Genomic DNA, 56,569 nt, shown 5'->3' on the forward strand with positions numbered 1-56,569 from the left:
AGCAGCGCGAGATCGCCCGCCACCTGCCCCGGCCCGGTCAGGTGCGGGTGATCGGCTCCCCGCACGGCCACGACGGGTTCCTCGTCGAGACCGGACAGGTCGCCGCTCTGGTCAGGGAACTGCTCGCCGACGCCGAATGAGCGCGGGACTGCCTCCCTCCCGCTCTCCCCGCTCCGGACGGGGTCAGGCTGACGCCGCGTCCAGGAGAGCGGTCTCCTCGGCGGTCAGGCGCAGGTCCGCCATGGCCAGCAGCGACTCCAGCTGGCGGGGCTCACGGGCGCTGGAGAGCACCGAGATCACCCCGGGGCGCGCGACCAGCCAGGCCAGGGCGACCGTGGACGGCTCCGCCGACCGCTCGGCCGCGACCGTGTCCAGCGCCGCCAGGACCCGCTCGCCACGCGGGTGCTCCAGGTAGGCGCGGGCACTGGCGGCCCGGGGACTGCCGTCGTCCGTGGCGCCCGGCCGGTACTTGCCGGTGAGGAAGCCCCGGGCCAGGCCGAAGTAGGGCAGCAGCGCCAACCCCTCGGCGCGGGCCAGCGGCACCAGGTCCCGCTCGATCCCGCGTTCGACCAGGTTGTACTGCGGCTGCACGCACACCGGTCGGTGCCACCCGTTCCGGTCACAGGCGTCCAGCCACTCCCTGATGCGGTTCGGTGCGTGGTTGGACAGGCCCACGTACCTGACCCGTCCCTCCTCGACCAGCGATGAGAAGGCCTCGGCGCTCTCGGCCACGGGCGTCTCGGGGTCGTCGAAGTGCGCGTAGTAGAGGTCGATCGTGTCCACGCCGAGGCGCCCCAGGGAGGCCTCGGCGGCGGCCCGGACGTTACCGGCGGACAGTCCCAGGAACTCCGGGTGCTGGCTCACTTTGGTGGCGACCAGGGTGCGGTCGCGACCCCGGCTGGCCAGCCACCGGCCGATGACCTCCTCGGACTCGCCGCCGGTGTGCCCCTCGGCCCAGACCGAGTACGAGTCGGCGGTGTCGACGAAGTTGCCGCCCGCCGCGTGGTAGGCGTCCAGGACCGCGAACGAGGTGGCCTCGTCCGCGGTCCACCCGAAGACGTTGCCGCCCAGGGTCAGGGGGCTGACGTACAGGTCGGAGGCGCCGAGCTGGCGCAGAGGGGTGGAGTTCATGCTCACCGTTCCGTGTCTTCCCGCCGGGGTCGTGGGGTGTCCGACCCACGCTAGGGCAGTTGGACCCGGGGGTCACGGACGCGCCACGCGGGGATGACGCGTGATGGAAACGAGGTCCTGATCCCGCCCGCGAGCACGTCTAGCCCCCGTGGCCGGAGGCGGCCACCCGCGAGGCCCTTCACCCCCGTCGGCCCTGGTCTGGATAGGCTGCGGGTGCCCCCAGCAGTGACGCACCGATGAGGTGGACCCGTTGAGTGAAGTGTCGCCCAGGAACAGCACGACCAACTCGGTCCGCGACGTGAGCGGCACCGCCATCATGGGTGACCACCTCACGATCAACCTCGTCGACAGCGCCTGCGGCGAGTCCGCCGAACACGCCTTCGGTCTCCTGGCGCCGCCGCGCTTCGTGGACCGGAACGACCCCCTGACGAAGGCACACCGGGCCCTGGACGAGCGCCGGGGCACCTCGACCGTGCTCACGGTGTACGCCCCCGGGCAGGGCGGCGGGACCACCGCCTTCGGCCTCAAGCTCCTCTACGACAGCTTCGAGCGGGACCGCCGACGCTTCCCCGGCGGCTACTTCTTTGTGGACCTGTCCCGCGAGGACCCGGGCGTGGTCGTCGCGCAGTTCCTCCGCCTCATGGGGGTCCAGGAGGCGGACGTCCCGGCCACTCCGGAACGGCGGTGGGAGATGCTGCACCGGAGCGCGCGTTGGCGGAGCGGGGTCGCGGTGATGGTGGACGCGCCCCGCAGCATCACGGAGGCCCTTCCCTTCTTCGCGACCTCCCCGGGCAGCCTCACCGTGGTCACCGGCTCCCACCGGTTCGATCTGAGGACCCTGGGCCGCGGGGACCTGCGCCGGATCAGACACCTCGACTGGGAGGACGTCACACTGGAGGGACTGTCGGACGCGGACGCCACCACGATGTTCCTCCAGCAGGCCAAGGTCGCCGTGGAGGGTGAACGGGACCGGGCGATGGTCTCCGACTTCGTGTCCGCCGCCCGGGGCAATCCCGGGCTGGTCGCCGACTACGCCTTCGCCGTCGTCACCGAACGCCTGTTCAGGTCCGAGGACGGGGACCCGCTGGCCGCCGCGCACCGGCGCACCTTCGGGGCGGCGGCCGTCCTCGGCCACCAGCCGCGTGACCGCGGGGACTTCGCCGGGCTGACCGGGGACCAGCGCGCACTGGCGGTCCTGCTAGCGCAGCATCCCGACAGCGACACCTGGCCGTGTCGCTCCTCCACCCCGAGACGGATCCGGTCGAGGCCCGCGCGCGACTGGACGTGTTGGTCGAACGGAGGGTCCTGCACCGGACGACGGGGGAGGGTTCGCTCCGGTACCGGTTCACGACACGGAGCATGAGGACGACCTTCCCTCCCGACCCGGAGCAGGCCCTGGACACACCCGAACGCGTCCTCGCCCACTACTACGCGATGGCGTACGCCGCGCACCGGCGCCTGATGCCCGGCCGTTGGCTCCAGCGGGACCTCGACGGCCGGTCCGCCTTCCCGGAGGGCGCCCGTTCGGCCCGCTCCTTCGCGACGGTCGGGGAGGCCCGGCGGGCGTTGTACGTCGAACGCCGCACGCTGGTCAGGGTGGTTCTCGACGCCGTGCACGCGGGGCACCACGCGATGGCGGCCGAACTGTGCGAGGTGCTGTGGCCCTTCTGGTTCCTCTCCGGCTACTTCACCGACGTGGTCGACGCGCAGAGCCCTCTGCTCAGGGCCACCGAGGGGACCCACCGCCTCGAACCGGCCCGTCTCTCCCGGCTGCGCGTGCAGACCGCCATCGCCTACCGCCGGGACCGGAACTGGGCGGAGGCACGCCGTGAGGCCGAACTCGCCCTGGAACTCGCGGAGGGCACGCACCCGCTGGTGCGACTCACCGCGCTCGACGCCCTCGCGGACATCGAGGCGGACGAGGGCCGGTACGACGCCGCGAGCGGGCACTTCGCCGCCGCGACCCGGATCGCCGAGGGAATGGACCCGGTGGATCCGAGGGCACTGCACATCATGGTGCGCAAGGAGGGCGTGGCCCACCTGGGGGCCGGTCGGCTGCCGCAGGCCGAGCGGCGCATCCTCCGGGCCCGGGGCCTGCTCTCCGAGGACGACCACCAGAACCGGGCCCGCACCCACAAGGCCCTGGCTGACCTGCGGGTGCGCCAGGGGCGAGTCGACGAGGCGCTGGAGGAGTACGACGGGGCGGTCGCGTCGCACCGCCTCCTCGGAGACCAGCGCCGGGTCGGAGACGTGTACGTGGCGCGCGCCGACGCCCTCGCGGAGCGGGACCCGGTCGCCGCCCGCGCGGAACTGGGCCGAGCGCTGGACGCGTACGAGGCCGCCGAGGCCGTGCGGGAGGCCGCCGAGGTCCGGGAACGGATCGGCGGCTGACCCCGCCCCGGGTCACTCGCCTCGCAGGCGGTGGACGGTGAAGGCGAGCCGGTGCTCGCCGAGGAGCACCGGAAGGTCCCGCTCGGGTGCCCGTCCCTCGACCCACAGGTGCCAGTAGGCGGAGGCGGCGGCGGTGGGGTCGACCCCGTGGTGGGGGGAGTCCGCCACGAGGCGCACCCGCGCGCCGTCGCGGTCGACGACCAGGCAGTCGGGTCCGTCCGCCGCCACCGCCAGGTGGGCGCGGGGGTGGTCGGCCAGCCGTGCCCGCAGGCGCTCCCAGGAGACGGCCTCCCGGGGACCCTCCGAACCGGGGCCGCAGAGGAGGAGGCAGGCCGCATCGAACCAACGGGCCTGGGTCTCGTCCGCGTGGGCGGCCAGGTGGGGCCGGTCCAACGGCATCCGTGCGGCGTCGACGGCCTCTGCGGGGAATCGGCGGACCCGGAGCCCGTCCTTCTCCTCCAGGACCGTGCACCACAGCGGTGTGGTGTCCGCGGCGTCGGGCCATCCGCGTCGGTGGGGGACCGGCGGGTCCGGGGGCAGCACGCGCAGGGCCTGTTCGGGCTCGGACAGGTTCAGGAGCCGGTAGAAGGTCGCGCGCAGGATCTGCCCGGACCGGCCGGGTACGGAGTTGAGCAGGTCGGTGTGGGCGGAGAACCGGTCGGGCTTGTGCTCGGCGGCGTCGGCCAGCACCTGGGGCAGCAGGGGCCGGTCCGCGCGCAGCCGGGTGGCGGCCCGGCCGAACGCGGCGATGGGGGAGTCGTCGGCCATCTCGTGGTGGGGGAAGGTCGCCAGCATGGTGTGCGTGCCCTGGGCGGCGCCGTAGAAGGTGACAGAACCGTGGTCACCGATCACGTGGTCGGCGGCGACCAGCACCGCCTGCCAGCCCTGCCGGGGCGGCAGCACGCGGAGCCCGGAGCGTTCGGCCGTGGCCAGCCAGGACCGCACCTGCCAGGTGCCGTGGCCGTGCCAGACGTTGGGGTGCAGGGCGAGGGCCACGCGGTACTCGTCCACGGGAAGTTCGGTGAGGAGGGTGTTGAGGAAGCCGGGCCAGGCGCCCAGGAGGGAGGTGGGCCCCCAGGTGGAACTGACCAGGACCAGCCTGCGCGCGCCCGTCTCCAGGTGGTCGCGGTAGCGCTCGCGCCAGGGGAGTCCGGCCAGGATGCGGTCGTGGGTGGGGTCTCCGGCGACGACCGCGGAGTCGACCGCCTCGGGGCAGGCGGCGCGGAGCCGGTCGAGCTGTTCGGTGTGGGAGAGCACGAGGGCCGCGGGGATCAGCTCCCCGTCCCGCAGCAGGGTGGGGGCGGCCAGGCCGAACACGGCGTCGGTTTCCGGGGAGTCCGTCACGTCACGGTTTCCGGTTTCCGGTTTCCGGTTTCCGGTTTCCGGTTTCCGGTTTCCGGTTTCCGGTTTCCGGTTTCCGGTTTCCGGTTTCCGGTTTCCGGTTTCCGGTTTCCGGTTTCCGGTTTCCGGTTTCCGGTTTCCGGTTTCCGGTTTCCGGTTTCCGGTTTCCGGTTTCCGGTTTCCGGTTTCCGGTTTCCGGTTTCCGGTTTCCGGTTTCCGGTTTCCGGTTTCCGGTTTCCGGTTTCCGGTTTCCGGTTTCCGGTTTCCGGTTTCCGGTTTCCGGTTTCCGGTTTCCGGTTTCCGGTTTCCGGTTTCCGGTTTCCGGTTTCCGGTTTCCGGTTTCCGGTTTCCGGTTTCCGGTTTCCGGTTTCCGGTTTCCGGTTTCCGGTTTCCGGTTTCCGGTTTCCGGTTTCCGGTTTCCGGTTTCCGGTTTCCGGTTTCCGGTTTCCGGTTTCCGGTTTCCGGTTTCCGGTTTCCGGTTTCCGGTTTCCGGTTTCCGGTTTCCGGTTTCCGGTTTCCGGTTTCCGGTTTCCGGTTTCATGAGTTTATTGTACCCGGCACCATGGGAGAAGACGACCAAGGGGGCCTTGATCAGGTGCAGGTCATCGCCGTAACTCGCGGCGATGGCCAGGTCGAATTCCTCCTCCATCGCCTGTTCCCATGGTGCGACGACGGCGCCGATGTCACCGAGGAATTCGGTGACGCCCTCGCGGAAATTGGACGTGCGTGCGCGGGTGAAGACGATCTGGATTCGGGGATCGGATTCGAGCAGCGGAAGAATGTCGAGCAGCCGCGTGAGGGTGGTGACGGTGTGCGCCACGACCAGCACGCGGCGGCAGTCGGGCGCCGTCGACCAGCCGGGGGCCGATCCGATGGGTACCCTCAGCCGCTCCTCGACCGACATGCGCTCTCCCGCCACTCGTGTCCGTTCTGCCCGGCCCGCGACGGAACAGAGTACCGAATCCCCGTCTCCGCGTCGGCGGCCGGTCAGACGCCGTGGGCGGCCCGGCGGTGCTCGGCGTAGCGTTCGCGGACCCGCAGACCCACCTCGGGTGCCTGGCTGGACTCCTCCTCCGGGGCTCCCAGGGGCCACACGGGAGGCTCGGCGGTACCGGCGAGCGTCCAGGCGGCCTGGCGGGCCGCGCCGATGGCCACGTACTCGGCGGCGGGCGGCACCACGGTGGGAGCGCCCAACACGAGCGGCGCCACCGCGCGCACGGCGGCCGAGCGGGCGCCGCCTCCCACGAGCAGGACGCGCTCGACCGGGACACCGCTCTCGGTCATGGCGGCCAGCCCGTCGGCCAGCCCGCACAGCATGCCCTCCACGGCGGCGCGCGCGATGTTCTCCGGGCGCATGTTGTCCCGGCGCAGGCCGTGCAGCGATCCCGTCGCGTGCGGCAGCTCCGGGGTGCGCTCCCCGTCCAGGTAGGGCAGCAGGACCACCCCGTCCGCGCCCGGTTCGGCGCTCAGGGCGAGGGCGTCCAGCCCGGCCAGGCCGGTGCCGAGCATCGCGGCGGTGGCGCTGAGCACCCGTGCGGCGTTCAGGGTGCACGCGAGGGGCAGGAACCGGCCGGTGGCGTCGGCGAACCCGCAGACCGTGCCGGTGGGGTCGTGCGCGGGACGGTCGTGCGCAGCGAACACGGTGCCGCTGGTGCCCAGGGAGACCACGGCGTCGCCCGGGCGCAGGCCCAGACCCAACGCCGTGCCCATGTTGTCGCCGGTGCCGGGGGCGATGACGACGCCCTCCGGGGTGTGGCCCACGGCCTCGGAAGGGGAGGCCACACGGGGCAGGTCGAGTTCCCGGCCGAAGGCGCGCACCAGCAGGTCGGTGCGGTACGCGCCGTCGGAGGGCGACCAGTACCCGGTGCCGGAGGCGTCGCCCCGGTCGGTCGTCGGCGCGGTGCGGGACCCGCCCAGCCGCCAGGTCAGCCAGTCATGGGGGAGCATCACACCGCGCGCCCGCGCGGCCAGGTCGGGTTCGTGTTCGGCGAACCAGCGGAGCTTGCTGACGGTCAGGCTGGCCACGGGCACGTTGCTCACCGCGTCCGCCCAGGCCCTCGGCCCGCCGAGTTCCTCGACCAGGTCGTGGGCGGCCCCGGCGGAGCGGGCGTCGTTCCACAACAGCGCCGGCCGGACGACCTCGCCGTCGTCGTCGACCACCACCATGCCGTGCTGCTGACCGGCCACGGACACGGCCGAGACGTCGTCGAGCAGTCCCGAGGAGGCCGTGGTCAGCGCCGTCCACCAGTGCGCGGGATCGGTCTCGGTTCCGTCGGGGTGGGGTGCGCGGCCTTCCCGCACCACCTTTCCGGTCGTGGCGTCACACACCACGATCTTGCAGGACTGAGTCGAGCTGTCGATTCCGGCGACGAGTGTCATGTCTGCTCCGTGAGGGTGAGGGGGGTCGAAGCCGTCGTGGAGGTCAGGGCCTCGCTGACTCGACGAGGATGCGTGCCGTCGTGGTGTCGGTGACCAGTGAGGAGATCACCCCGGTCTTGAGGATGGAGTGGATGGCCTGGGTCTTGCCGGTGCCACCGGCCACGGCGATGACCTCGGGGACCGCGCGGAGCTGCTCCAGGGTGATGGCGATGATGCGGGAGGTCAGCTCCGGGGCGATGGGGGCGCCGTGCACGTCCACGGTGCGGGCGCACACCTCCGCCTGGACCCCCTCGCGTTCGAGGGCGGCCCCCTCCGACGCGGGCAGGGCGTCGCGGACCAGGGAGAGGGTGGGCGACCACGAACCGATGGCCACCACGGCCTTGTCGAGTTCTCCGTAGCGCTGCATGGCGTCGGCCACCTGGGGCTGGCTCCGCAGTGCCTCCGCCGTGGCGGGGTCGGACACCACCAGCGGCGCGTAGATGGGGAAGGCCGGGCCGCGCGCGAGGCTGGCCACGCGCCGCACGAGCTCGACCGAGTTCTCCTCGACCCCGCCGGGCAGCACGCCGGTGAGCTGCACGACCGTGCACCGGGGCAGGTCGCCCAGGGCGAGCGTCATCGCGTTGAGGGTGCGGGAACAGGCCAGTCCGAGGGTGTCGCCCTCGTCGAGGATCTCGGTCAGGTACTCGGCGGCGATGCGCCCCAAGCTGCGGTGGAGGGCCTCGCCCTCCCCTGCGTGGGCGACCACCACCGCCTGCTTGAGGCCGTAGGCCGTGCTCAGGCGCTGGGAGAGAGCGGTGTCGACCTCGGTCGGTTCGGCGATCTCGATGCGGACGATCCCGACGTCGCGGGCCTCCTCGAGGATGCGCGCCACCTTGAACCGGCTGATGCCGAAGTCCTCGGCGATCCGGATCTTGGAGTCACCCGCGAGGTAGTACCTGCGGGCGACCGCGGTGGCGCGGATCAGTTCCGCGGGTCGGAACGCGTGCTTCATCTACGCCCTCCAGTGGTGTCGCTCAAACGAGCGGAGTATTGCCCATTATTGCATCACGGGTTGACCGGTGACACCCGTCACAACTTAAATAAGGCCCGGGCCGCTCATGTGAAGTTCAGTTCGCTCATATGAGCGGCCGGTGTCCGTGGAAGACCGCACGGCCCCCTGCCTCACGCGGTTCCACGGTCCCCGCCTGCCCAACCCCCCAGGAGGAAGTCATGACCACGAAAGCACCGGGAGGCGTGCCGCTCGCCGCGGCGGCCACCGGACTGGCCCTGATCGCCACCGGCTGCTCGGGGGCCGGGGGCGCCGGGGCGGACGGCGACCGGGTCGTCACCGTCGCCACGGTCTCCAACCCGCAGATGGAGGACATCGAGGCGCTCGCGTCGGAGTTCAACGACGCGCACCCCGACATCACGGTCGAGTTCGTGGTCCTGCCCGAGAACCAGCTCCGCGACCGCGTGACCCAGGACATCGCCACCCAGGGCGGCCAGTACGACGTCGTCACCATCGGCACCTACGAGGTGCCGATCTGGGCCGAGAACGAGTGGATCCTCAGCCTCGACGAGTACGCCGCCGACCCGGCCTACGAGATCGACGACATCATCCCCACGGTGCGCTCCGCCCTGTCCCACGAGGACCAGATGTACGGGGCGCCCTTCTACGGTGAGTCCTCGTTCCTCATGTACCGCGAGGACCTCCTCGAGGAGGCCGGCCTGGACATGCCGGAGCGGCCCACCTGGGAGGAGGTCGCCGAGTTCGCGGCCGAACTGGACGACCCCGACTCCGGCACCGCCGGGATCTGCCTGCGCGGGGTCCCGGGCTGGGGCGAGCTCCTGGCCCCGCTCAACTCCGTGATCCTCACCTACGGCGGCCAGTGGTACGACGAGGACTGGAACGCCCACCTGGACTCGCCCGAGGTGGAGGAGGCCGTGCAGACGTACGTGGACCTCGTCCGCGACCACGGACAGTCGGGCGCCCCCAACGCGGGCTTCACCGAGTGCCTCACCACCATGGCCCAGGGCGACGCCGCCATGTTCTACGACTCCACCGTCGCGGCGGGCAACCTCGAGGACCCGGACTCCAGCAGCGTCGTCGGCGACATCGGCTACGTCGCCGCGCCGACCATGGAGACCGAGCACGCGGGCTGGCTGTGGGCCTGGGCCCTGTCGATCCCCTCCACCTCCACCGACCCCGAGGCCGCGTGGGAGTTCGTCTCCTGGGCCACGTCCAAGGAGTACCACCAGCTCGTCGGTGAGGAACTGGGCTGGGAGCGCGTCCCGCCCGGTTCGCGCGTCTCGACCTACGACATCCCCGAGTACCGGGAGGCCGCCGAGGCCTTCGCCGAGCCCACCTACGACGCCATCGACAACGTCGACGTGGAGCAGCCCGGAGTGCACCCGCAGCCCTGGACCGGGGTCCAGTACGTGTCCATTCCCGAGTTCCAGGACCTCGGCACCCTGGTCTCCCAGGAGATCTCCGCGGCCATCGCGGGGCAGCAGACGGTGGAGGAGGCCCTCGCCAAGTCGCAGGAGTACGCGGACCAGACCGCCGAGTCCGGCGGCTACCGCGACTGAGAACCGCCGGTCCCGGGCACCGCGGCCGGGACCGGTACCGGTGCCCACCCCACCCAGACTCCTCCGAGGAGGGCCATGACCGTCCAGACCACGCCGGACACGGCGCGGCGCGGGCCCCGAACCCGGGAACTGACCCGGGCGGAGCGATGGCTCAGGCGCGGCCCGCTGCTGCCAGGGCTGCTGTTCGTCATCGCGATGACCCAGATCCCGTTCCTGTTCACCGTCTACTACAGCTTCCAGAGCAGCAACCTGTTGCGCCCCGAGTCGGACTCCTTCGCGGGGTTCGCCAACTACGGCAGCGTCCTCGGGAACCCGCTCTTCCACAACGCCGTCGCCAACACCGTCCTGCTGACCGTCGGCGCCGTCCTGGCCTCGCTGGTCCTCGGACTGGGGCTGGCGCTCCTGCTCGACCGCGCCTTCCTCGGCAGGGGGATCGTCCGCACCCTGATGATCACGCCGTTCCTGGTCATGCCGGTCGCCGCCGCGCTCCTGTGGAAGACCTCGATGTACCACCCGGTGTACGGCCTGCTCAACTGGGTGCTCTCGCCGTTCGGGGTCCAGGCGGACTGGGTCAACGACTTCCCCCTGCTGTCCATCATCATGGTGCTGACCTGGCAGTGGACCCCGTTCATGATGCTCATCATGCTCGCCGGTCTCCAGAGCCAGTCGCCCGAGGTGCTGGAGGCGGCGAAGGTCGACGGCGCCGGAGCCTTCGCGGTCTTCCGCCGGATCACCTTCCCGCACCTGCGCCGATTCGTGGAGCTCGCGATCCTGCTCGGCACGATCTACATCGTCCAGACCTTCGACGCGATCTACATGATCACCCAGGGCGGTCCGGGACAGTCGACCACCAATCTGCCCTACTTCATCTACCTTCAGGCCTTCCGCAGCTTCGACGTCGGAGAGGCGGCCGCCGCGGGAGTGATCGTGGTCGTCGCGACCCTGATCGTGGCCATGTTCGCCCTGCGCGTGGTCTCCAGCCTGTTCGAGGAGGAGACGTGACACCCGTGACCGCACCCCCGGCGGCTCCGTCCCCGGCGACCGTGTCCCGGGTCGGCTCCGCGCGGCGCCCCCGCCGGCGCCGACCCGTACGCCCCCTGGCGGGCATCCTCGGTTGGGCGGCGGGACTGCTGTTCTTCTTCCCGGTGCTGTGGATGTTCCTCACCGGCTTCAAGCAGGAGTCCCAGGCCTCCACCAACCCGCCCACGTTCTTCTTCCAACCGACCCTGGACCAGTACTCGGCGGTGATCGGGCGCGACTTCGTCCCCTATCTGCTGAACTCCCTCCAGGCGTCCGTGCTGTCGACGCTCCTCGCCATCGTCCTGGGCCTGCCCGCCGCCTACGCGCTCTCCCTGGTACGCGTCCCCAAGTGGCGTGACTCGCTGTTCTTCTTCCTGTCCACCAAGCTCCTGCCGCCGGTGGCCATGATCCTGCCGCTGTACGTCATCGCCAGGAACCTGGGCGCGCTGGACGACGCCCGCACGCTCACCCTGGTGTACACGGCGATGAACCTGCCGATCGCGATCTGGATGATCCGGTCGTTCCTGGTGGAGCTGCCCAAGGAGGTACTCGAGGCCGCCCGCATGGACGGCGCGCGCCGGTTCACGGAGATGCGGCGCGTCATCCTGCCGATGATCGCCCCCGGTCTGGCCGCCACCGCCCTGATCTGCTTCATCTTCGCCTGGAACGAGTTCTTCTTCGCGGTCAACCTGACCGCCACCCAGGCATCCACCGTCCCCGTCTTCCTCGTCGGCTTCATCAGCGGCGAGGGCCTGTACTGGGCCCGACTCTCGGCCGCCTCCACCATGGCGGCCCTGCCCGTGATCCTCGCCGGATGGGCCGCCCAACGCTGGCTGGTCCGCGGCCTGTCTCTAGGAGCCGTGAAGTAATGCGCGCACTCGTCGTCAGCGAACCCGGTCACTACTCCGTCCAGCAGGTGGACGACCCCAAGCCGGGCCCCGGGGACGTGGTCGTCGCCCCGGCCGCCGTGGGCATCTGCGGGACTGACCTGCACATCATCGACGGGGAGTTCGCCCCCACCCCCTACCCGATCGTCCCCGGACACGAGTTCGCCGGGACCGTGGTCGCGGTCGGCTCGGAGGTCACCGACGTGGCCGTCGACGACCGCGTCGCGGTGGACCCGTCCCTGTTCTGCGGAGAGTGCGCCAAGTGCCTGGTGGGGCGCGGCAACCTGTGCGCGCGGTGGAACGCGGTGGGCGTGACCCGGCCCGGTGCCAGCGCCGAGTTCGTCTCGGTGCCCGCGTCCTCCTGCTACCGCATCCCCGACTCCATGCCCTTCGAGCACGCCGCGCTCATCGAACCCCTCTCGTGCGCCGTGCACGGGTTCGACCTCCTGCCCGGTCGGGTGGGCGAGCACTACCTGGTCTACGGCGCGGGCACGATGGGCCTGCTCATGGCCCAGCTCGCCGCCTCCGCCGGGGCCGCCAGCGTGTCCGTGGTCGACCCCAACACCGAACGCCTCGCCGTGGCCGCCTCGCTGGCGGCCGACGCCGTGGCCGTCGGCGCCGACCAGCTCGACCGCCCCGACTGGGAGGTGGTCATCGACTGCACCGGGGTGGTCCCGGCCATCGAGGACGGCCTGACCCGCGTCGCCCGGGGCGGCACCTTCCAGGTGTTCGGCGTGGCCCCGGCCGAGGCGACCGCGACCTTCTCACCGTTCCGGATCTACAACGACGAGATCACCGTGGTGGGCTCCATGGCGGTGCTGCACAGCTACGGGCGGGCCGTGGACATCATGGCCAAGGGCGTCGTGGACGCCGACACCATGGTCACGGACTCCTTCGCCCTCGACGACTACGCCCTGGCCGTGGAGGCCTTCCGTGCCGGTCGGGGCCGCAAGCTCCAGGTCAACCCGCAGCTGTAGAGGAGAGATGTCACGTGGCATCGGTCAGTTTCGAGAAGGCCACCCACTTCTACCCGGGCTCGGACGCGCCCGCCGTGGACGAGCTGAGCCTGGAGATCGAGGACGGCGAGTTCCTCGTCCTGGTCGGGCCGTCCGGCTGTGGGAAGTCGACCTCGCTGCGCATGCTCGCCGGGCTGGAGGAGGTGGACTACGGGACCATCCGCATCGGGGACACCGACGTCACCGACCTCAGCCCCATGGACCGCGACATCGCGATGGTGTTCCAGTCCTACGCGCTCTACCCGCACATGACCGTCGGCCAGAACATGGGCTTCGCCCTGGAGATGGCCAGAATCGGTAAGGAGGAACGGGCGCGCCGGGTGGCCGAGGCCGCCGAGCTCCTGGACCTGACCCCGCTGCTCGACCGCAGGCCCAAGGCGCTCTCGGGAGGCCAGCGCCAGCGCGTGGCGATGGGGCGCGCGATCGTGCGGGAGCCCCGGGTCTTCCTGATGGACGAGCCCCTGTCCAACCTGGACGCCAAGCTCCGGGTGTCCACCCGCACCCAGATCGCCGAACTCCAGCGCAGGTTGGGGGTCACGACCGTCTACGTCACCCATGACCAGGTCGAGGCCATGACCATGGGTGACCGGGTCGCGGTGCTCAAGGACGGTCTGCTCCAGCAGTGCGACACGCCGATCGGGCTGTACGAGCGCCCGGCCAACGCGTTCGTCGCGGGGTTCATGGGGTCACCCGCGATGAACCTGCGCGAGTTCCCCCTCACGGGCGAGGCCGTGCGGGTGGGCGGCCACGACCTCCCGTTGGGCCCGGGGCAGCGGGCCCGCCTGGAACGGGACGGCGCGGACTCGGTCCTGCTGGGGTTCCGGCCCGAGGCGGTGGACCTGGTGGGCGACACCGACGGTTTCCCGATGGAGATCGGTCTGGTCGAGAACCTGGGCGCGGACTGCTACCTGTACGGCGGTATCCCCGGGCACCCGGCCGACAGCGACCTGGTGGTCCGGGTGGCGCCGGACCGCGCCCCGAGCAGCGGGCAGGTCGTCCACCTGCGGGTCAGGCCGGGGCAGGTGCACGTCTTCTCACCGAAGACGGGGGAGCGTCTGGACGAGTGATCCGCGCCATGGCCGTGTCGGACCCTTCTCCCTTGCCTTGGTAAAGTCGCGTCAATAAACTTGAGCGCAGAAAACTCAAGGACGAGGGGAAGTGGTCCGATGCGCGTCACGGATGTCTTCGCGGGTACCGACGAGCGGATCGACGAGCACCTGTGGTCCCAGTTCGAGGCCGAGCCCGTGGCCCGTGTGGACAGCGGACGTCGTGGCGGCGACCTCGTGGTCGAGGTGGAACTCGCCCCGGGCGTCGATCCCCGAAGGGTGCGGGTCCGCCACGAGGGCGACACCCTCGTCCTCGTGCGGAGCGCGGACCGCGCACCCCTGTACCGCGTGGTCCTGGACGCCCCGGTTGGCCGTGCCTCCCTGCGCCGAACCCCGCGCGGGCTCACCGTCACGGCGCCCCTCGCCGGGCCCGCGCCGACGGCCGTGCGCCCCGGGCTGAGCCCTCGACTGGCCCGGACCTCCCGTCTGCGTACCGCCCTGGCCGGGTTCGCGGCCCGACTCCGGGCCGCGTTCACCCGCTGACCCGGAGCCACGGTCCCGTCGGTCACCTCCTCCGTGACGAAGGGGCGCCCCCGAACGGTCGGCGGCGCCCCTGCTCCCGGTGAAGGGAGGTCCTCGCTCCGCCGCGCCTACTCCGACGGCGCCACCGTGGCGAAGCCGCCCCGGTGGTAGATCAGTGGCGGCCGGGGGTCCTCCAGGACCAGGGTGTGGGTCACCTCGCCGACGACCAGCCAGTGGTCGCCGATCAGCCGGGTGTCGAAACGCGTGCAGACCAGGTGCGCCACCGCCCCGTCCAGCAGTGGCACCCCGTCCGGGCCCGGACGCCAGACCGTGGGGTGGGCGAACCGGTCCACGCCCTTGCTCGCGAACCGCACGGCGACGTCCTCCTGCCCCTCGCCCAGGAGGTGCACCCCGAACTCACCCGCGCGGCGCAGGGTCGGCCAGGTGGTGGACGCGTCGGCGACGTAGAGGGAGATGAGCGGGGGATCCAGGCTGACGCTGGTGAAGGATGTGGCGGTGAGCCCCACGGGCCTTCCGCCGACGCTCGCGGTGACAACGACCACCCCGGCCGGGTGGTGGCGCATCGTCGCACGGAACCGGTCCGCCTCGGCCCGCGTGTGGGCCGGGGTGCGCGCGGTCTCGGTGACACTCAACGGACTCTCCCTACTGGGGCGGCGGTCAGACAGTGGTGGTCCTGTGTCGCAGGGCGGTGCGCAGGGCGGGGGTGGACCTGAGAGCCCACGGCTCCAGTACCGCGTCAAGCCGTGGGGCGGGATCCCCGTCGGTGGGAACGGTGTCCTGGAGCAGCGCCAGTCCCGAGGCGGGCACCGCGGCCCCGAGTTCCAGGAGCAGCGGGCGCAGGTGCACGTCCACGGCCAGGGTGTGCGCGGGGGAGGCCATCACCAGGACGGGGACGGCCGTGACCCCCTCCAGCCCGCCGGACGGAAGCAGATCCAGGAAGACCTTCAGCAGCCCGGTGTAGGTGGCCTTGTAGGTGGGGCTGGCCACGACCAGCAGGTCGGAACCGCTCACCCGTTCGAGGGCCGAACGCACGTCCAGGGTGGGGCCGGGGGTGAGCAGCAGCGGCGAGAGGTCCGCCAGCTCCAGGACCTCCGGTTCCGGAGGCAGTCCGGCGGCACGTGCGGCGTGGTGCGCCACGGCCCGGGCGGCGGTGGCGGTGCGGGAGCCCCGGCGCGGGTTCCCGACGAGGACGGTGGTGGTCATCACGGCTCCGGAACTGAGGAGGGGCGGGTTCAGGGCGCGGCGGGCTCGGCCACGGCGAAGGGGACGTGGGTGGGGGAGCCGGTGGCTTCCCGGCCGTCGGGGTGCCGCCACAGGCCGCGTTCGCGTAGGAGGGGGAGCACGCCCTCGCCGAACCAGTACGCCTCCTCGAGGTGCGGGTAGCCCGAGAGCACGAACTCCCCGATGCCCGCCCGGTGGTACTCCTCGATCAGGTTCGCGACCTGCTCGTGGCTGCCGACCATAGCCGTACCCGCTCCGCCGCGAGCCAGACCGACACCGGCCCAGAGATGGGGATGGATCTCCAGGTCGTCGGTCCGCCCGCCGTGCAGCTCCAACATCCGCCGCTGACCCTCGGACTCGCTTCGGCGCAGACTGCTCTGCACCTGTGCGACGGTCTCGGGGGAGAGCCCGTCGAGCAGGCGCCGGGCCTGCGCCCACGCCTCCTCCTCGGTGTCGCGGCTGATCACGTGCAGCCTGATCCCGTACTCCAGGGCGCGGCCGCGCTCGGCGGCCAGCGCGGAGACCCGGCCGATCTTCTCGGCGACGGCGGCCGGAGGCTCACCCCAGGTCAGGTAGGTGTCCACGTGGGACGCGGCCACCTCCAGGGCGGCGGGGGAGGAGCCGCCGAAGTAGACGGGCGGACGAGGGTCGGGCGTCCGCTGGAGCACGGCGCCCTCCACCGTGACGTGCTCTCCCCGGAGATCCACGGTCCGGCCGCGCCACAGCGCGTCCACCACGCGCAGGAACTCGCCGGTGCGCCGGTACCGGGCGTCCTTGTCGAGGAAGTCCCCGTGTTGGCGCTGTTCGGCGGACTCGCCGCCTGTCACCACGTTGAGCAGCAGGCGGCCTCCGCTGAGCCGCTGGTAGGTGCTGGCCATCTGCGCGGCCAGGGTGGGTGAGAGCAGCCCGGGGCGCAACGCCACCAGGAACTTGATCCGCCTCGTGTCCCGGACCAGCATCGCCGTGGTCAGCCAGGCGTCCTCGCACCACGAACCGGTGGGGGTGAGGACGCCCTCGAAGCCCAGACGTTCGGCGGCCTGGGCGATCTGGCCGAGGTACTCCAGGGAGGGTTCGCGCGTCCGCCAGGCTGGGGAGGACACGACGTCCGCGCCGTGACCTCCGCCGACGACGCCTCTGCTGTCTCCCTGCGAGGGCAGGAACCAGTGGAAGGTCAGGGGCATGAGGGTGTCAGTCCTTGCTCTCGTGGTGCTAGATCTGTCCGTGCCGGGGAGGACGGCGACGGTTGAGGGAGTACGCTCCGATGTGCTGGACCTTCCAGCGCACCGGGTCGTGGACGGTGTGGGTGCGGGCGTCCCGCCAGTGGCGGTGCAGGTTGGCGTCGTCCGCTGTGGCGCGGGTGCCCGCCGCCTCGAACAGAGCGGAGGAGACCTCCACGGCGGTCCGGCCGCCGACGACCTTGGCGGCGGCGACCGCTATCGAGGCCTCCGCGGTGGCGTCCTCCGTGTCGGGGGCGCCCTCGGACAGGAGCGCGTCGGCCGTCTCCACGCGTTCGGCCGCGGTGACGAGCAGGGCCTCGGCCGAGCGGACCTGGACCTCCAGTTCACCGAAGCGCTGTACGAGCAGGGGGTCCTCGGCGGCGGTGTCCACGCCGCTCTCGAACCAGGGCCGACTCTTGGTGCGCACGAACTCCGAGGTCTCCTCCAGCGCGCCGCGTGCCGCGCCGACGTCGATGGCGGCGTGCAGGAGTTGGGCGAGGGCTCCGTACGTGGTGGGCTCCTCGAAGGTCCGGTACTGCTCCAGGACCAGCTCGGGGGAGACCGTCACCCCGGCCAGGTGGACGGTGCCGCTGGCCGTGGTGCGCTGACCCATGCCCGCCCAGTCGTCCTCGATCCGGACACCGGGGTGGTCCGCGGGGACGAAGGCCAGGTGGGGGCGGGGGCCGGCAGGGGTGGAGGCGGGGGCGACCACGGCCAGCCAACCGGCGAACAGCGAACCGGTGGCGTAGTACTTGGTGCCGTCGATCCGGAAGTCCCGCCCGTCACGTTCGATCCGGGTGGTGTGGGTGTGCGCGTTCCTTCCGGAGCGCTCGGCCTGGGCGTTGCTGACCAGGGCGCCGGCGAGGACGTCGGAGTACACGCGGCGCCGGGCCTCGGGGCCGCCGCGCAGCCGCAGGGCGTTGAGGAACGCGAAGTGCGGCTGGAGGATCTGGGCCAGGCTCAGGTCGGCGGTGCCGAGCAGGCGCAGGACCTCGGCGACGGTGGCGGCGCCCGCGGCCGCGCCGCCGAGGTCGCGGGGGACAGTGACGCCCAGCAGGCCGGAGCGGGAGATCGCGCGGACCACGTCGTGGGGCAGACAGCGTTCCCTGTCGCGTGTGGAGGCCTCGCGCGCGACCAGGGGGACGAGGGTGCGGGCCACGCGGAGGGCCTCGGCGGCGGAGGTGAGGACGGGAACCGGCGCGGTGTCGGGGGCCGTGCCGGAGGTGGGGCCGGCGATGGTCTCGGACAAGGGGAACCTCCTGAGCTGGGGCGCGATCGACACGCCCGGTAATCCGAAATGCCTACTGGAATTACCTGGAATCAAAGCACGGGCGGGCCGGGTCGGTCGTGAGGCACCGATCGTCGGTGTGGCGCGGCGGTTCCGGTGGTGTCCCGGGCCGAGGGTCGGGCGGCTCCGCGCATGGCAGCCCCCTCGGCCCGGAACGTGGACCGGCCTCGCGCTCGTGTGTCCGTCCGGCGGGGTGGCCCGGACGGCGCGAGGGTTCGGCGGGTCCTCGCCGACCGGCTCCGCGATTCCGGTCGGCCTGGGTTCCACTGTGGTCGCCGTAACCCGATTTTGTCAACCAATAAAGTAGGGATTTCTGGAAAGCGGTGGTCAGAGTGGGTGGTGGTGGAGTTTCGCATGGTGCTGATGAAGCTGGTGGGGTGCGTGTCGACTCGCTACTACCGACTAAACCTGTAGGGAATATGGTTTACTGGCGAGCATGGCAGTCAGCGCATCACCACACCTTCGGCCCTGGTGGCGACCGCTCACCTTCGACGAACGCTGTCAGTGACCCCGTCCCAGCACGACCACTGACGCCGCCCGGAGAGAAGCAAGAAGCCCATGACCGTCGACGACACCGCAGTCCGCGCCGCCGCGCCCACCCCGCTCACCCTGGACCGCCTGTCCGAGCTGACCGCGAAGGTCGCCGAGGAGGTCCGCCAGGGAATCCACGAGATCCGTTTCGACGCCGAGGACCGCTGGTCCGTCCGGCTCCACGCCGACGACTACACGGACGTCTGGCTCATCTCCTGGACGCCCGACCAGTCCACCCGACTGCACGACCACGCGGGCTCCCTCGGCGCCCTGACCGTCGTCACCGGCGAACTGGTCGAGCGCTACTGGGACGGGGAGCTGCGCGAACGCACCCTCGCTGAGCGCGGCGGCGGCCGCTTCCCGCTCGGCCACGTGCACGACGTCATCAACACCTCGGACCGTCCGGCCGTGAGCGTGCACGCCTACTCACCGCCGCTGACGGCCATGCACTACTACGAGGTGACCGAGGAGGACTCGCTGCGCCGCACGGGGAGCATCCTCACCACCGACCCCGAGCCCGACGTCCCCACGCTGGAGTCGGTGCCCGCTGTCGAAGGGGCGGACCGATGAGCGTCATCGAACGCGTCCTGAACAGCAGGCGCGCGCACCTGGAGCGGCTCACTCCGGTCGAGGCGCTGCGCGCCCAGCGCGAAGGCGCTCTCCTGGTCGACACCCGGCCGGTCGTCAACCGCGCCGCCGAGGGGGAGATTCCCGGTGCCCTGGTGATCGACCGCAACGTCCTGGAGTGGCGGCTCGACCCCACCAGTCCGGACCGGGTGCCCGAGGCCGACTCGCCGGACCTGCACGTGGTGCTGTTCTGCAACGAGGGCTACGCCTCCAGTCTGGCCGCCGTTCAGCTCCAGGAGCTGGGGCTGGCCCGCGCCACCGACCTGGTCGGCGGCTTCCGCGCCTGGCGTGAGGCCGGTCTGCCCGTGACCGAACCCGCGCGAGAGCGGGCTCCCGTCTCCGCTTCCTGACCCCGCCCACCTGCTCGGGGCGGCCCTGACTCCGCCGCCTCGGAGGCTGGTGTCGTCGCATGTCCCTTATCTATACTAAATGAGTAGGTTTAATGAGGAATGGTCGGACCGCGACCATCCACCCGTCCCACCCTCCTTCCCCTTCCCCCGACCCAGGGCGCCGGGCGCGCCCGGAGGAGAAGCGTCATGAGTGAAACACCCTCCACACCACCACCCACCACTCCCGAACGGACCGGCTTCAGGATCAGCGAGGACTGGGCCGCCACCCTCACGGGTCTCGTGCTGCTCGGCCTGTGCCTGCTCGGCGTGATCCCCGAGGGGCTGATCCCGTGAGCACCGAGAACACCGACCCCCACCGCTCCGACGACACTCCCGAGAAGGGCGGACCCGCGGAGGCCGCGGCTCCCGCCGCCATCGGGGCCCCGGCCACCACCGCGGCCGAGGCCCCGGACACGGGTGGGGTGTCCGACGCCCCAGGGAACACCACGCCCCCAACCGCCTCCCGGGGCTGGACCACGCTCGGCCTGCTCGTCGTGCTGGCCCTGGCCGCCGCCACCCGGTTCCTGGAGTCCTGGGTCCCCGAAGCCGCCGAGGGCACCGCGCTGTCCGGATTCGCGGGCGCCGTCGAGTACCCCGTCTACGCGATCCTCCTCGGCCTGGCCGGGAACCTGGTCCTGTCACTGACCGGGCTGCTCGACCGCCTGTCACCGGCCTTCCGGACCGAGTTCCTCATCAAGACCGGTCTGGTGCTCCTGGGCTCCACCGTCCTGTTCGACGTCATCGTTCGCGCTGCCGGACCGGCCGTCCTCCAAGCCCTGGTCCTGGTCACCTCGGTGTTCCTGTTCACCTGGTGGCTCGGCGGCAGACTCGGCCTCGACGACCGCCTGCGCGCCCTGCTGGCCTCCTCGGTCTCCATCTGCGGTGTCAGTGCCGCGATCGCCGCGGCCGGAGCCGTGCAGGCCAGGAAGGAGCAGTTGGCCTACACGGCGAGCCTGGTCATCCTCTTCGCGGTGCCCTCGATCTTCCTCCTCCCCTGGCTGGTCCAGGTGATGGGGCTCAGCGACGCCCAGGCGGGCGCCTGGATCGGCGGCAACATCGACACCACCGCCGCCGTCGCAGCCTCGGGGGCGATCGTGGGCGAGGAGGCGCTCCAGATCGCCTCCATCGTCAAGGCCACCCAGAACGTCCTGATGGGTGTGGTCGCGGTTCTGCTCACTGCCTACTTCGCCTTCCGGGTGGCCGCCGCCGACGGCACGGCCGCCGAGGGCCGACGTCCCGGAGTGCGCACCCTGTGGGACCGCTTCCCCAAGTTCGTGCTGGGTTTCCTGGTCGCCTCGGTGGTGGCCACGCTGTGGGCCAACAACGCCGCCGAGGACGCCCAGGCGGGCCTGGACACGGCCAGGGCCCTGCGTGACTGGTTCCTCATCGCGGCCTTCACCAGCATCGGCCTGGAGTTCCGGCTCGGTTCGCTGCGCGAGGCGGGTTGGCGTCCGATCGGTGTCTTCGGCGCCGCCACCGCGTTCAACCTGCTGGTCGGTCTGCTGCTGGCGATGCTGTTGTTCCGGGACTTCTCCTTCTGACCAGGGAGGCTCGGGGCCGCAGGGGCGGCCCGGCCGAATGAGGGGCGCGGCGCCTCCTGTGAGGGGGCGCCGCGCCCCTGTCGTGTCCGTGGGCGCGAAGGGGGCCGCCGTGCGTTCTGCGAGAGACTCCGCGCGACGGCCCCGCCGGTCAGTCCCCCCGTTCAGGGACTGACGTCGTGGGGCCGTGGTAGATGTACCCGACCTTGCGCACCGTGGCGATGCGGCCCCCGGCCCGGCCGAGTTTGCGGCGCAGGCGGTGGATGTGCACGTCGATGGTGCGCGAGTGCAGTTCGCGGCTGGAGCCCCAGACCCGTTCCATGAGCTCGCCCCGGGTGACCGCGCGGCCGGGGGCGGCGGTCAGGCACTCGAGGAGCTCGTACTCCTGGAAGGTCAGCTCGACCTCGGTGCCCTGGGCCCACACGCGGCGGGAGTCCCGGTCCAGGAGCAGGTCGCCGCCGGCCTCCGGCGTGGGGCGGACTCCCGGGTGCGGTTCGTCCACGACGACCCCGTACACCAGCATGTACCGGCCGCTCTCGGGGAGCGGGAGCAGGCCGAGGAGCGAGTGCTCGCCCCCCGGGGCCTCCGCGCCGGGGGAGACGGCGGGTGCGGGTACGGCGGTCAGGGCCGGGTGACTCCGCGTCGGGGTGGGGCGGTCGTCGGCTCGAGGAGGTGCGGTGTGTGCGCTGAGCATGTACCCATGATGCTTCCGGTTCCCTTTAAAAGCTACCGGATTAGTGGGTAATTTTTCACGCTGTGGGGAAGGCCACGATCGGCCTGGGGCAAAACGGATTTTTCCTACCAACAAGGTGGTCTAGTCTCTGGTACCAACACGCCCGCGCCCCACGAAGGTGCCGGGCCTGCCGGTGGCGGTTCCCCCGCCGTCGGGCACCCCCCGCGATCCTCCGCCCCACGACCACGAAGGAGTGCACCATGCGCACGACCTCGACCCTTATCGGCGCGTCCGCCCTGGCTCTGACCCTCGCCGCCTGCGGTGCCCCCAGCGAGCAGGGCTCCGGGTCCGCCGGCGCCGAGTCCGGGCAGGGGCCGCTCAGGGTCGGTGTCAGTCCGGTGCCGCACGGTGACATCCTCGCCTTCATCGACGAGAACCTCGCCGAGGAGGCCGGGCTGGAGCTGGAGATCGAGGAGATCGCCGACTACAACACGCCCAACGCCGGGCTCGTCAACGGTGACCTGGACGCCAACTACTTCCAGCACCGCTCGTTCCTGAACGAGTGGGTCGAGAACGGCCCCGACGCGGAACTGACCTACGTCACCGACGTCCACATCGAGCGGTTGGGCCTCTACTCCGAGACCTACGAGGGCGCGGACGACCTGCCCACGGGCGCCAAGGTCGCGGTCCCCAACGACCCGGCCAATCTCTACCGCGCGCTGACGATCCTGGAGACCGAGGGTCTGATCACCGTGGATCCCGACGCCGGTGAGACGGCCACGGAGAAGGACGTCGTCGACAACCCGCAGGACCTGGTCATCACGCCGCTGGAAGCCGCGCAGCTGCCGCGCTCCATCGCCGACGTCGACGCCGCGGTCATCAACGGCAACTACGCCATCGAGGCCGGGGTCACCGAGGACGCCAACGTTCTGGCCTGGGAGCCCGAGGGCGACGACTACGTCGAGAAGTACGCCAACGGCCTGGTGGTCCTGGACGAGAACACCGACGACGAGCGCGTCCAGTTGCTGGCCGAACTGCTGCACGACGAGCGGGTCCTGGAGTACGTCCAGGAGACCTGGCAGGGCGTGGTGCTGCCGGTCAACGCCGACGGCTCCCTCGCGGAGTAGCGTTCACGGGCCTCCGGGTCCGGCGTGCCGACGGGCGCGCGCCTTCACCCCCTCGGGGCGGTGGAGCCCCTCGGGCTCCACCGCCCCTTTCGTGTTCCCGCTGGTGGGTGGCGGGTTGATGACTTTCCGTGATCGAACGTGGGTAAAGTGTCCTGAGTCACAGGAAACCTCCGTGCCTCCTGTTCCACAAAACCTACTTATTAAGTAGAGTTTGCCCCGTTCGCCCCTCTGATCACCCGAAAGGGACCCTCATGAGTCTGCGCAAGCCCGTGCTTTCGGCCGCCGCCACGGTACTGGCGATCGGGATGACCGCGACCGCCTGTGGAGGGTCGGGCGGAGATGGAGGCGGTGACGTCGACACCCTGACCCTCGGTTACTTCCCGAACATCACCCACGCCCCCGCCCTGGTCGGCGTGGAGAACGGCACCTTCGCCGAGGCCCTGGGCGACGTCGAGCTGTCCACCCAGACCTTCAATGCGGGCCCCGACGCCATCAACGCGTTGTTCGCCGGCGAGATCGACGCCACCTTCATCGGGCCCAACCCCGCCATCAACGGGTGGTCGCAGTCGGACGGCACCGCCCTGCGCGTCATCGCGGGGTCCACCTCGCGTGGCGCGGGCCTGGTGGTCCGCCCGGGGATCGACTCCGTCGACGACCTGCCGGGCACCACCCTGTCCACGCCGCAGCTGGCCAACACCCAGGACGTGGCTCTGCGCTGGTTCGCCCAGGAACAGGGCTGGGAGGTCGACACCGAGGGCGGCGGTGACCTCTCGATCATCCCGCAGGACAACTCGGACATCATCAACGCCTTCGAGCTCGGGGAGATCGACGGGGCCTGGGTGCCCGAGCCCCACCTGAGCCGCCTGCTGGTGGAGCTCGACGGGGAGCTGCTGGTGGACGAGGCCGACCTCTGGGAGGAGACCGGCGGCGACTTCGTCACCACGCACCTGATCGTCAGCGCCGACTTCCTGGAGTCCCACCCCGACGTGGTGGAGGACCTGCTGCGCGGTCACATCGAGACCGTCGACTGGATCAACGACAACTCTGAGGAGGCGCAGGAGGCCGCCATCGCGCACCTGGGAGCGGTCTCCGGCAGTGGTCCCAGTCCCGAGGTGGTCGCCTCGGCCTTCGAGAACACGGTCTTCACGGTCGACCCGATCGCCCCCTCGCTCCGGGGTGGTGCGGAACACGCCGAGGCCGTGGGTCTGCTGGACCCTGTCGACCTGGAGGGCATCTACGCCCTGGACCCGCTCAACAGGCTGCTCGACGAGGGGTCCCGTGAGCAGGTCGCCGGGCTGTAGTCGCCCGGCGGTCGCGGGGTGGCGGGCTCGGACGGGGGCCGCCACCCCGGCCCACTCCGCCCCGGTGCTTTCACAAAACCTACTTATTAAGTAGAGTTTTCCCCGTCCCTCCGCAGACACCGACAAGGACCCCTGAGATGCGCGTTTCCCCGACCCCGCTGAGAACCACCGCGGCCGCCCTGGCCCTGGGGCTGGTCGCCACCGCGTGCGGGAGCGAGGGGGACGGTGGCGCCGCCGACACCCTGACCCTCGGCTACTTCCCGAACATCACCCACGCCCCCGCGCTCGTGGGCGTGGAACGGGGCATCCTCGACGAGGCGCTGGGCGAGGTCGAGTTCGCCACCCAGACCTTCCACAACGGTCCCGACGCGGTCAACGCCGTCTTCTCCGGGGAGATCGACGCGGCCTTCCTCGGCCCCAACCCCGCCGTCAACGGCTGGTCGCAGTCCGAGGGCGAGGCCCTGCACGTCGTCGCCGGAGCCGCCACCCAGGGCACCGGCCTGGTGGTCCGCGACGACATCGAGACCGTCGACGACCTGCCCGGACACACCTTCTCCACACCGATGCTCGGCGGTACCCAGGACGTGGCGCTGCGCTGGTTCGCCCAGGAACAGGGCTGGGAGGTCGACACGGCGGGCGGCGGCGACCTCTCGATCATCCCCCAGGACAACCCCGACACCGTCGACGCCTTCCGGCTCGGCGAGATCGACGGCGCCTGGATCCCCGAACCCCACCTGAGCCGGGTCCTGGCCGAGGACGACGCCCACCTGCTCGTCGACGAGCCCGACCTGTGGGAGGGGACCGGCGGGCAGTACGTCACCACCCTCCTCGTCGTCAGCGCCGAGTTCCTGGAGAACGAGCCCGACACCGTCGCCGACCTGCTGCGCGGCCATGTGGAGTCGGTCGACTGGATCAACGACAACCCGGAGGAGGCCGCGGAGACCTCCCGCGCTCACCTGGAGGCGCTCACCGGAGGCGAACTCGACCCCGAGCTCACCACCGCGGCCTTCGAGAACGTCACCTTCACCGTCGACCCGGTCGCGCCGTCGCTTCTGGTCCAGGCGGAGCAGGCCGAGGCCATCGGCCTGCTGGACCCCGTCGACCTCAACGGAATCTACGCCCTTGACCCGCTCAACGACGTCCTCGCCGAGGCCGGACACGAGCTGGTCGCCGGGCTGGAAGGGTAAGGGCACCATGACCGCCATCACCGAACCCCGGACCGGGACGAACGCCGTGGAGATCGACTCCATCTCCAAGGTCTTCGGCCGGGGCAGGGGCGCCGTGACCGCCGTCGACGGCATGTCGATCCACGTCGGCACCGGCGAGTTCCTGTCCATCGTCGGCGCCTCCGGCTGCGGCAAGAGCACCCTGCTGTCGCTCGTCGCCGGTCTGGAGGAACCCACCACGGGTTCCGTGGACGTCGGAGACCACCGAGTGGCCATGATGTTCCAGGAGGCCGCGCTCTTCCCGTGGCTGACCGTGGGCGCCAACATCGAGGTCCCCATGAAGGTGAACCGGGTCCCCGCGGCCGAGCGCCGCAGGCGCGTGACCGAACTCCTGGACCTGGTCCGCCTGACCGGCTTCGAACGCAAGCGCCCCCACGAGCTCTCCGGGGGCATGCGCCAGCGTGTCGCCCTGGCACGCGCCCTGGCCCAGGACGCCGACGTCCTGCTGATGGACGAGCCCTTCGGCGCGCTGGACGCCATGACCCGGGACATCCTCCACGACGAGCTCGAACGGATCTGGCAGGAGAAGTCGCTGACCGTCATGTTCGTCACCCACAACGTGCGCGAGGCCGTGCGCCTGGGCGACCGGGTCGTGCTGCTGTCCAGCCGCCCGGGCCGCGTCATCGAGGAGTTCACGGTGCACGGCGAACGCCCCCGCCGGATCGACTCCGTGCCCATCGCCGAGCAGGCCGCCGCCATCACCGACCGACTGCGTGAGGAGGTTTCGCGCCATGCCTGAGACCGACGTGCGTGACCGACAGGTCCAGGGGCTCGACGCCCTCGAACTCCAGCCCCAACGCGGCGTCGACGAACGCGGCGCCGGTGAGATCGCCCGGGGGGTGTGGGCCGCGACCTGGCCCAAGCTGGCCGCGGTCGTCATCGTGCTGGCGGCCTGGCAGGCGGTCGTGTGGTCCGGCTGGCGCACCGAATTCGTGTTCCCCGGCCCGGACCGGGTACTGCCCACCCTGTTCAACGAGGTCACCAGCCCCGAGTTCTGGACCGCCGTCCAGGTCACCATGCGCCGTGCCTTCGTGGGGTTCGCGCTGGCCCTGGCCGTGGGCGTGGTCGTCGGGTTGGCGGTGTCGCAGTTCAAGCCGCTGCGGACGGCGATCGGATCACTGATCACGGGTCTCCAGACCATGCCGTCGATCGTGTGGTTCCCGTTCGCGATGCTGCTGTACGGCATCAGCGAGTCGGCCATCATGTTCGTGATCATCCTGGGCGCGGCCCCGTCGATCGCGGGCGGTCTGACCTCCGGCATCGACTACGTGTCCCCGTCCCTGCTGCGGGCGGGCAAGGTCATGGGTCTGCGCGGGGTCCAGCGCTACACGCTGCTGGTCATCCCGGCCGCGCTGCCCATGTTCGTCACCGGTCTCAAGCAGGGGTGGGCGTTCGCCTGGCGTTCACTGATGGCCGGAGAGCTCCTGGTCATCATCAACCAGCAGAACTCGATCGGCTGGGCGCTGAGCCAGGCCCGCCAGCTCAACGACGCCGAGCGGCTGCTCAGCTACATCATCATCGTGCTGGTCATCGGCATCATGATCGACGTGTTCTTCAGCTGGGCGGACCGCTCGCTGCGCCGCCGCTGGGGCATCACCCAGTAACCAGGGAACGAGGGGGAGGGGCCGTGTGTTCGCGAGGGCGCACGGCCCCTCCGGCGTCGCGCCCCCGGCACGCGACGTCAGACCAACAGTCCGACCAGGTAGGAGATCCCGGTGAGCGTCAGCAGCCCGCCGAGGAGGACTCGCAACGGTTGCTCTCCCAGGCGGCGGCTGAGGGACAGGCCCACCAGCGCGCCGAGCGCACCGCCGATCCCCAGCGCCAGTCCCACGCCCCAGTCCGGGGCGGCGGGGGCGGCGCCGAAACCCACCTGGTCGAAGACGGCATAGGCGCCCAGCCCCACCACCGAGGTGACCAGGGTGGTGGTCAGGCCCACCACGGCCGCGCGGGAGGTGGGCCATCCGCCCACCGCGATCAGCAGCGGGGCCAGGACCGAACCCCCGCCGATCCCCACGGCGGCGCCGAGGAGCGCGGCGCCCCCGGCGGCGAGGGCGAGCGGAGCGCCACCCCGCCGGACCCGGCCCGGGGCCGGTCCGGGCCCCGGGCGCGACGACCTCGTGACCAGCAGCCGGGCACCCACACCCAGCATGAGCACGGCGAGCAGGCCGCGGAACAGCGCCGGGTCCGACAGCCACGTCACACGGACGGCGGCACCGGCGACCGCGCAGGGCGCCGCGGCGCACGCGGCGACCAGCATCCCCGTTCCGTGGCCGCGCGCGGAGCGGGCCAGGCGTCTCAGCCCGAGCGGGGTGGACACCACGTTGTAGAGCAGGTTGGTGGCGCTGACCGAGGGGCCGTGCAGGCCCAGCACGCCGAGCTGGACGGGCAGGAGCAGCACGGCGCCGGAGATCCCCACCGGAGTGGTGACGGCGGCGACGCAGAAACCGGCCAGGACGGCGAGGAGCAGAGTCACCCCAAAACCCTACTGTAAAGGTAGGAATAAGGGTGTCGGTTCCTCGATCAGCCGTACACCCCGTGGTACAGCTCCACGATCTCCTCGGCGACGGGCACCCTCGGGTTGTTGCCGGGCGATCCGGAGGCCAACGCCTGTTCGGCCATCAGCGGGGCCAGCTCCCACCACCGCTCGACCCCGATCCCGTACTCGCGGGGGGTCGGCACCTCCAGCTCCTGGTTCAGCAGGCGCAGCTCCCACACCAGGGCGCCGGTGGCCTCACCGTCGGTGCTGTCCGGGGCGGCCAGCCCCATCGCCCGGGCGCAGTCGGCGTAGCGGGAGGGGGCGGAGGGGATCGAGAACTCCGTCACGGCGGGCAGGAGCATGGCGTTGGACAGCCCGTGGGCCACCCCGAAGTGCGCCCCGAGAGGTCGGCTCATCCCGTGCACCAGGGCGACGCTGGAGTTCGAGAAGGCCATCCCCGCCTGGGTGGCGCCCACCATCACCGCCTCCCGGGCGGTGCGGTCGCCCGGATCGGCGTACGCGGTCCGCAGATGGGTGAAGATCGTACGCATCGCCTCGCGCGCGAACCCGTCCGAGACCGGGTTGGCCCGGGCGCTCACGTACGCCTCGATCGCGTGGGTCAGGGCGTCCACCCCGGTGTCGGCGGTCAGCCGCCGGGGCATGCCCAGCGTGAGCTCGAAGTCCACCAGCGCGGCCCGGGGTAGCAACGCCAACCCCGAGCAGAGCATCTTCTCCCCGGACTCGGAGTCGGTGATGATGCTGTAGCGGGTGCACTCCGAACCACTGCCCGCCGTGGTCGGCACCGCCACCACCGGCAGAGCGGGGGCGTCGGTGACCACCGGTGCCCGGTAGTCGCGCATCCGGCCACCGTGCGCGCCCAACAGGGCCACCGCCTTGGCGGTGTCGATGGGGCTGCCACCGCCCACACCGACCAGGGAGTCGAAGCCACCCTCCCGCAGCGCCCGCACCCCCTCCTCCACCACGGCGGTCGTGGGGTCGGGAACGGTGTCGGCGAACACCCCCGGGGCCAGGCCCGACGCCTCCAGACCGGCCAGGAGTCGGTGGAAGAACGGCTGCTCGGCGATGAAGGGGTCGGTCACCAGGAGCGGACGGGACAGTCCGAGGGAGTCCAGGGTCCCGGCCAGTTCGGCCGAGGCCCCCGCACCCACGCGGATGACCTGGGGCAGGACGATGGAAGCGGACACTCGGGGTACCTCCGGGGGGACGGGAGTACGGGCACCGGCGACGTCCCCGGCGTGCCGGGGGCCGCGGCTCGACGCCCGGTACCTACCCCGCTCTCCGATTCGACTCCCCCCGCGCCGTACCGATTTCGTACCGGCTCGGTGACGCACGGTCCCTGAGCGGGCGGAGGGCCGGGCGCCAGGCCCGGCCCTCCGGCACGTGTCCGACGGTGCGCCCGGTCAGGTGTGCACGAGCGGTGTGTCCACCAGGTGCTCGGCCACGAACCAGGCCTCCAGTTCGTTGGTGCGGATGACGTCGGAGACCAGGACGTCGTTGGTGCCGTCGTCGCCCATCTCCTGCACACGCGCCGCGGCGTCGTGGCAGTCCTCCAGGACGGCCTCGTGCGCCTCCAGGAGCCGGGAGAGCATCGCGGGGACCTCCTCGACACCGTTCGGCGGGCGCGGGATGCTGGTCAGCTCCGCGACGTGCCTCGGGTCGCCCACCGCGACCCCGCCCAGGGTCTGGATGCGCTCCGCGACGGTGTCGATCAGCGCCGTCTGCTCCTCGGCGTGCTTGTCCATCAGCAGGTGCAGCTGGTAGAAGGTGTGCCCGCGCATCAGCCAGTGGTGCTTCTTGTACATGTCGTGCAGGATGCGGAGGTCGCTCAGCACCTGGTTGAGCCGCTGACACGAGTACATGCGCGTGTCGTAGGACAGACCGACCGGTAGCTGACGGACCGTCCCGAACTTCTGGATCTCCTCACCCCTCTGGTGGAGCCACGGCTGGCTGCTGCGCGGCTTGGGTGTCTGGCTCGAACTCTGGTCGGCGGTGGTCACTACGGGTTCCCCCTCCGGGTCGGTGTGCTGCGTGGAACAGAGAGCTCCGCCAGCCAGTCTTGGCCACCGACCGTTGTCGGGAGAGAAAACGCACGCCATGTCAGAGCAAGGATTCAGGAGTTGTCCCGGTCGAACGCCACGGGGAGCGCGAACAGCCCGTGCATGATCATGCTCGGCCACCACCGCAGCTCGCCCTCGTCCACGGCCAGGCGCAGGCCCGGGAACCTCTCCAGGACCGCCGTGACGGCCACCCGTGCCTCCACCCGGGCCAACTGCGCGCCCACACAGAAGTGGGCCCCGTGCCCGAAGGACAGATGCGACGCCCCGCGCCGGGGGTCGAAGACGTCCGGGTCCTCGTAGCGCCGCGGGTCGCGCCCTGCGGCCAGCAGTGACACCAGCACCGGTTCCCCGGCCTCCAGGCGGACCCCGCCCACGGTCGTCGCCTCACCCGGGAAGCGCCACGTCGCGTTCTGCAACGGGCTCTCCAGGCGCAGCGACTCCTCGATCGCCGGGCCCACGAGTTCGTGGTCGGCGCGCAGACGCGCCATCTCCTCGGGGTCGCGCAGCAGGAGCAGGAGCATGTTGCCGATCAGCGCGACCGTGGTCTCGTGCCCCGCCACCAGCAGCAGGAACGCCGTCGAGGTCACCTCGTGACGGGAGAGTTCACCGGACCGGTGGGCCTCCACCAGGTCGCCCAGGAGGTCGTCGGAGGGCTCGCGCAGCCGCGCCGCCACCAGCCCGTCAAGATAGGCGTCGAACCAGTCCGTGGCCGCACCGATCGCCTCGTACTCGTCCGGGGAGGAGGAGTCGATCACCGCCGCCTGCCGGTGGAACTCGGGCCGGTCCTCCTCCGGCACCCCGAGGATGTCGCAGATGATCGCGATCGGAAGCGGGTAGGCCAGGTCGCGCACCAGGTCCGGCGCCTCCTCCTTCGTCAGTGCGTCCAGGAGTTCACCGGTGATCCGCTCGGCGCTCTCCCGCAGCGCCCTGACCCGGCGGGGAGTGAACGCCCCGCTGGTCGCCTTCCGGAGCCGGGAGTGGTCGGGAGCGTCCACGTTGACCATGCTGCGCACGAGGCTGGGGCGGTGGTCGAAGGGCAGCCCCAGCCCGGCCCGGTACCAGGTCGCGTCGGCGCGCCCGGGGTCCTTGAGCATGTTCGGGTCGGCCAGCACCGACCGGGCGTCGTCGTAGCGGGTCACCAGCCAGGCCCAGGCGCCGCCGGGCAGGTCGATCCGGTGGACGGGCGCGTGGTCGCGCAACCAGCGGTAGGCCGGGTGCGGGTCCGCCTCGAACTCGGGTCCGTGCAGTGCGGGGGGTGTGCGGGTCATCGTCGGCCTCTCCACAGGGATGCGGGTCGCCCGTTTCCTACCCACCCGGCCACGCCGTGTCGCGGCTGCGGAATTCGGGCGCCGCGCCTGAGAGCCCCCGTGGCGCCACCACAGGGAACGGACTCAGGGTGCCACCGCGCAGGCGGTCTCCAGGACGAACCTCGGCCAGGGGCGGTGGGGGTCGTGGCCGGTCAGTTCCCGGACGCGCCGCAGCCGGTACCGCAGGGTCTGGGCGTGGACGTGCAGCGCCTCCGCCGCCGTGGTGGCCGCGCCCGCACGGAAGTAGGCGTGCAGTGTGTCCAGCAGGTGGCGGTGGTCGTGGGTCAGCAGCGGGCCCAGGACCACGTGGCGCACCGTCGACGGCGCGACCCCGCCACCGTTGAGCAGGGACAGCACACACGCGTCGGAGTCGCGCAGCAGGCCGTGCGCGCCGAAGGCGTGTGGGGGAGCGGTCTCCACGGCCCCGTCCGCCAGCCGGTACGCGGCGGACAGGTCCGCCAGCCCGCGCGGATCCAGGGCACAGCCCCGCCACCCCCGCGCCAGCACGGTCCGTGTGATCCGCTCGGCGTCCTCGGGTGCGGCCAGGACGACCGCCCGGCCCGAACGCGTGGTCACCAGGGGGTCGGCTCCTGCGGGCGAGGCCTCCGCCACCAGCTCCATCCCCGCAGCCACCGTGACGTCCTCCGCGCGCACGGGTTCGGCGACCACCAGCACCGCCGGGTCGGGCGGGGCGATGCCCAGGGTCCGCGCCCGGTCCCGGATGGCGCCCCGGGACGCCTGGCGGCCGATCAGCAGGTCGTCGAGGAGCGCGCGCCGGGCACGTTCCCGATCCGCGTCCAGCCGTTCGGCGGCCTCGGCGTGACCCGTCTCCAGGCTCTCGGAGATCTGGTCGAGGGAGGCCAGCCACAGTTCGCTCAGAGCGAACACGTCGGCCGCGTCGAGCCTGTCGCCCGCCTGCTCGCGCAGCAACCGCGCGGCGGCGGCCGATCCGACCCGGTGAGCCCGCACCACGGCGCCGATCGAACGGCCGTCGGCGGCCCGTGCCCTGCCGATCCCACGGAGCCGCTCCACGTCCTCCGTAGGCAGGCGACGGTCCCCGCGCACCCACAGCTCCAGGGACCGGGCGACCAACCAGCCGGTGATGGCCCGCACCTCCGCCAGCTGGGATCCGTGCAGCGCTCGGTAGGCGGGCACCTCCGTGTGGACCTCGGCGACGATCCGCTCCACCAGCCCGGCCCGGTCACGCTCCAGCTCAGCGCTGACCCGTACGCGTTCCTCGCGGCCCATGCCCCTCCTCCGTCCCGCGCCGACGATCCTCCGGCGGGCCCCGCACCGAGCGCGACACCTCGTCCTCCGGGCGGGCGGGCAGCCTATCGCCCCCTCAGGCGCACGGCCGAGACCGGCCATCCGGGTAAAAACCGTGCACATGTGCGGCGCAGCCTCTGAGGTCAACCTCCGCTGACATGGCAGTATGCGCACACAGGCCCGGTATAGAGCACGATTCCAACACCGAGCGTCGGCGTGCCGGGCGCGCCGGGCACACCGGTCGGCCGGGAGAACGGCCGGGCCGGACGGGGAGGACAGGGGATGAGGACGATGACGGTTCCCGGCATCGCGCTGAACAACGGGCTGCAAATGCCGCAGCTGGGTTTCGGCGTGTGGCAGGTGCCCGACGACGCCGTGGGGGAGGCGGTCTCACACGCCCTCGCGGCGGGCTACCGCAGTATCGACACCGCCGCCGCGTACGGCAACGAGGAGGGGGTGGGCGAGGCGCTGCGCCGGTCGGGACTCGAGCGGGAGGACCTGTTCGTCACCACCAAGCTCGCCAACGCCGACCACGGCTACGACTCCGCTCTGCGCGCCTTCGACGCCAGCCTGGAGCGGCTCGGCCTGGACATGGTGGATCTCTACCTCATCCACTGGCCGCTGCCCGAGCGCGACCTCTACGTGCCCACCTGGAAGGCGCTGGAGCGCCTCTACGCGGAGGGCCGCGCCCGCGCCATCGGTGTGTGCAACTTCAAGCGCACGCACCTGGAGCGGGTCATGAAGGAGGGCGGGATCGCCCCCATGGTCAACCAGATCGAACTGCACCCGCTGCTCTCCCAGGGAGAGATGCGGGCCTTCGACTCCGACCACAACATCGCCACGGAGGCCTGGAGCCCGCTCGGGCAGGGCGAACTGCTCCGCCACCCGCTGATCACGCGGATCGCCGAGGAAATCGAACGGACCCCGGCGCAGGTGCTTCTGCGGTGGCACGTCCAGCTGGGCAACGTGGTCATCCCGAAGTCGGTGACGCCCGAGCGCATCTACGCCAACTTCGAGATCTTCGACTTCGAGCTCTCGGACGAGGACATGGCCCGGATCGACGGTCTCGACCAGGAGCACCGGTTCGGCCCCGACCCGGACAGCTTCGACGGCGACTGAGCCGCGCGGCTGACCGGTGACCGGTGGCGGCGCGGCTCGCGGCGTCGTCTAGCGGAGCTCGCGGAGCCTGCGGGCGCCGGACAGGGTGGCCTCGATGCCGTCGCGGCGCACACGGGCGACGTACACGCCACCGCCGACGAAGATCGCGAGGAAGAGCCCGACCACTGCGGTCAGGGCCAGGACGGACAGCACGGAAGTGATCATGCGGTCATGGTAGCCGCATGTCGGACGACGCTCTCACCGGGGGAGTCCCGGGTGCGTGCCGAGCGAGACGGAGGGTCCGCCGATGGACCAGACACCGCACGAGATCATCAACCCGCTCTCCCTTCCCGACCCCGTGGGCTATGCGCACGCCCTCGTGGTGGCCCCGGGCCGCACCGTGTACGTGGGCGGCCAGATGGCCCTGCGTTCCGACGGGGTACTGACCGGTGACTCACTGGTGCAGCAGTTCGACCACGCGCTCGCCAACGTGGTGGAAGCGCTGAGAACGGCGGGGGCCGAACCGGCTCACGTGGTGAGCATGCGCGTCTACACCACCTCGGTGGGCCTCTACCGGGTCAACCTCAAGGCACTCGGATCGGTCTACCGCCGCCACATGGGTCGGTACTACCCGCCGATGGCGGTCCTGGGCGTCACCGAGTTGCTGGAGGAGGGGGCCCAGGTCGAGCTGGAGTGCGTGGCGGTGGTCCCGGACTCGCGTGACGGCGCGGAGCTGGACGAGGGGCGTCCCCGCGAACTCGTGGAGGAGGTCGACGACCCCTTCGCGGACGACCGGGCGACCGCGGAACCCGGGGAGTTCTCCCGGGACACGCGGCCCTGATCACCGAGGGGAAGGCGCGGGGCCCCGACCGGGGACGGTCGGGGCCCGCGCTGGTGGTCAGCGTTCGTGCGAGCGCACCAGGAGCACCGCCACCACGCACACCGCCATCCCGGCCAGCGCGCCCGTGCCCACCGGGTCGCCGAACATCAGCCAGGTCCACACGAGCGTGGTGGGCGGGGTCAGGTAGAGCAGCGCCGACACCCGCGCCACGCTGGTCCGTGCCAGGTTGATCCAGTACAGCCCGTAGCCGCCCAGCGTGGACAGAACGACCACCCACGCCACCGCGGCCCAGAACCCCACCGTCATGGGCGGGGCCAGGGTGCCCGTCGAGGCGGCGAGCCCGGTGAACAGGATCGCGCTCACCGCGCACTGCACGGCCAGTGCCTCCACCACGTTCCCGCCGGGGCGCGATCTGCGTTCCACGAGGGTGGCGGCCACCAGCGAGAGCATGGCTCCGAACGGGAGAGCGTACGCCCACCAAGGGGCGGATCCGGTCCGGAGCAGGTCCGAGCCGACCACCATGCCCACGCCGACCAGACCCACCACCAGTCCGAGGACCTGGCGCCCGCGCACCCGCTCACCGAGCAGGGGGACGGCGAGCGCGGTGGCCACCATCGGTTGGAGGGCGGCGACGAGCGCGCTCGTCCCGGCGGCCACCCCCGCTTCGGCGGCCGCCACCACCCCGTACAGGTACCCGGCCTGTGCCAGGAGTCCGAGCACCGCGTGCAGGGCCATGTCCCGGCCGCTCATCCGGGACCCGCGCCACAGGCACCAGGCCACGAGCAACCCGCCCACGACGAGGAACCGCCAGGCGAGGAGGGTGGTCGCCGGGGCCTGCCGGGTGCCGAGCTCGGCCCCGACGAACCCCGAACTCCACATCACCACCAGCCCCGAGGCCAGCAGGAAGGGGATCAGGGGACGGGCGGTCGGGCGGGTCCGTGTGCGTGAGGTCATGACGTCCATGCCGCAGAGGTAAACACACCGGTCGGTATACTCACAATGTAGTCACCGACCGAAGGAGCGCATCATGGCCGGCATCACCAGGGAACCGCGGCTCACCCCCGCCGCGCGCCGTGTCCTGGACGTGGCGACCGACCTCTTCTACACCCGGGGAATCAACACGGTGGGCATGGAACTGGTGGCCGAACGCGCCGGGGTCACCAAGAAGACCATCTACGACCGGTTCGGCTCCAAACAGCGGCTGGTCGTCGCCTACCTGAGGGCGCGGGACACGCGCTGGCGCGACTTCCTCGACACCCGCATGGACCCGGCCGCCTCCCCGCGTGCGCGGATCGGGGAGACCTTCGAGGCCCTGGACGCGTGGATGCGGCAGGAGAACCAGCGCGGCTGCGCCATGGTCAACGCCTACGCCGAGCTCTCCGACCCCGAACACCCCGGCCGCACCGTGGCCGAGGAACAGAAGCGGTGGTTGCGCGACCTGTACACCGACCTCGTTCGCGAGGGCGGAGCCACCGACCCCGAGGCGCTCGGCGACGTCCTGGCCATGCTCCACGAGGGCGCCGTCGTCGCTCGCAACGTCACGGGCGTCGCCGACGCCGCCCTGACCGCGCGCGCGGCCGCCGACACCCTGCTCACCGCGAACGGGGTGGGTGCCTAGAGGTAGCCCAGCCGGGAGAGTTCGTGACGCGCCACCTCGTGCACGTCACCGTGGTCCTTTCGGGTCAGCCGCTCCCGCCACGAGCCCACGCCCCAGGAGTGGTCGGTCAGCAGCTCACTGGCCGAGACCCGGGCGCCGGTGAACTCCAGGAGCCGCTCGGAGGTCTCGATCTCCTGGCCGTGCACGTCCTCGTAGCGCAGGGTCATCAGCTGTTCCGGGCCGATCTCCTGGCGCAGCGTCGCGGACATGCGTACCGCGCCCCGCCAGCGCATCGCGCACTTGGTCGCCACCGAACCCTCGGTGAAGTCGTCCAGGTCCGACTCCTCCTCCAGGCCGAAGAAGTGGTTGGGGAACTCGTGGTCCAGCTTCATGAAGCTGGGCTTGAGCCAGGCCAGGGAGCGCTCGTCCTCCATCATGTCCGCCACCACGTCACGGCCGTCGCGGATGATCTGGACGAAGCGCGCGTCGGGGAACGCGGCGTACAGGGCGCTGGCCGAGTACAGGAGGTCGGGGCTGGCATCACCGTAGCGGCGGGCGGCGGCGCTGTGCTCGCACGGCTCGGCGGAGGCGTTGGCGGGCACCCGGGCACCGGGGCCCGGGCATCTGGGACAGGTCAGGGGGGTGAGCTGCCAGGTCTCGGCGTAGGCCTCGCGCAGCAGGCTCGCGGTTCCGGACACCTTCTCCTGAGCGAGGGAGGGGCGCCTGGCCACGGCGTAGACGGCGTTGAGCACGCCCGAGGAACCGGCACCGAGATGGAAGCCGGGCGCGCGGGCCAGGGCCCGGGCGATCACCGGAACCCCGGAGTGGGGTGCGCCGAGCACGAACACCGGGCGCTCCACCTTGGTCCCGTTGACCACGAGGATGTAGGAGGGCTGCTTCATGATTGTGTCGTATTTTTGCACCCTTTGCCCTTCTCGTGTGCATCGGTCGGGGCCCGGCGGCACCCGCCCCACACGTTCCCCGAGGTTAAGGGCAGGATCGGTCCAGAAAGCGCCGTGCTGGGCCAAGACCGGGGAAAGCCGTGCAAAGACGCTGTAAGAATGGGGTATGGCCTCGATGACCGACGACACCACGCCGTTCGCCGACCCGGAGGGGTTCGAACACGCGGCCGAGCTGCTCGCCTCCGCGCGGCGCATCACCGTCCTGACCGGCGCCGGAGTGTCCACGGACTCCGGTATCCCGGACTTCCGTGGCCCCCAGGGGCTGTGGACCACCGACCCCGACGCCGAGGCGATGTCGGACATCGACAGCTACATGGGTGACGTGGACGTGCGCCGCCGAACGTGGCTGGCCCGCCGCTCCCACCAGGTCTGGAAGGCCGGCCCCAATGCCGCCCACCTCGCCCTCGCCGACCTGGCCGCAGCCGGGCGCCTGCACGCGCTCGTCACCCAGAACATCGACGGCCTGCACCAGCGAGCCGGGGTCCCCGAGGACGAGGTCATCGAGGTCCACGGCACCATGCTCCGGGTGATGTGCATGTCCTGCGGACTGCGCACCCCCAGCACGGAGGTGCTCGCCCGCCTGGACGAGGAGTCCGACCCGCACTGCTCGGAGTGCGGAGGAATCCAGAAGACGGACACCGTCTCCTTCGGCCAGCGCCTGGACCCCGAGATCATCGAACGCGCCGCACAGGCCGCACGCGAGTGCGACGTCTTCGTGGCCATGGGCACCTCGCTGACCGTCCACCCGGTGGCCGGGCTGTGCGACGTCGCCATGATGGGGCGGGCCCCGCTGGTGGTCGTCAACGCCGAACCCACTCCGTACGACGACTACGCCACCGCGGTCCTGCACGACCCCATCGGCGACGTGGTCCCGGCGTTGGTCAGGCGCGCCCTGGCGGGGTAGGAGGAGTCGCCCTACCCCGGTCCGGCGGAGCCGCCCGGGAACCCGGAGTGCCGGATCGGTCCCGATGACGCGGAATGGTTGTCGGGCAGGGAGGGTGTGACGCTCCAGCGCTCCTCCCCGGGATGGTTCTCCAGTTTCCCCAGGAGCGTCATCAGTTCTCCGCGGAGCCGCTGGAAGGAGTCCCAGACCTCCTGTGGGGTGGTGGGGCTCCTGTGCACGCCACGGAGCGCCTTCTGAACCATCTGGGAGAGCTTCCGACGGGAGTCCGGACTCAGGTGGTGGGGCCAGGAGCGCAGGTCCTCCAGGGCCTGGCGCAATACGGTGAGCACCACCTGGTCCGGTGCGTCCCGGAACATGAGGCGGGAGTAGCTGTGCAGGCGATCGGCAACCATCGCCTCCGGGATCTGGTCGATTGGTTCCAGGCGCAGGCGCAGGACCTCGTGGGCCTCGACCCAGGCGTTCCCTCCCCCATCCGTGTACCAGGTGCCGATGTCGTCGGAGACGTAGCGCAGGTACGGGGTGAGCAGGAGGGCTAGCCGGGAGGCGGTTCCGTTGGCACGCATCGCCGTGGACCTGAGCAGCCGCGAGCTCACAGTCCCGTAAGGGACCTCCACCTCGTAGGGGTTGAGAGTGGTGGGGGTGTCCCCGGGAGCATCCGCGCGTAGCTCGAAGCCCACGCACTCTCCCAGGTTCATGGGTTCACCCCGGTTGCGGCTGAGCATGCTGAGGGGATGCTCGCTGTCCCAGTACCCGACGTGGCGCATTCTGATGATGTCGAGGATGCCGAACCACTGGGAGGCGGGCAGGGCCCGCCAGAGAGAGACCGTCTGCCGCCAGGCCTGCCAGGGGTCGCCGGTGTCGGGGAAGAGGTTCTCCAGGGCGACCGGCTCCTCGCTGACCAGAATGAGGAGGGTGACGAGGTTCGCTGTGTAGCGGGCCTCCCGTGAGGTGAGGGGCATTCGTATGGGCTCGTAACCGGGGAACGAGCGGTTGGCCGCAGGGTAGGGAGCTTCCCGGAAGAGGTCGAGGAGCAGTTCCCGGAACTCCTCCCGCAGGTCCGGTTCCTCCTCCAGCCGTCGACTCAGGAGCTCGTCCAGGAAGGTCGCTACCCTGTCCCGGCCCGCGTAGGCGGCGAAGGACGCCAGCGCGTACAGCTCACCGTCGTCCAGGTGCAGGGCCCGGCTTCGGCGACGGGACACCCGGGCGCGGTCCTCGACCAGCTCCTCCAGGGCCGCCACCACCATGCGGGCCACCAGATACTCCCCGAAGGTGGCGTGGAGGAACTCGAAGGCGCTGTTCGTGCCGTCCGTGGTTCTGGAACGCGCCTCGTGGACGAAGAAGAACCGTCCCAGCACCTGATGGGCTGGAGCGATCTGACCGTGCAGGTCGGCGTTGACGGGTGTCTGGGCGGCCTCCGGCATGAGAACGGCCAGGTCCGCGTCCAGTTCCTCCGCGCGCACGCTCTGGCGTCCGCGTGCGAACATCGCCATCGCGGCCACCTCCAGACGCCGCAGCTCGTCCTCGATCGCCCGGGCGAGGTCCCGGCCGCCCAGGTGGGGCCGGTGCTTGTCGACCTCCCGCCGCGCGAACATGGTGAGCAGCCGCTCGTACAGCTCTCCGTGGGAGAGGGTGTCCGAGGCGTTGAGCAGTGCGTTGCCGTGGGCGTCGTAGAAGAGCAGCATGATCAGGAGGAGGGGCTGCTCGGCGAGATCGCGGTAGCGGAGCACCGCCTCCGGCGTCAGGGGCCGCAGTTTCGAGGCGTCGTTCGCCTCGTTCCACACCCGAAGCATCTGCTCGATCTGGGCGTCGTCGAAGGGCTCCAGCCGGATGACCGTGGTCAATGGGGGGAACCGGGTCCGGTCCGCCACCAGGGTGCGGCTGGTGACGATCACGACCACCGGCTGCCCCATGTGCTCCTGCTTCTCCTGGAACTCCTGAACTCGCTCCAGGTAGTCGGACCGGTCGACCCCAGTCGCTTGGAGGAGTTCGTCGAATCCGTCCAGAATGATCACGGGCAGCGCACCGTCGGCGTCGTCGGCCAACTCCCGCCAGGACACGGTGGCGTGCAGATCCGCCCGTAGCCCCTCCTCGATCTGGACGTGCAGAGGCGCGTTGGGGCTGACGGCGCGCAGCTCCACGCGGATGGGGAGGAAGTCCTCCGGCGGCAGTTGGGCGGCGAGCATCTCGGTGAACTTGGACTTGCCCGCGCCGGGGTGGCCCAGGACCACCGTGGGGTATTCGGTGGCGCGTGGGTGTGTGATCAGGGAGGCCACGATCGTCTGGAGGTCGTCCTGGACCGGGAACTCCTGCCACCAGTCGTCGCTGGCGGGGCTGCTGTTCTCGCGTGCCATGGTGATCCGCCCGCGCGGCGGGATGTAGCCCGTACGGAGCGAGGGGAGCACCAGCCCTGCCGGTGCGTCGTCGGAACGCAGGATCGGCCGGTTGAGCACCGCCTGGTAGGAGGCCGTGAGTTCCTGCCTCCGCCGTGAGACGGGACGGGCGGAGCCCATCCGGGCCAGTTGCGCATGCAGATCGGTCAGGCCAGCGCCGATCGCCTGCCGGGTTCGATCGTGCTCGCCCGCGTGCAGCCACAGACTGAATTCGGGGACTTCAGCACCCAACCGCCGGATGTTCTCGTCCAGACGCCCCGGTACCACCTGGGCCATGGAACTCCGGAACTTCCTCATCAGATGGTGGTCCCAGGTGATTCCGTGCCGTTCGGCTACCGCGAGCGCACAGAAGAAGTCCGTGAGGTGGGCGGCCATACCCTTCATGTACTCCGCAGTCACCGAACCGTGCTTCCTGCGACTGCCGGAGTGTGTGATCGGGAATGACAGCCCCGGTCCCGGGATCTCCACGAGACGTTCCCGCAACAACGTGAACTGCTCCTCAGAGGTGATCTCCAGGTCGTCCAGCCCGAAGGGCATCCCGATCCTGGTGAACACCTCCTCCGCCGACTCGAACACCGACGTGATCACCAGAATCTGGTGGGCCGCCTGGATCTTCTCGGTGCGGGACATCCGGTTCTCGCCCCGGAGCCTGCCGCCCAGTCCCTCCAACAGTTGGCGGCCCTTGCTCACCAGGGCGCCGCGCACCCCGAAGACGTCGGGGACTCCCACCAGGCCGAGGCCGCCTTCGGCCACCTTCTCCGCGAGGTCGAGTGCCTCCGAGTCGCTGTTGCCGAGGATCCTCAGCGCGTCACTGTAGGTGAGCCGTTTGGCCATCGGGTCGGTGCCTCTTCCTCGTCCGGGGGTGCCTGGGGGCGGGAACGCGATCGGACCCGACACCGGGGGTGGCGTCGAGTCCGCACGTCAGAAGGGGTTTCGCGAATATGGGGTTGTCCGTTGTACGAGCGCCCACGGGGGAGTGGACGCTCACGGGGGTGAGACGCCCTAGGGCAGCTGCCAGTTCACCGGCTCGGCGCCCTGTTCCCTGAGCATCTCGTTGGTCCTGCTGAACGGCTTGGAACCGAAGAAGCCGTTGCGGGCCGAGAGCGGGCTGGGGTGCGCGGACTCCACACACGGGATGCCCGGCATCAGCGGGCGCAGATTGCGGGCGTCACGGCCCCACAGGATCGACACGAGCGGCTTGCCCCGCTCGGCCAGCGCCCGGATGGCCTGCTCGGTGACGGCCTCCCAGCCCTTGCCCCGGTGCGAACCGGCGTTGCCCGGGGCCACCGTCAGGACCCGGTTGAGCAGCAGGACACCCTGCTGGGTCCACGGGGTGAGGTCACCGTTGGAAGGCATCGGGGTACCCAGGTCCTCGCCCATCTCCTTGTAGATGTTGCGCAGGCTCGCGGGGAGACGGACCTCGGGCGCCACCGAGAAGCTCAGACCGACGGCGTTCCCGGGCGTGGGGTAGGGGTCCTGTCCCACGATCAGCACGCGCACGTCGTCGAAGGGCTGTTGGAAGGCACGGAGCACGTGGTCCCCGGCGGGCAGGTAGGTGCGGCCCTCGGCGACCTCCTGACGGAGGAAGTCGCCCATAGCGGCGATCTGCGGGGCGACCGGCTCCAGCGCCTTCGCCCAACCGCTGTCCATGATCTCGTGCAGGTCCTTGTTCGACATGGCCAGAACACTAGCGCCAGCCACGGACAACCAGGTCCGGTTCGGCCCTTCGATCGTCTCACTCCGCGTCACGGCAGCGAGCATGGACGGTCATCGGCGGGCAGCGCTCCCGCCATCGGACCAGGTGTGAGCGGGATGGTCCGGGTTCGGGGGAGTTCACCACGCAGACGGGTGTGGAGCCCCTGCGACTGGTGAGGCGATGGAGATCGGGTGCGACGTCTCCGACGCCCCGCGCCTGTGCCTCGAGGTGGAGAGCCAGGACACCAGGGTCCGTCCCGTGTGGGCGGACTCCACGCTGATCAGGGAGTGACTGATCCCGCTTCACCCGGTCCGCGCAAGACGGTGTCAATGGGCACCTTCCCATCGGGCACCGTCGTTCGTGTGGCGACGGTGCCCTCCCGGGCGCGTCCTCGTCACACGAACGGTCCGAACAAGACTGCTGTCAGGGCCAGCAGAACCGTAATGACCAGACAGAGACGTAGGACCACTGCCGAAACGCTGAGCACCCGGTCGACGACGAGGAAACGACGGTTGGTCTCCCGGATCCGGACCCGCTTCTCCTCCAGGTGCTTTTCCAGCTCCGCGTGCAGCTCCCTGGCGCGCTGTTCCGCTCCGTCGTAGGTCCTCAACATGTGGTCGAGGTGTTCCTGGGCATGTTGCGGGCTGACGATGGCCTTGAGCTGTTCCGGATGATCGCTGCTGGGCATGTATCCGTAGATTCGGTACTCGCAGTTCCGGACTGCGGTCAGTCGATCCTGGAACGATTGGCGGGCAATTTCCAGACTCCGTTCCTTCCTCTCGAGAATGAGGTCGGTGACGACCAGCTCCTCCGTTGCGTGAATGGAGCGTCTTCTAGAGTCGCCGTGGACCCAGCTCAGGGCAAGGTAGGCGGGGACAGAGAACACGATCAAGAGGGTGATCCAGATGGCATCAGTCATGGTCAGTCACCCAGTCCAATTTCCTTGTGAGTCTCTTTCGGAACCGAGGTCTGGGCCTTCTTGGCAAGCTCAAGAAGACGAACGCTCGGTGATCCATAAACTGATTCCGGAGCACTGGAAGTCTCGCCTTCCGAGGTCTCTTGAATGGTCGGTTCGAGGGATCCCTCACCTGTTCCCAATTGGCGCTCCGGGGGACCGGACTCAATTGGCGTCGGGCGTCGGTCCGGGTTTTCGTCCTCCTCTGGCTGGTAGGTTTCGACGATCTCAGTGAGTGCCTCCTGGTAGAGGCCCTCCGGAGCCTTGTTCTGCTGGAGGAGATCCTGTGCCGAACTGTTGGCTGTGACTGTCAGATCATCCCTTATTTCGTTCACTTTCACAGTCAGTCTTGCGATGACGTTCATAACGTTGTGAGACTTCGTGATGTACGCGTTGTCCTGTTCGATTGCCAGACGTACTACCTGTTCCTGGGATTCATTCAGGCCTGAAAGATCGATGACCTCGTGCGTTCCGTCGCTCAACTCCCGGACGTTCCCTGCTTCGAGGAGGACGTGGTAGTTCGCCCTGATCTTGGCGAGCTGCAAGGTGATATTTCCCTTGGCTTCGTCCAGGGACTCGGCCAGATACTCCGCCTGGTCGGCGTACCTCCCTGCATTCCTGGTTTTGCCCTCAGTGAGGGAATATCGGATCTCCTCGATCTTGTTCACCATCGTGACGGCATCATCGAGGATTCTCTCCGTTTTTTCCTTGCTCTCCAGTTCTATGTGATCTGTTTTCCGCTGCTCGTTTTCGGACTTCCTCTTGAACAACTGGGTGGACATGATTGCGGCGGTGGTGGCCAGGGCGGCCAGAACCCCTACGACGACTATCGGCACCGTAATGACGGCGGACTCCTCTGTTGAGCTTGCGCGATCGGGTCCCGTTACTGGGACGTGGGGTCAGCGAGGTGTGGAGCGGCGGCTGACTCTGAGAGCTCTCGGACCTCCAGAAGAGTCTTTGTGACATAATCGCTGCTGAGCCCCTCGTCCTCCCTTCCTATCTCCCGTGCCGCGCTTTGGAGTGCCCTGATTCTTCCTCCGAGTGATCCGTCTGCGCGGGCGACGCTGTTGCGGTCTTCCTGGATCCTCTCCAGGTCTTTTTCCAGACGCTTCAGATCGTCCATGTCGGGAACATGGACGCCTGATGTCCTGACCCTCCTTCTGTGGAACGCGTGAGCGGCGGTGAGTGCGGCCGATGCCATCATGATGAGCAACAGAATAACCGAGTAGATCAGCATTTCACCTGTCCATTCCTTGCGTGGGGTCGCTCCGGGTCAGCTTCGATCTCATCCACGGGAGTACACTTTTGGGTCTCCTGATTTCACTGGCCTCCGGCACGGATGATTCGGGCTTCGCCGCTTCCGGCTGCTTAGTGGATTCCGGATTCCGGGCCGCGGCAGCCGTCTCGAAGAGGTCCTGTACTCCCTTCTGATCTGATGTGAGCTTGGGTTCGGCGAATTTTTCAATCCGCTTGAGCTTCGTTTCTATATCGTCGAAATCCGTCTTCATGTTGCTTTCTAGTCTGGTTTCCGAATCTCGGATGGTCTCGAATTTGAACGCAACGTCACTGAGTTTATCCTTGATGCTCTTCTCGGGTCCGTCGAGAGTCAGTCTCTGTGCTTCCAGCTGTTTTTGTTTGGCTTCCTCGGATTTTTTTCCGAAGAAACTTCCTGCGATTGTTCCAGCCGCAGTGATCGCGATCACAGACATACGGGCTTCAGTGATAAAGTCTGCCACGGGGCCTTCTTGTGCTCTTCTTGTGAGGGGCTTCGTTCTGTGGGCGGGGCGGGAGTTCCCGTGTGTCGCCGGTGGGACTTTCGCGACTACTCCGTGGTGACGAGGAGCACCTGCCGCAGGAATCTTTGGCCCTGGTAAGAGGCCCGGTTCTGCTCTTCTCCGTCATCTGAGGGTCTCGAGGTTCTCGAGCCCCTCGGTACACGGGCGGACGCTCCTGATCGCTCGCCAACACGATGCGGGCCCCGTGTCCTTCACCGCTTCGCTTCCGGGGGCGGGGGCGTGGTGCTCACGAGCGGGACGGATCCGGTTGCGGGTGCCGACGTGTGCAAGGGGGGCTCCGTGTTGTCCTGCGGTCCTGAGCCAGGGCCGCGGGTTGGGTTTTCTGGGGGCGGGAGAAGCGCCAACAGGCTTTTTACCAGGGTTTCGCGGCGGGAGACGACACCCGGTGTGGCCGCATGCGGCCAGCTGCTTGACCCACGACGAAAGCCCCCGCGTTGGCACGGGGGGCTATCGGACCGAGGGAAGGGCTACTCGGCGCGCCACCCTCCCTGGCGGTCGGCGAGGTTGAGCGCCGTGGTCACCAGGGGCACGTGGCTGAAGGCCTGCGGGAAGTTCCCCACCTGGCGGCCGGCCCCGGGGTCCCACTCCTCGGCGAGCAGGCCGACGTCGTTGCGCAGGGAGAGCAACCGCTCGAACAGCTCACGAGCCTCCTCCTGGCGGCCGATGGACAGCAGGGCGTTGGCCATCCAGAAGCTGCACGCCAGGAAGGCCCCCTCGTCCCCGGGGAGCTGGTCCGCGGAGTTCTCCAGGTCCGTGCGGTAGCGGAGCACGAACCCGTCCACCATCAGGTCCTCGCGGACCGCCTCGATGGTGCCGACCACGCGGGGGTCGTCGTAGGGGAGGAAGCCGACCTCGGGGATGAGCAGCAGGGCGGCGTCCAGCTCCTTGCTGCCGTAGTACTGGGTGAAGGTGTTGCGCTGGGGGTCGTAGCCGTACTCGCACACCTCGGCGTGGATGGTGTCGCGCAGCGCCCTCCAGCGTTCGATGGGCCCCTCGGTGTTGAACTCCTCGATGCTGCGCACCGCCCGGTCGGCGGCCACCCAGGCCATCACCTTGGAGTGGACGAAGTGCTGCCTGGGGCCGCGCACTTCCCAGAGGCCCTCGTCGGGCTCGTCCCAGCACCACTCCAGGTAGTTGACCAGGGACCGCTGGAGCCCCCACAGGTGCTCGCCACCCTGGATGCCCGAGCGCCTGGCCAGGTGCAGCACGTCCATGACCTCGCCGTACACGTCCAGCTGGTACTGGCCCACCGCGGCGTTGCCGACGCGGACCGGGGCGGAGGACTCGTATCCCGGGAGCCACTCGGCCTCCCACTCGGTGAGGCGGCGCTCCCCCCGGATGCCGTACATGATCTGCATCAGCTGGGGTTCACCGGCGACCGCCCGGGCCAGCCACTCGCGCCAGGCCATCGCCTCGTCCGTGTACCCGGAGCGGATCAGTGCCTCCAGGGTGATGGTGGCGTCCCGCAGCCAGCAGTACCGGTAGTCCCAGTTGCGGACACCGCCGATCTCCTCGGGCAGGGAGGTGGTGGGCGCGGCCACGATCCCGCCGGTGGGGCGGTAGGTGAGCCCCTTCAGGGTGATGAGGGAGCGCACCACCGCCTCACGGTAGGGGCCCTCGTAGGTGCACTGGTCCACCCACTTCTCCCAGAACCTTTCGGTGCGGGAGAGGGCCTTCTCCGCGTCCAGGTGGTCGGACTCCTCCACCTGGGAGGGGTGCCAGGTCATCACGAACGGCACGCGCTGCCCTGCGGTGACGGTGAAGGTGGTGTCGTGGGTGAAGTTGTGGCCCTTGAGGGCCACGGGGGCGCTCAGCCAGATCGCGTCGGGCCCGGCGATCGCGACCAGTTCGGTCCCGGCGCGGTGCATCCACGGGACGACGTGGCCGTAGTCGAAACGGATGCGCATGGTGGTGCTCATGCGCACGGTGCCGCTCAACCCCTCCACGATCCGCACGATGTGCGGGGCGCCACCCCGGGGCGGCATGAAGTCGATGACCCGGACGGATCCGGTGTCGGTGTCCCACTCCTGTTCCAGGATGAGGGTCTCGCCCCGGTAGTGGCGCCGGTCGGCCCGGGGGCTTCCTTCGGCCGGGCGCAGGGTCCAGTGACCGTTCTGTTCGTCGCCCAGGATCGCGGAGAAGCAGGCCGAGGAGTCGAAGTCGGGAAGGCACGCCCAGTCGATGGACCCGTCCAGCCCGACCAGCGCGGCGGTCTGCATGTCGCCGATCATTGCGTAGTCTTCAATCCAGCCGGGCACGCGGCTCACCCCCAACACGTCGTCTTCGTCTGTGCGGTGGCGCGAGCCGCCCCGTCGCCACGGGGACTGTCGCTTCCGCGCGATCCTGCGCGCGCACGCCCGTGTGCGCACCCCGTCGGGGACCTGTCTCCCGACCCGCCTTCGGGTCGGGACGCCGTTCGGGTCATGCTCTTCCCCCCGGACCGCCCACAGCCGCCTCGTACCCGGGTATGTGCCCAGGTGTGGGCAGGCGAAAAGGCCGGTTGTGGAAAAGGACCCGTCCCCGCCGGTCACCGCGGTCCCCATCTTCCATGCTCTGTGGGGGCCTGGCTACAGGCGGATGCACGTGCATTCGGATGGGCGAGAAGTATGTCGCGGAATGGGTGGCTTTCAGTGGGGAGAAGTTATGACGTGGTGATCAACGAGCGGTGACGGACGTGCTAACGGCCCGTCAGAGTGGGGCTTTCCGGCGTATCCTCCGGCATCCGCAACATCGGGAGGAAGACCTGGGCCAGGGGGCCGATCGTCACCATGAACACCACGGTTCCCACGCCGACCGTCCCGCCGAGCAGGAACCCGGACAGTGCGACGGCGACCTCGATGAGGGTGCGGGCCAGCCGGACGGACAGTCCCCGCGCGGCCAGTCCGGTCATCAGGCCGTCCCGGGGCCCCGGGCCCAGTCCGACGCCGATGTAGAGGCCGGTGGCGACCGCGCACACCAGGACCCCCGACGCCAGCAGGAGTACCCGGACCGGCAGGGAGTCGGTGGCGGGCAGCAGCCACAGGGACAGGTCCACGGACGCGCCGACCATCACCACGTTGCTCAGCGTGCCGAGGCCCGCCTTCTGGCGCAGCGGGATCCACAGCAGGATCAGCAGGGCGCCGACGATGACGCTCCAGGTGCCGATCGACAGTCCGGTCTGGCGCGACAGCCCCTGGTGCAGGACGTCCCAGGGCATCGCACCGAGGTCGGAGCGGATGAGCAGGGCGCCGCTCAGGCCGTACAAGTAGAGGCCGAGGTAGAGCTGGGCAAGGCGGCGGAGCCGGGGCCGCGGCAGGACCGGGGTGATCAGCAGCCGCCGGGCCAGGGCGGACAGGGGGCTCCGGGGTGGTTCGGACAAGGCCGACCTCGACTTTCACGCGTACCGGCGCCACGCCGGAAGAGATTCATTGGGTGATTGGATGACCATCCGCAGGGGGGCCACATCGGTATCGTGGCCCAGGTGGTGCTCGGATTGAAGAGCCAATCCCGGCAACTGGCCCGTTTTCTCCCCCGGTGAGGTGAATCCCATGGCGAGGCAGCGCACCGACCATCCCGGAACCGGCGGCGGCACCCGGCGGATCAACGGCCGGCTGCTCGCGCGGCTGATCGGCGAGGGCCCGGTCGAACGCCCCTACTACCTCGCGATCGCCCGTGCCGTGAGCGGGCTGGTCCTCGACGGCCGGGTCCCCACGCACACGCGGCTTCCCGCCGAACGCGACCTCGCCACCGCCCTGGGGGTCAGCCGCAACACGGTCACCGCCGCCTACGGCTGGCTCCGTGACAACAGCTTCCTCGACAGCAGGCAGGGTGCGGGCAGCTGGACGGTCCTGCCGGACTCGGGCACCCGGGGCCCCGCGCCCTTCGTCCCCGCCGCCGAGCAGATCGACCTCGGCGTGGCCGCGCCCCCGGCGGTCGACGGGCTGCGGGCGGCCTCCTTCCACGCCTCCGAGCAGCTCGCCGCCCACGTGGGCGGGATCGGCTACTACCCCTACGGTCTGCCCGAGCTGCGGCACGCCATCGCCCGGCGGTACGTGGAGCGCGGACTGCCCACCACACCAGAGCAGATCTTCGTCACCAGCGGCGCCCAGCAGGGTGTCACCCTTGCGATGGACCTGCTGGTCAACCAGGGAGACGAGGTCCTGCTGGAGTCACCCACCTACCCGCACGGCCTGGACGCGGCCCGTCGCAACGGAGCACGCATCCGCACCACCGGGGTGACCCCGCAGGGTTGGGACATGGAGTACCTCGTGGACGCCTTCCGTCAGCGCAGGCCGACCGCGGCGTACATGATCCCGGACTTCCACAATCCGACCGGCGCGCTCATGGACGACGACGAACGCCGGATCCTGGTTCGGGAGGCCCGCCGCGCGGGTTCCCACCTGATCATCGACGAGTCCGGGGCCGAGCTGGCCATCGACTCCGGGGACCTGCCCGCCCCCGTGGCAGCGCACGACACCGACGGGCGGGTGTTGACCGTGGGCTCGGTGGCGAAGCTGTTCTGGGGCGGGCTGCGGGTGGGCTGGGTGCGCGCCACTCCGCCCATGGTCACCCGGATCATGGCGATCCGCCAGCGCTTCGACCTGGCCGGGTCGGTGCACGACCAGCTCACCGCGACCCACCTGCTGTCCGACGTCATGCGCATCCGGGCCGAACGCAGTCGCCAGTTGCGCCGCAACCGGGACGCCCTGCTGTCCGCCCTGCGCGATCGCCTGCCGGACTGGCGGCCCAGCGTGCCCGGGGGCGGCCTGGTGCTGTGGGCGGCGATGCCCCAGCCGGTCGCGACCGCGCTGTCGGAGGCCGCCGTCCGGCACGGGGTGCACCCGGCGGCCGGACCGGTGTTCGGAGCGGACGGCACCCTGGAGCGCTACCTGCGGCTGGCCTACACCCGCCCGCCGGACGTGCTGGCTGACGCCGTGGAACGGTTGGCCGCGGCCTACGCCGAGACCCTGGCCCACCCCTCACAGCCGCGCGGCCAGCTGTACGTCTGACCGGCAGTTGGCCGCGCCGCGTCCTCAGACGGCGAAGCGCCTCGCGAAGCGGACCACCTCGGCGATCACCTCGTCGCGGTTGGTCTCGTTGAACACCTCGTGCCGGGCACCGGGGAAGACGCGCACGGTGACGTCCTCGCCCGCCACGGCCTCGACGCCCGTCCTGGTGTCGTCCAGCGGCACCAGACGGTCCTCGTGGCCGTGCACCCAGAGCAGGGGGAGGGAACCGAGGCCGCCCGCGTCGTTGCCCCGTCTCAACTCGGTGAGCAGGGCGTTCACGGTGGCGCGCTTGAAGGGGCCGTGCCAGACCAGTTCGTCGGCCAGGTAGGCCTCGCCGACGGCGGGGTCGCGCGAGAGGACGGCCGGGTCGATGGGGGCGTCCGGGATCACCTCGGCGGCGGCGATCTCCTCCAGCGCGGTCCAGCGGCCCAGCACCGGGCCGGACAGGGCCAGGGCCTGCACCGCGCCGGGGTTCACCTGGGCGTAGCGGGTGGCGATCAGGCCGCCCATGGAGTGACCGATCATCACCAGGGGGAGGCTGCGGTAGGCGGTGCGGGCCTGGGTGACCACCCGGTGGACGTCCTCGACGACCCCGGCGTAGTCGTCGATGAGCACTCTCTCGCCGGAGGAGCCGCCGTGGCCCCGGTGGTCGGCTCCGTAGACCACCGCCCCGGCGGCGCACAGGTCCCGGGCGACCTGTTCGTAGCGGCCCAGGTGTTCGCCGTAGCCGTGGACGAGCACGGCCAGCCAGGTGGGTTCGCCCTCGGTCGGGGCCCAGGCCCGCGCTGCCAGTCTCCCGGAACCGTCCGGCCCTCCGGCCAGCCCCCACTCACGTGTGCTGATCACCGTGTCCTGCCTCCTCGTTGCCGCTGCCGTCTGCGACGATCGGGTGGTCGCCGCCGGAGTGGTCACCCTAAAACATCCGTGGGGCGGGGCCGGGGCGCCTCGTGGGGGCCGTGGTCACGGTGTGTGTTTGGGGCAACGGCCAGACAGGGCGGTGTGATCTCGTGCGAGTCGACGAAATATGCCAAATGGTGTGATCGCGACGACTCGCCGTGAAACTGGATCTTCTACGCTTAAGAGGGGGTATCCCTCTTGTGGGAGCACCCCCGTGCTTTCCCGACAGGCAAATCCGGACTGGAGAGGAGGATGACGCTCGTGCTGGCCGACTCCTATGGCCGCGTGGCGACGGACCTGCGTGTGTCGCTCACCGACAGGTGCAACCTCAGATGTACCTACTGCATGCCGCCGGAGGGACTGGAGTGGCTTCCCAAACCGGAGCTGCTCACCGACGACGAACTCCTTCGCCTGATCCGCATCGGCACCACCCGCCTCGGTATCGACGAGGTCCGCTTCACCGGCGGTGAGCCCCTGCTGAGACGAGGCCTGGTGAACATCGTCGCGGGCACCACCGCCCTCGAACCCCGCCCGCACACCGCGCTGACCACCAACGGGATCGGGCTCGCCCGGACCGCGCCCGCCCTGGCCGAGGCCGGACTGGACCGGGTCAACGTCTCCCTCGACACCCTCGACCCCGTCGTCTTCGAGAAGCTGGCCCGGCGCCGACGCCTGCCCGACGTCCTCGACGGGATGGCCGCCGCGGCGAGCGCCGGACTCACCCCGGTCAAGGTCAACGCCGTGCTCATGCGCGACGTCAACGACCACGAGGCCGCCGATCTCCTCCGGTTCTGCGTGGAGCACGGCTACGAACTGCGCTTCATCGAGCAGATGCCCCTGGACGCCCAGCACGGCTGGCGCCGGGACACCATGATCACCGCCGACGAGATCCTGGGGCGCCTGGAGGCCGAGTTCGACCTCGACCCGGCCGACGCCGACACCCGTGGCAGCGCCCCAGCCGAGCTCTTCCACCTGCGTGACCAGACCTTCCCCAACGGTGAACCGGCCACGGTCGGGGTCATCGGTTCGGTCACCCGCCCGTTCTGCGGCGCTTGCGACCGGGTCCGGCTCACCGCCGACGGCCAGATCCGCAACTGCCTCTTCGCCCGAGAGGAGTCCGACCTGCGCACGCCCCTGCGCGAGGGCGCCACCGACGACGAGATCGCCGACCGCTGGCGGGCCGCCGTCGGGGCCAAGCTCCCCGGCCACGGCATCAACGACCCGAGCTTCCTCCAGCCGGCCCGCCCGATGTCCGCCATCGGCGGCTGACCCGACCGCGCCGCGCGGCGGCCCGCCAAGGGGGCGAACCGGCGTAAAGCGGTTGCCGTCCTTCCGTCTCACTGGCTTTGATGTTCCGGGGCACCGACACCGACCAACGACGGTGCCCCGGGCTGACGACGAGAGAAACGGGAGGTGCCCATGCCCTACACCGAGGTCCCCGGGGACCTGGTACCGATCCGCATGTGGGCCGACCCCGAGGAGGTCGAGCCCGCCGCCATGGACCAGCTCCGCAACGTGACGAGCATGCCCTGGACGCACGGTCTGGCCGTCATGCCCGACGTCCACTACGGCAAGGGAGCCACGGTCGGCTCCGTCGTCGCGATGCGCGACGCGGTGAGCCCGGCGGCCGTGGGCGTCGACATCGGTTGCGGCATGACGGCCGTGCGCACCGGCCTGACCGCCGAACGGCTGCCCGACGACCTCGGATCCCTGCGCTCGGCCCTGGAGGCCGCCGTCCCTGTCGGCTTCCACGCCCACGACGAGCCCGTCGACCCCGCGCGCGTCCCGGGGCTGGGCAGCACCGGCTGGGACCGCTTCTGGGACGGATTCGACGGGCTCGCCTCCGCCGTGCACCCCCGCAACGAGCGCGCACGGCGCCAGATGGGAACCCTCGGCGGCGGGAACCACTTCCTGGAGGTGTGCCTCGACGACGACGGCGCCGTCTGGATGGTCCTGCACTCGGGGTCCCGCAACATCGGCAAGGAGTTGGCCGACCACCACATCACCCAGGCGCAGGCGCTGCCGCACAACCAGGACCTGCCCGATCGCGACCTCGCCGTGTTCGTGTCCGGAACCCCCGAGATGGACGCCTACCGGCGCGACCTGTTCTGGGCGCAGGACTACGCGCGCCGGAACCGGGACGTCATGATGGGACTGGCCTGCCAGGTCCTGGCCGAGCGCGTCCCCGGCACCACGTTCGAGCAGCGGATCTCCTGCCACCACAACTACGTGGCGGAGGAGACCTACGACGGTGTGGACGTGCTCGTCACCCGCAAGGGGGCGATTCGTGCGGGTTCGGGAGAGTTTGGTGTGATTCCCGGCAGCATGGCCACCGGTACGTACATCGTGAAGGGCCTCGGCAATCCCGCCTCCTTCAACTCCGCCTCGCACGGCGCCGGACGCCGCATGAGTCGGAACAAGGCCCGCAAGACCTTCACCCGGGCCGACCTCGTCGAGCAGACCAAGGGTGTCGAGTGCCGCAAGGACCTCGGGGTCGTGGACGAGATCCCCGCCGCCTACAAGGACCTGGAGTCGGTGATCGAGGCGCAGACCGACCTCGTCGAGGTGGTGGCCCACCTGCGCCAGGTGGTGTGCGTCAAGGGGTGAGCCCCGCCCTCCCGGCCGACGCCGCGTGCGGCATGCTGGGAGGGTGACCGAGAACCTCGACGCGGTGGTGCTGGCCGGGGGAGCGGCGACCCGCATGGGCGGCGCCGACAAGCCCGGCCTCACCGTCGCCGGACGCACTCTGCTGGAACACGTGGTCGGCGCGGTACGCGCCCACGCACCGCACGCCGACGTGACCGTGGTCGGGCCTGAACGCGACCGCCCGCGTGCGCGCTACGTCCGGGAGGACCCGCCCGGCGGGGGCCCCGTCCCCGCCCTGCGCGCCGGACTGCCCCACGTGAGCGCCGCGTGGGTGGCGCTGCTCGCCGCCGACCTGCCCCACCTGGCCCCGAACCACCTCGCCGCTCTGGAAGCCGTGCTCCGGGACCGCGGTGAGGGGCAGCACGACGGGGCCGTGTTCGTGGACTCGACCGACCGCGAACAGTGGCTCACCGGGCTCTGGAACACCGAGGCGCTGCGCACCGCCCTCGACGCGTACACGGGGCGTTCGCTCCACCGGTTGCTCAGCCCCCTCGATCCCGTGCGGGTGCCGCTCACCGACGCCCCTGAAGAGTTCGACGTGGACACCCCCGAGGCCCTCGAACGCGCCCGCGCCGCCTGGACCCCCAAGGAGCGTGGACCAGCCTGACCGCTCCGCTCCGAGCGGGTTCCGCGCTCTGAGGCGCTCGCCCGGCAGTCCGTCCAGGTCCGCGAACGCCTGGACCAGCCGCCGGTCCCGAGCGCCTGCTTCCGGCAGGGGGCTCACCCGTCGGGCCCGTGAGTCGAGCGTGGACGCCCATCACCGCGTGCGCGTCGTGGTGGACCGCCCACGGGAGGGGCATGCTGAGGCCCGAGGTACGCCGCAGGCCGGGTGGTGCGCCGCCTTCTGGAGGAGGCCGGGGCCGACCCCGGTCCGGTCGGACTCCATGCGGGCCTGCTCGGACCGGCCCCGGTCCTCAACCGTCTGGGGGGCCGCTTCCCGGGCTCGTCCCCGGCTGGAACTGGTGGCCGAGGCGGCGCGCTGCCGTCACGAGGAGATCCGCCTGAGGGCCTCGAACACCGCCGTGCGGTGACGGATCAGCGGCGGGTGCCTGGCTCGTCTGCGCCGTGCTGACCAGCGTCGCCGCCGTCTCCGTCCAGGAACTCGGCCATCGGGGCCGTCTCACGGAGGAAACCGCGCAGGCCAAGGAAGTTGGCGAGGTACTCGCGGTGGTCGTCGCAGGCCACCCATACCTTGCGGCGGTCGGGGGTGTGCAGCTTGGGGTTGTTCCACACGAGCGCCCACTCGGCGGCGGCACGGCAGCCCCTGCGCGAGCAGTGTGTGTCCGGTGCGGTATTACCCAATGCTGGTCCCCAGGCGACAAAGCGGATTCGGTGGTCAAGCCCCGGCCACGGGCGGGTATTCACGCCGACCGGTGCGGACAAAAGGCGACGCCGGGTGGTTACGGGGGCAAACCACCCGGCGTCGCGCGCGATGTTTCGACGGGGGCTCGAAACATCGTCCCGCGCTTCGACGGGGGATCGAAGCGCTAGACCCAATGTACACCGACGCCCCCCGGGGTACGTCAAGAGTGAGTTACGACGTTGTCTCGGGACAGTCCCGCCAGGGCCGGTCCTAAGTCCCAGGTCAGGACTTATCTGACACTTCGCCCACCCTTCCGATCCCGTTCGGCGGGCCCATTCCCTTGTCGGAACGCCTGTCACCTGGGCCAAGCCCGTCCCAACCGGGTCCAAAGTCCTCAGAAACAAACAGCAAAGCGCACCGATCCGTTCTCCGGAAAGGTTCCCGGAGTAAATCGAAGGGGCTGTGTGGCTGGCGGGGATTGAGGGGAGGCAGGGAACGGGGCCGGGTTCGCGCGGCCCCAGCCACCGACTACACAGGGGGTCACCCATGACCGGCCACACCTACCGCGTCACGGAAATCGTCGGAACCTCTCCCGAGGGCGTCGACCAGGCGATCCGCAACGGCATCCAGCGGGCCTCGGCCACGCTGCGCGGTCTCGACTGGTTCGAGGTCACCCAGGTCCGGGGCCACATCGAGGACGGCGATGTCGCCCACTTCCAGGTGGGCCTCAAGGTCGGGTTCCGTCTGGACGACTGACCGCCCCGGCGTTCCGGCGTCACGGTTCGGAACGCGGTCCGGGCCGGGGCCCCGCGGCCCCGGCCCCGCGCTCAGTCGTCCTCGGGTTCCGGGCCGCGCAGCACGTCGACGTGCACGTGGTCCAGGTGGCGCAGGATCTCGTTGTCGGGATCGGCCTCGTAGTGGCGCCACCCCATCGAGGGATACCGGGTGCTCCAGATCTTGTCGTCGAAGATGATCACGTCGATCTGGTAGTCGGGTGCGTGCGCGATCAGCCAGTGCGCCAGCAGCCACCCCTCCCGCCGGTTGTCCTCGTTGACCGGTCGGTAGAAGACGTCGAGCGCACGCCCCTCGTAGTGCGCGGAGCCCTCGCCGTGGCCGGTGTCGTACCCTCCGGCCACGAACCCGCCGATCTGGGTGTCGGCGAAGTCGTTCTCGATCCCCGCCTTGAGGGTCTCGGTGCGCGGGGTCATTCCGGAGGGCCGCTCCTCCTCGAACTCGACCTCCTCACCCGAGTAGCGGCAGCTCATCGAGGGGCCCGCGTCGTCTTCCGGCCCGTTGACCAGCGCGTCCATGACCTCGTCGGGGATGTCGTCGACGTCCGGCCGAGAGATGGGCGCGTCGTCCCCCTGGGCGATCACGGCGGCGGCGGTGCTGGCCCGCTTGGCCTGGTCGCGGTCGAGCTTGACCTGCTCGTCTCCGGTCCACACCGAGCACTCCTGGCTCCACGGCGTGGCGGTGGGGAAGATCCGGCTCTGGTTGGCCACCACCCAACGGGTGCCGAGCACGGCGATCAGGGCCAGGAGGGTCAGGACCGCGATGGCCAGGACCAGTCCGTGCCATCGTCGGTGGACCCTGTCGGCCCCGGGAATTCTATGGGTCATGGACTCCGCTCCTCCACGCCGGAGACGGGGGCGGCCCCCGCCGCCGTCGACGCCTCGGGCGCCGTGTCTGTCCGGCTACCTCGCACATTCCTCCGTATATGGGACGCGGCGGGAACAGCACTCATTCCCGACAGTGACGCGGATCAAGCGGAAGCGGCCGTGACCGATGCGCGGGGCGGACGATTCACCACACCGACCACAGGACCATGACGCCGCCCAGGAGCAGGGTCAACGCCCACACCCGGTCCATGGTCACGCCCTTCCAGCGCAGGGCGTGCACGCCGAGGAAG

General features: G+C 70.4%; 56 protein-coding genes (1 of these 56 cut by a window edge). 26 read left to right on the plus strand and 30 right to left on the minus strand.

The genetic code is table 11. The annotated features are described in order from the left end of the window. Positions 1-183: 183 nt before the first annotated feature. On the minus strand, positions 184-1,131 hold the full coding sequence (locus D452_RS0113495; protein ID WP_017544681.1) for an aldo/keto reductase: 948 nt from the start codon (positions 1,129-1,131) through the stop codon (positions 184-186). A gap of 250 nt (positions 1,132-1,381) precedes the next feature. On the opposite strand from D452_RS0113495, the gene D452_RS0113500 reads away from it, so the two are divergent. Continuing rightward, positions 1,382-2,494: a hypothetical protein gene (locus D452_RS0113500; protein ID WP_152498588.1), complete on the plus strand. Its 1,113-nt coding sequence runs from the start codon at positions 1,382-1,384 to the stop codon at positions 2,492-2,494. Then, positions 2,491-3,522 carry a hypothetical protein gene (locus D452_RS0113505; RefSeq protein WP_017544682.1) on the plus strand — a complete coding sequence of 344 codons (1,032 nt, stop codon included), beginning with the start codon at positions 2,491-2,493 and terminating at the stop codon, positions 3,520-3,522. Before D452_RS0113500 ends, D452_RS0113505 begins: the two co-directional genes overlap by 4 nt. 12 nt (positions 3,523-3,534) lie before the next feature. Here the strand turns inward: D452_RS0113505 and D452_RS0113510 are convergent, their stop codons facing one another. The 4 genes from D452_RS0113510 to D452_RS0113525 form a co-directional block, all read right to left on the minus strand. Continuing rightward, complete coding sequence (locus D452_RS0113510; RefSeq protein ID WP_017544683.1) at positions 3,535-4,866, minus strand: hypothetical protein; 1,332 nt, start codon at positions 4,864-4,866, stop codon at positions 3,535-3,537. Between the two features lies 1 nt (position 4,867). After that, positions 4,868-5,767 (minus strand): hypothetical protein, encoded by a 900-nt coding sequence (locus D452_RS31010; RefSeq protein WP_193374233.1) that lies wholly within the window; start codon positions 5,765-5,767, stop codon positions 4,868-4,870. Positions 5,768-5,850: 83 nt separating this feature from the next. After that, complete coding sequence (gene xylB / locus D452_RS0113520; protein WP_017544684.1) at positions 5,851-7,242, minus strand: xylulokinase; 1,392 nt, start codon at positions 7,240-7,242, stop codon at positions 5,851-5,853. Between the two features lie 43 nt (positions 7,243-7,285). Beyond that, positions 7,286-8,233: a sugar-binding transcriptional regulator gene (locus D452_RS0113525; protein WP_017544685.1), complete on the minus strand. Its 948-nt coding sequence runs from the start codon at positions 8,231-8,233 to the stop codon at positions 7,286-7,288. Between the two features lie 218 nt (positions 8,234-8,451). Here D452_RS0113525 and D452_RS0113530 point away from each other — a divergent pair, with 218 nt between their 5' ends. The 6 genes from D452_RS0113530 to D452_RS0113555 all read left to right on the plus strand — a co-directional run bounded on the left by D452_RS0113530 (position 8,452) and on the right by D452_RS0113555 (position 14,322). After that, positions 8,452-9,810 (plus strand): ABC transporter substrate-binding protein, encoded by a 1,359-nt coding sequence (locus D452_RS0113530; protein ID WP_040693758.1) that lies wholly within the window; start codon positions 8,452-8,454, stop codon positions 9,808-9,810. A gap of 75 nt (positions 9,811-9,885) precedes the next feature. Further along, entirely contained in the window at positions 9,886-10,812 is a 927-nt protein-coding gene (locus D452_RS0113535; protein ID WP_017544687.1) for a carbohydrate ABC transporter permease, read from the plus strand. Beyond that, positions 10,809-11,699, plus strand: coding sequence for a carbohydrate ABC transporter permease (locus D452_RS0113540; RefSeq protein WP_017544688.1), 891 nt, complete (start codon positions 10,809-10,811; stop codon positions 11,697-11,699). The genes D452_RS0113535 and D452_RS0113540 overlap by 4 nt, the downstream gene beginning before the upstream one ends. After that, positions 11,699-12,694 carry a zinc-dependent alcohol dehydrogenase family protein gene (locus D452_RS0113545; RefSeq protein ID WP_017544689.1) on the plus strand — a complete coding sequence of 332 codons (996 nt, stop codon included), beginning with the start codon at positions 11,699-11,701 and terminating at the stop codon, positions 12,692-12,694. Before D452_RS0113540 ends, D452_RS0113545 begins: the two co-directional genes overlap by 1 nt. A 14-nt stretch (positions 12,695-12,708) precedes the next feature. Next, positions 12,709-13,800: an ABC transporter ATP-binding protein gene (locus tag D452_RS0113550; RefSeq protein WP_017544690.1), complete on the plus strand. Its 1,092-nt coding sequence runs from the start codon at positions 12,709-12,711 to the stop codon at positions 13,798-13,800. Positions 13,801-13,899: 99 nt separating this feature from the next. Then, positions 13,900-14,322, plus strand: a complete 423-nt coding sequence (locus D452_RS0113555) for a hypothetical protein (RefSeq protein WP_017544691.1) — start codon at positions 13,900-13,902, stop codon at positions 14,320-14,322. Between the two features lie 107 nt (positions 14,323-14,429). Here the strand turns inward: D452_RS0113555 and D452_RS0113560 are convergent, their stop codons facing one another. From D452_RS0113560 to D452_RS0113575, 4 genes are read right to left on the minus strand one after another with little or no spacing between them, the layout of a single operon-like run. After that, complete coding sequence (locus tag D452_RS0113560; RefSeq protein ID WP_017544692.1) at positions 14,430-14,954, minus strand: flavin reductase family protein; 525 nt, start codon at positions 14,952-14,954, stop codon at positions 14,430-14,432. Between the two features lie 25 nt (positions 14,955-14,979). Beyond that, positions 14,980-15,525 (minus strand): NADPH-dependent FMN reductase, encoded by a 546-nt coding sequence (locus D452_RS0113565; protein ID WP_017544693.1) that lies wholly within the window; start codon positions 15,523-15,525, stop codon positions 14,980-14,982. Positions 15,526-15,554: 29 nt separating this feature from the next. After that, positions 15,555-16,724: an LLM class flavin-dependent oxidoreductase gene (locus D452_RS0113570; protein ID WP_017544694.1), complete on the minus strand. Its 1,170-nt coding sequence runs from the start codon at positions 16,722-16,724 to the stop codon at positions 15,555-15,557. 28 nt (positions 16,725-16,752) lie between these two features. Further along, complete coding sequence (locus D452_RS0113575; protein WP_017544695.1) at positions 16,753-18,009, minus strand: SfnB family sulfur acquisition oxidoreductase; 1,257 nt, start codon at positions 18,007-18,009, stop codon at positions 16,753-16,755. 597 nt (positions 18,010-18,606) lie between these two features. On the opposite strand from D452_RS0113575, the gene D452_RS0113580 reads away from it, so the two are divergent. From D452_RS0113580 to D452_RS0113595, 4 genes are all read left to right on the plus strand, one after another. Next, complete coding sequence (locus D452_RS0113580) at positions 18,607-19,149, plus strand: cysteine dioxygenase (RefSeq protein ID WP_017544696.1); 543 nt, start codon at positions 18,607-18,609, stop codon at positions 19,147-19,149. Beyond that, a complete protein-coding gene (locus D452_RS0113585) occupies positions 19,146-19,556 on the plus strand; it encodes a rhodanese-like domain-containing protein (RefSeq protein ID WP_017544697.1) in 411 nt (136 codons plus the stop codon). Before D452_RS0113580 ends, D452_RS0113585 begins: the two co-directional genes overlap by 4 nt. A gap of 186 nt (positions 19,557-19,742) precedes the next feature. Next, positions 19,743-19,889, plus strand: coding sequence for a hypothetical protein (locus tag D452_RS30880; protein WP_017544698.1), 147 nt, complete (start codon positions 19,743-19,745; stop codon positions 19,887-19,889). Then, positions 19,886-21,136: a YeiH family protein gene (locus D452_RS0113595; RefSeq protein WP_017544699.1), complete on the plus strand. Its 1,251-nt coding sequence runs from the start codon at positions 19,886-19,888 to the stop codon at positions 21,134-21,136. Before D452_RS30880 ends, D452_RS0113595 begins: the two co-directional genes overlap by 4 nt. Positions 21,137-21,284: 148 nt before the next feature. On the opposite strand, the gene D452_RS0113600 is transcribed toward D452_RS0113595, so the two are convergent. Continuing rightward, positions 21,285-21,827 (minus strand): winged helix-turn-helix domain-containing protein, encoded by a 543-nt coding sequence (locus D452_RS0113600; RefSeq protein ID WP_017544700.1) that lies wholly within the window; start codon positions 21,825-21,827, stop codon positions 21,285-21,287. A 239-nt stretch (positions 21,828-22,066) separates the two neighbouring features. Here D452_RS0113600 and D452_RS0113605 point away from each other — a divergent pair, with 239 nt between their 5' ends. The 5 genes from D452_RS0113605 (at position 22,067) to D452_RS0113625 (ending at position 27,064) form a co-directional block, all read left to right on the plus strand. Further along, positions 22,067-22,933 carry a MetQ/NlpA family ABC transporter substrate-binding protein gene (locus D452_RS0113605; protein WP_017544701.1) on the plus strand — a complete coding sequence of 289 codons (867 nt, stop codon included), beginning with the start codon at positions 22,067-22,069 and terminating at the stop codon, positions 22,931-22,933. Positions 22,934-23,184: 251 nt separating this feature from the next. After that, entirely contained in the window at positions 23,185-24,234 is a 1,050-nt protein-coding gene (locus D452_RS0113610; protein ID WP_017544702.1) for an ABC transporter substrate-binding protein, read from the plus strand. 137 nt (positions 24,235-24,371) lie between these two features. After that, a complete protein-coding gene (locus D452_RS0113615; protein ID WP_017544703.1) occupies positions 24,372-25,421 on the plus strand; it encodes an ABC transporter substrate-binding protein in 1,050 nt (349 codons plus the stop codon). Positions 25,422-25,428: 7 nt separating this feature from the next. Next, positions 25,429-26,199 (plus strand): ABC transporter ATP-binding protein, encoded by a 771-nt coding sequence (locus D452_RS0113620; protein WP_017544704.1) that lies wholly within the window; start codon positions 25,429-25,431, stop codon positions 26,197-26,199. Next, the gene (locus D452_RS0113625; protein ID WP_017544705.1) at positions 26,192-27,064 is read left to right on the plus strand and encodes an ABC transporter permease; all 873 of its coding nucleotides are present in this window, start codon (positions 26,192-26,194) and stop codon (positions 27,062-27,064) included. The genes D452_RS0113620 and D452_RS0113625 overlap by 8 nt, the downstream gene beginning before the upstream one ends. Before the next feature lie 77 nt (positions 27,065-27,141). On the opposite strand, the gene D452_RS0113630 is transcribed toward D452_RS0113625, so the two are convergent. The 5 genes from D452_RS0113630 to D452_RS0113650 form a co-directional block, all read right to left on the minus strand. Continuing rightward, positions 27,142-27,933 (minus strand): sulfite exporter TauE/SafE family protein, encoded by a 792-nt coding sequence (locus D452_RS0113630; protein ID WP_017544706.1) that lies wholly within the window; start codon positions 27,931-27,933, stop codon positions 27,142-27,144. A 47-nt stretch (positions 27,934-27,980) separates the two neighbouring features. After that, positions 27,981-29,141, minus strand: a complete 1,161-nt coding sequence (locus D452_RS0113635) for an iron-containing alcohol dehydrogenase (RefSeq protein ID WP_017544707.1) — start codon at positions 29,139-29,141, stop codon at positions 27,981-27,983. A gap of 216 nt (positions 29,142-29,357) precedes the next feature. Further along, positions 29,358-29,954: a Dps family protein gene (locus D452_RS0113640; protein WP_017544708.1), complete on the minus strand. Its 597-nt coding sequence runs from the start codon at positions 29,952-29,954 to the stop codon at positions 29,358-29,360. Positions 29,955-30,067: 113 nt separating this feature from the next. Further along, the gene (locus D452_RS0113645; protein ID WP_017544709.1) at positions 30,068-31,282 is read right to left on the minus strand and encodes a cytochrome P450 family protein; all 1,215 of its coding nucleotides are present in this window, start codon (positions 31,280-31,282) and stop codon (positions 30,068-30,070) included. A gap of 123 nt (positions 31,283-31,405) precedes the next feature. Further along, positions 31,406-32,569 (minus strand): PucR family transcriptional regulator, encoded by a 1,164-nt coding sequence (locus D452_RS0113650; protein ID WP_017544710.1) that lies wholly within the window; start codon positions 32,567-32,569, stop codon positions 31,406-31,408. A gap of 309 nt (positions 32,570-32,878) precedes the next feature. Between D452_RS0113650 and D452_RS0113655 the strand changes: the two genes are divergently transcribed. After that, entirely contained in the window at positions 32,879-33,706 is an 828-nt protein-coding gene (locus D452_RS0113655) for an aldo/keto reductase (protein ID WP_026129282.1), read from the plus strand. A 48-nt stretch (positions 33,707-33,754) separates the two neighbouring features. On the opposite strand, the gene D452_RS30885 is transcribed toward D452_RS0113655, so the two are convergent. Beyond that, positions 33,755-33,910: a hypothetical protein gene (locus tag D452_RS30885; RefSeq protein WP_017544712.1), complete on the minus strand. Its 156-nt coding sequence runs from the start codon at positions 33,908-33,910 to the stop codon at positions 33,755-33,757. 82 nt (positions 33,911-33,992) lie between these two features. On the opposite strand from D452_RS30885, the gene D452_RS0113665 reads away from it, so the two are divergent. Next, positions 33,993-34,526: a RidA family protein gene (locus D452_RS0113665; RefSeq protein WP_017544713.1), complete on the plus strand. Its 534-nt coding sequence runs from the start codon at positions 33,993-33,995 to the stop codon at positions 34,524-34,526. A 57-nt stretch (positions 34,527-34,583) separates the two neighbouring features. Here D452_RS0113665 and D452_RS0113670 read toward each other — a convergent pair whose 3' ends face one another. Then, positions 34,584-35,489 (minus strand): DMT family transporter, encoded by a 906-nt coding sequence (locus D452_RS0113670; RefSeq protein WP_017544714.1) that lies wholly within the window; start codon positions 35,487-35,489, stop codon positions 34,584-34,586. Positions 35,490-35,553: 64 nt separating this feature from the next. On the opposite strand from D452_RS0113670, the gene D452_RS0113675 reads away from it, so the two are divergent. Then, the gene (locus D452_RS0113675) at positions 35,554-36,144 is read left to right on the plus strand and encodes a TetR/AcrR family transcriptional regulator (RefSeq protein ID WP_017544715.1); all 591 of its coding nucleotides are present in this window, start codon (positions 35,554-35,556) and stop codon (positions 36,142-36,144) included. Here D452_RS0113675 and D452_RS0113680 read toward each other — a convergent pair. Further along, positions 36,141-37,025, minus strand: a complete 885-nt coding sequence (locus D452_RS0113680; RefSeq protein WP_017544716.1) for a sulfotransferase family protein — start codon at positions 37,023-37,025, stop codon at positions 36,141-36,143. The genes D452_RS0113675 and D452_RS0113680 overlap by 4 nt on opposite strands. A gap of 166 nt (positions 37,026-37,191) precedes the next feature. Between D452_RS0113680 and D452_RS0113685 the strand changes: the two genes are divergently transcribed. Then, positions 37,192-37,989: an SIR2 family NAD-dependent protein deacylase gene (locus D452_RS0113685; RefSeq protein ID WP_017544717.1), complete on the plus strand. Its 798-nt coding sequence runs from the start codon at positions 37,192-37,194 to the stop codon at positions 37,987-37,989. Positions 37,990-38,000: 11 nt separating this feature from the next. On the opposite strand, the gene D452_RS0113690 is transcribed toward D452_RS0113685, so the two are convergent. The 8 genes from D452_RS0113690 to yczE all read right to left on the minus strand — a co-directional run bounded on the left by D452_RS0113690 (position 38,001) and on the right by yczE (position 48,184). Continuing rightward, positions 38,001-41,213: an NACHT domain-containing protein gene (locus D452_RS0113690; RefSeq protein WP_017544718.1), complete on the minus strand. Its 3,213-nt coding sequence runs from the start codon at positions 41,211-41,213 to the stop codon at positions 38,001-38,003. A gap of 168 nt (positions 41,214-41,381) precedes the next feature. Then, positions 41,382-42,056 (minus strand): uracil-DNA glycosylase, encoded by a 675-nt coding sequence (locus D452_RS0113695; protein WP_017544719.1) that lies wholly within the window; start codon positions 42,054-42,056, stop codon positions 41,382-41,384. Between the two features lie 413 nt (positions 42,057-42,469). Continuing rightward, positions 42,470-42,994: a hypothetical protein gene (locus D452_RS0113705; RefSeq protein WP_017544721.1), complete on the minus strand. Its 525-nt coding sequence runs from the start codon at positions 42,992-42,994 to the stop codon at positions 42,470-42,472. A gap of 2 nt (positions 42,995-42,996) precedes the next feature. Beyond that, positions 42,997-43,866, minus strand: coding sequence for a hypothetical protein (locus tag D452_RS0113710; RefSeq protein ID WP_017544722.1), 870 nt, complete (start codon positions 43,864-43,866; stop codon positions 42,997-42,999). Positions 43,867-43,913: 47 nt separating this feature from the next. Further along, positions 43,914-44,267: a hypothetical protein gene (locus tag D452_RS0113715; RefSeq protein ID WP_017544723.1), complete on the minus strand. Its 354-nt coding sequence runs from the start codon at positions 44,265-44,267 to the stop codon at positions 43,914-43,916. Between the two features lies 1 nt (position 44,268). Next, a complete protein-coding gene (locus D452_RS30390; RefSeq protein ID WP_152498589.1) occupies positions 44,269-44,766 on the minus strand; it encodes a hypothetical protein in 498 nt (165 codons plus the stop codon). A 527-nt stretch (positions 44,767-45,293) separates the two neighbouring features. Continuing rightward, on the minus strand, positions 45,294-47,099 hold the full coding sequence (locus tag D452_RS0113720) for a glycoside hydrolase family 15 protein (protein ID WP_239646386.1): 1,806 nt from the start codon (positions 47,097-47,099) through the stop codon (positions 45,294-45,296). Between the two features lie 404 nt (positions 47,100-47,503). Further along, the gene (yczE, locus tag D452_RS0113725) at positions 47,504-48,184 is read right to left on the minus strand and encodes a membrane protein YczE (protein WP_017544725.1); all 681 of its coding nucleotides are present in this window, start codon (positions 48,182-48,184) and stop codon (positions 47,504-47,506) included. 169 nt (positions 48,185-48,353) lie between these two features. Here yczE and yczR point away from each other — a divergent pair, with 169 nt between their 5' ends. Next, positions 48,354-49,814 (plus strand): MocR-like transcription factor YczR, encoded by a 1,461-nt coding sequence (yczR, locus tag D452_RS0113730; RefSeq protein ID WP_017544726.1) that lies wholly within the window; start codon positions 48,354-48,356, stop codon positions 49,812-49,814. A gap of 24 nt (positions 49,815-49,838) precedes the next feature. Here the strand turns inward: yczR and D452_RS0113735 are convergent, their stop codons facing one another. After that, a complete protein-coding gene (locus D452_RS0113735; protein ID WP_017544727.1) occupies positions 49,839-50,660 on the minus strand; it encodes an alpha/beta hydrolase in 822 nt (273 codons plus the stop codon). A gap of 312 nt (positions 50,661-50,972) precedes the next feature. On the opposite strand from D452_RS0113735, the gene moaA reads away from it, so the two are divergent. The 3 genes from moaA (at position 50,973) to mobA (ending at position 53,964) form a co-directional block, all read left to right on the plus strand. After that, positions 50,973-51,980 (plus strand): GTP 3',8-cyclase MoaA, encoded by a 1,008-nt coding sequence (gene moaA, locus D452_RS0113740; protein ID WP_026129284.1) that lies wholly within the window; start codon positions 50,973-50,975, stop codon positions 51,978-51,980. Between the two features lie 150 nt (positions 51,981-52,130). Then, on the plus strand, positions 52,131-53,318 hold the full coding sequence (locus D452_RS0113745) for an RtcB family protein (protein ID WP_017544729.1): 1,188 nt from the start codon (positions 52,131-52,133) through the stop codon (positions 53,316-53,318). 43 nt (positions 53,319-53,361) lie between these two features. Further along, positions 53,362-53,964, plus strand: coding sequence for a molybdenum cofactor guanylyltransferase (gene mobA, locus D452_RS0113750; RefSeq protein ID WP_017544730.1), 603 nt, complete (start codon positions 53,362-53,364; stop codon positions 53,962-53,964). A 428-nt stretch (positions 53,965-54,392) separates the two neighbouring features. Here mobA and D452_RS28260 read toward each other — a convergent pair whose 3' ends face one another. Further along, positions 54,393-54,659: a hypothetical protein gene (locus D452_RS28260; RefSeq protein WP_083927519.1), complete on the minus strand. Its 267-nt coding sequence runs from the start codon at positions 54,657-54,659 to the stop codon at positions 54,393-54,395. A 547-nt stretch (positions 54,660-55,206) separates the two neighbouring features. On the opposite strand from D452_RS28260, the gene D452_RS0113760 reads away from it, so the two are divergent. Further along, on the plus strand, positions 55,207-55,416 hold the full coding sequence (locus D452_RS0113760) for a dodecin (protein ID WP_017544732.1): 210 nt from the start codon (positions 55,207-55,209) through the stop codon (positions 55,414-55,416). A 71-nt stretch (positions 55,417-55,487) separates the two neighbouring features. Here the strand turns inward: D452_RS0113760 and D452_RS0113765 are convergent, their stop codons facing one another. Together D452_RS0113765 and D452_RS0113770 are read right to left on the minus strand one after the other, a co-directional pair. After that, on the minus strand, positions 55,488-56,279 hold the full coding sequence (locus D452_RS0113765; protein ID WP_017544733.1) for a hypothetical protein: 792 nt from the start codon (positions 56,277-56,279) through the stop codon (positions 55,488-55,490). A 184-nt stretch (positions 56,280-56,463) separates the two neighbouring features. Next, positions 56,464-56,569, minus strand: partial view of a hypothetical protein gene (locus D452_RS0113770; protein WP_026129285.1) — the 3' end only. 620 nt of this gene lie beyond the right edge of the window; the window shows 106 of its 726 coding nt (coding positions 621-726); its start codon lies off the right edge, out of view; the stop codon is at positions 56,464-56,466.

This window comes from Nocardiopsis prasina DSM 43845, assembly GCF_000341265.1.
GTDB classification, from domain to species: domain Bacteria; phylum Actinomycetota; class Actinomycetes; order Streptosporangiales; family Streptosporangiaceae; genus Nocardiopsis; species Nocardiopsis prasina.

Coding starts and splice junctions, on each gene's coding strand:
- D452_RS0113495 (WP_017544681.1), bottom strand. CDS start 1,131: ATGAACTCCACCCCTCTGCGCCAGCTCGGCGCCTCCGACCTGTACGTC.
- D452_RS0113505 (WP_017544682.1), top strand. CDS start 2,491: ATGAGGACGACCTTCCCTCCCGACCCGGAGCAGGCCCTGGACACACCC.
- D452_RS31010 (WP_193374233.1), bottom strand. CDS start 5,767: ATGTCGGTCGAGGAGCGGCTGAGGGTACCCATCGGATCGGCCCCCGGC.
- xylB (WP_017544684.1), bottom strand. CDS start 7,242: ATGACACTCGTCGCCGGAATCGACAGCTCGACTCAGTCCTGCAAGATC.
- D452_RS0113525 (WP_017544685.1), bottom strand. CDS start 8,233: ATGAAGCACGCGTTCCGACCCGCGGAACTGATCCGCGCCACCGCGGTC.
- D452_RS0113530 (WP_040693758.1), top strand. CDS start 8,452: ATGACCACGAAAGCACCGGGAGGCGTGCCGCTCGCCGCGGCGGCCACC.
- D452_RS0113535 (WP_017544687.1), top strand. CDS start 9,886: ATGACCGTCCAGACCACGCCGGACACGGCGCGGCGCGGGCCCCGAACC.
- D452_RS0113545 (WP_017544689.1), top strand. CDS start 11,699: ATGCGCGCACTCGTCGTCAGCGAACCCGGTCACTACTCCGTCCAGCAG.
- D452_RS0113555 (WP_017544691.1), top strand. CDS start 13,900: ATGCGCGTCACGGATGTCTTCGCGGGTACCGACGAGCGGATCGACGAG.
- D452_RS0113565 (WP_017544693.1), bottom strand. CDS start 15,525: ATGACCACCACCGTCCTCGTCGGGAACCCGCGCCGGGGCTCCCGCACC.
- D452_RS0113570 (WP_017544694.1), bottom strand. CDS start 16,724: ATGCCCCTGACCTTCCACTGGTTCCTGCCCTCGCAGGGAGACAGCAGA.
- D452_RS0113580 (WP_017544696.1), top strand. CDS start 18,607: ATGACCGTCGACGACACCGCAGTCCGCGCCGCCGCGCCCACCCCGCTC.
- D452_RS0113585 (WP_017544697.1), top strand. CDS start 19,146: ATGAGCGTCATCGAACGCGTCCTGAACAGCAGGCGCGCGCACCTGGAG.
- D452_RS30880 (WP_017544698.1), top strand. CDS start 19,743: ATGAGTGAAACACCCTCCACACCACCACCCACCACTCCCGAACGGACC.
- D452_RS0113600 (WP_017544700.1), bottom strand. CDS start 21,827: ATGCTCAGCGCACACACCGCACCTCCTCGAGCCGACGACCGCCCCACC.
- D452_RS0113605 (WP_017544701.1), top strand. CDS start 22,067: ATGCGCACGACCTCGACCCTTATCGGCGCGTCCGCCCTGGCTCTGACC.
- D452_RS0113610 (WP_017544702.1), top strand. CDS start 23,185: ATGAGTCTGCGCAAGCCCGTGCTTTCGGCCGCCGCCACGGTACTGGCG.
- D452_RS0113615 (WP_017544703.1), top strand. CDS start 24,372: ATGCGCGTTTCCCCGACCCCGCTGAGAACCACCGCGGCCGCCCTGGCC.
- D452_RS0113620 (WP_017544704.1), top strand. CDS start 25,429: ATGACCGCCATCACCGAACCCCGGACCGGGACGAACGCCGTGGAGATC.
- D452_RS0113625 (WP_017544705.1), top strand. CDS start 26,192: ATGCCTGAGACCGACGTGCGTGACCGACAGGTCCAGGGGCTCGACGCC.
- D452_RS0113645 (WP_017544709.1), bottom strand. CDS start 31,282: ATGACCCGCACACCCCCCGCACTGCACGGACCCGAGTTCGAGGCGGAC.
- D452_RS0113650 (WP_017544710.1), bottom strand. CDS start 32,569: ATGGGCCGCGAGGAACGCGTACGGGTCAGCGCTGAGCTGGAGCGTGAC.
- D452_RS0113655 (WP_026129282.1), top strand. CDS start 32,879: ATGACGGTTCCCGGCATCGCGCTGAACAACGGGCTGCAAATGCCGCAG.
- D452_RS30885 (WP_017544712.1), bottom strand. CDS start 33,910: ATGATCACTTCCGTGCTGTCCGTCCTGGCCCTGACCGCAGTGGTCGGG.
- D452_RS0113665 (WP_017544713.1), top strand. CDS start 33,993: ATGGACCAGACACCGCACGAGATCATCAACCCGCTCTCCCTTCCCGAC.
- D452_RS0113670 (WP_017544714.1), bottom strand. CDS start 35,489: ATGGACGTCATGACCTCACGCACACGGACCCGCCCGACCGCCCGTCCC.
- D452_RS0113675 (WP_017544715.1), top strand. CDS start 35,554: ATGGCCGGCATCACCAGGGAACCGCGGCTCACCCCCGCCGCGCGCCGT.
- D452_RS0113680 (WP_017544716.1), bottom strand. CDS start 37,025: ATGAAGCAGCCCTCCTACATCCTCGTGGTCAACGGGACCAAGGTGGAG.
- D452_RS0113685 (WP_017544717.1), top strand. CDS start 37,192: ATGGCCTCGATGACCGACGACACCACGCCGTTCGCCGACCCGGAGGGG.
- D452_RS0113690 (WP_017544718.1), bottom strand. CDS start 41,213: ATGGCCAAACGGCTCACCTACAGTGACGCGCTGAGGATCCTCGGCAAC.
- D452_RS0113695 (WP_017544719.1), bottom strand. CDS start 42,056: ATGTCGAACAAGGACCTGCACGAGATCATGGACAGCGGTTGGGCGAAG.
- D452_RS0113705 (WP_017544721.1), bottom strand. CDS start 42,994: ATGACTGATGCCATCTGGATCACCCTCTTGATCGTGTTCTCTGTCCCC.
- D452_RS0113715 (WP_017544723.1), bottom strand. CDS start 44,267: ATGCTGATCTACTCGGTTATTCTGTTGCTCATCATGATGGCATCGGCC.
- yczR (WP_017544726.1), top strand. CDS start 48,354: ATGGCGAGGCAGCGCACCGACCATCCCGGAACCGGCGGCGGCACCCGG.
- D452_RS0113745 (WP_017544729.1), top strand. CDS start 52,131: ATGCCCTACACCGAGGTCCCCGGGGACCTGGTACCGATCCGCATGTGG.
- D452_RS0113760 (WP_017544732.1), top strand. CDS start 55,207: ATGACCGGCCACACCTACCGCGTCACGGAAATCGTCGGAACCTCTCCC.
- D452_RS0113765 (WP_017544733.1), bottom strand. CDS start 56,279: ATGACCCATAGAATTCCCGGGGCCGACAGGGTCCACCGACGATGGCAC.